We start from the raw sequence: 57,671 nt of genomic DNA, 5'->3' as shown, positions 1-57,671 counted from the left end.
GTCAATGGAAGACCTTGTAAGGCAGGAATGTCTCTTGTAGAAAAATAAAACTTCATAGGTTTATGAAAAGCCCTTAATAAAAAACCGCCGGAACGTTACGTTGCGGCGGTTATTGTAGGGTAATTGGTCAGCACTTAAAACATGCTAACAATAAATTACGCTTTTTGTTCAATGCCTGCTTTTTCCCAGAAGCGAGATTTAAAGCTCATTAAACCAATCACGATAGCAATGGCAATGCTAAATAGGGCAATTTGAAGATACAGGTCTGGCATTTGCTCTACGTTCTCAGGGTCGAAGTTACCTGAAAGTAAGCCAGCGATGATGTTACCAATAGAGTAAGTCAGTACGAATACCCCCATCATTTGCCCTGCGAAACGCTTAGGCGATAGCTTACTTACTGCACTGAGTGCAACAGGGCTCAGGCACAGCTCACCAACAGTGTGTAAGAAGTAAGTGGTAACAAGCCACATAGGCGCAACTTTAAGGCCTTGTGCAGCATATTGAGACGCCATAAACATTACCAAGAAGCCCGACGCCATAATAACGATACCAATGGCACACTTAATTGTGTACGACGGGTCGATCATTCGTTTCGCAAGGTTAATCCAAAGGGCAGCGAAGAAAGGCGACAAAATAATGATAAATAGCGAGTTTGAAAGCTGGAACCATACTGTTGGGATAGCGTCCATCCCAAACCAAGAGGTAAGTAGCGAGCCGCTTTCAAGTACGCGGTCGGTGTAGTTCTGAGCGAATAAGTTGAGTGAAGAGCCAGCTTGTTCGAAACCAGACCAGAAACACGCTGAAGCAACACACACTAAGAACAACGCCCACATACGCTTCTTCTCGTTGTCGCTTAGCTGACCTTTGAAATAAATAAAACCAAAGTAAGCGAAGAAAATAATGGTAAATACAACGGCAACTTGTTGAGCAAGAGCTACAGGCTCAATAACGATAGTGCCCATGTGCGCAAGCACAATTACCACAACAGCAAGTGCAATCACTGCCCATACGCCCATCCATGCGCGCTGTTTAGCCGCACCTTGATATGGATTTGCAGGAGCAACAGAATCAGCCGATAACGAACGGTTGCTGAAGTAATATTGAATTAGGCCGATTGCCATACCGATGGCAGCTGCACCAAATGCATAGTGCCAGCCCCAGTTTTCCTGTAAATAACCGGTGACTAGGTAGGCGATGAGTGAACCGATGTTAATGCCCATGTAATACAGCGCATAACCACTGTCACGACGGCCGTCGTCGTCACCATATTGCTGTCCAACCATTGCTGAAATGTTAGGTTTAAGTAAGCCAGTACCTGAAGCAACAAGGATAAGCCCAACAAAGAAAAGGTTTTGCAAATCTATGGCGAGTACCACGTGGCCTGCGAAGATAATAATACCCCCGTACCATACGGCGTTCTTACCACCAATTAAGCGGTCCGCTAACCAGCCGCCCGGTAAACCTAGGAAATATACCGCACCTGTGTATAGGCCGTAGATAGCGCCAGCGGTTGCAACAGTAAAACCTAAGCCTTGTGTCTGTAAGCTCGCGGTCATGAAAAGAACGAGTAGCGCGCGCATTCCGTAATAACTCATGCGCTCCCACATTTCTGTAAAGAATAGCGTTCTTAGGCCCCCTGGATGGCCGAAAAAGCTAGTATCGTTAGATGGTTTCATAATTATATTTTAATTCCATATTGCTTATGGTTGTTATTGTAGAGCACTTATAGGATAGGCTCTTTGATAGTAGTCCGTAAGGCGGATAGCTTCTTATACTAGAGCTTGCTTAAAGACACAAGATTTGGGCGACAAACTTCATTAAAGCTGTGTCAATCGGCTAAGTCTTGTACGACTTAGCCGATTGAATAATGATTTGCTAAAGAGATGGAAGCACTAAAGCTCGCGGATAGTAGCTACTATAATTCGCACTATTCCATAGATAAGCAGCAATGAAACACCAAACAGTACAAGGTTGTAAATTACGGTGGGGTAAGCATTGTCATCTGGAAGGGTAGGCGATTCTACTGTTACCAAATGTTGTAGTTTTTGATATGCCTCTACTCGCGCATTTTCTAAAGTAATCAGCGATGAAGAGTACGCTTGGATGGCCAATTGAAGCTGAACCTGAAGATTACTGTATTGCGCCATAAGCTCACTTACAGACAGTGCTTCACTTTCTCCTTCAGCAGTACTAATTCGCTCCTTCTGTTTTTCTACTTCTTTTTGTAGAGCAGTTATTTCACGCTTAATGTTAATTACTTCTGGGGCGACGTTAGACATCATGGTCGACATAGTGCTCAGCTCAGCTTTTTTCTGGGCGAGGGTTGCCTCTAATGAAAAAGCGATTTGCTGAAACGCTGCACCTTCAGCAGTAGGGTCGAGCACGTTGTATTTGGATTGAAAGGCTAAAATTTCAGTTTTTGCTTGTTGAAGCTTTTGTTCAACAATCTCATGTTCACCTTTAGCAAAAGTAAGCTTTGACTTCGCTAAGTTGTTATTGATGTTATTAATAAATTCTTCCGCTTTATCAACAATAGCTTGGTTTATTATTTGCGCATATTCAGCGTCGAAAGCGCGAGTTCGCAAACTAATGACAGAAGACGCCGAATCCACGCTAACGTCAATATGGTCTAGATAGAACTGGTAAAAGTCTTCTTGCTTATGTGAAGACGACAAACCGCTAAACATATCAGCTTTGTCCGACATGTAGTGCTCACGAAGCCCTATGGTTTTATCGAGATACTTAATCATGTCGGCAGATTGAATGTAAGCTTCCACAAGCTGACTTTCTGTACCACCTGACGCGCCTGAAACACCGGCTGCCATAAGCAGGGATGAAGGGTCGAAGCTGCTGCCGCCGTCACTTGATTTAACAATAAGTTGGCTTTTACTTTCGTACTGTGGCGCAGCCCATAGAACAAGGTATACGGCGTAAAGTACCCATGGAAGTACAAGCAAGAGCATTTTGTGCTTGCTGAGAAGGGCATTGAGCTGTGTAAGAGATTTTTCCACTGTTATTGAACCTATTTAAGTGATTTCTTATTGTCTGCATCCTGCGTATAAACGTCGATGCCTTCTTCGAGATCGTGATAATAAGTAAGTTTGCCTTCATCTATGATAACGGCAGACGTACAGAACTCGCGGATTTGGTCGAGTTCATGGCTAACCATAATAACGCCCGCTTGTTCACTTTTTTGTTTTAGCGACAAACGTGCTTTTTTTCTAAATAGCGGATCGCCCACCGAGGTTGCTTCATCGATAAGGTAAATATCAAAATTGATATTCATACAGCACGCGAACACGAGTTTGGCGCGCATACCCGAAGAGTAGGTTCGAACAGGAAGGTCGAAACGCGCCCCGAGTTCGGCGAACTCTTGCACTCTCTCTTCGTATTCAGGTAGCGATTTAACGTTATTGATTCGGCCAACGAATCGCGTATTTTCGCGCCCCGTCATTTGTGGGTGAACACCTGTTTGAAGCGCTACAGGCCAAGACATGGACTTGTTTGTTAAAACACGTCCTTTGTCAGGGTATTCACTTTTCGCTAGCATTCGGAAAAGGGTGGATTTACCTGCACCGTTTTTACCTAAAATAGCGACATTATTTTCCGTTGGGAAATCAAAATTCAAATTTTTGAAAATATATTGAGGGCCCATTTTACTGGGATAGCTCTTAGTTAGATTCTCAATTCTTATCATCGTGACAACACCTTCTTCCATGTGATGTGATACATCGAAAGACTTAGAAAGAGAAAAATAATGGTAATCTCAATTACAAAACCCAATGAAACACCATTAGTACCATAGGATTCGAAACAAGCGTAACGAGCTAGTTCATTGAAATGAACAAGAGGGTTCCAAGTTAAGTACGGCCAATATTCTTCGGGTAAGTCTTGAAGGCTGAAAAAAACGCATGAAATAAACATTAGTGGGCGGGTAAGCATTGATTTTATCTTATCTACTTCCGGCACGAATGCAGCAGCAATAGCAAAAATCATCCCAATGGATATTGAAAATACCCATAAAAGAAGAAACAGAGATATCAGCAGCAACGGGTCATTTACCGTAAAGGTCTCGCCCATAAGGTAAAGCGCGAGACATAGCAATGCGACAACCACTACTTTGACTGAAAACTCGAGGAAGCCCGCTGTGAGTATCGCTGAAATAGGTTGAACCTGCCTAAACGCATAGAGCGGCTTATTTCTTCGCACAGAAGTTGAAACTGACTGTAGGCATGTAGTTAAAGACTGCAGGCCGACCATTCCGATCATCATAAAAAGAAAGAGAGGAATAGAATGGATATCATCGCCACTGATCAGTCCACGCAGGTATGACAGGGCGAAGATAAATGCAAAGGGCTCTAAAAATGCCCAGCCTAAGCCAAATTTATCGTTAAATTTACTTTGAAGCTCACGCAGGAAAAGCGCGAATATCACGCCTCTCCATGCGTAGAGCTGGTCTTTAAACGTTACCATGTTTAGTTAGTAGCTACGTTGGCTGCAATAGCAATTTGATAAACAATCTGAGTAATGTCTTTAACCGCTTGCAAGAGCTTAGTATCGATGGCTGGCAATACGATAATCTGATCGCCAGGTTCTAACTTACTATCGTTACTTGCTAAGAATGAGCTATTTACGCTGGTAAAGGTAACATTACCATTTTTACGAACAATTAAAATGCGTTCGTCTTCAGCGCGCTCTGTGAAACCACCAGCCCACGCTACATAGTCCTCAGTAGTGGCTTCAGGGTTAAATACCACTGATTGAGGAAGCAATACTTCACCACCTACGTGAACCAAGTCAGTTACTTCTGGGATGACGATAGTGTCATTTGGTTCTAGCAAAATGTTTGCGATTTCACCGTTTTCTGAAACTACGACTCGACCTTGAGGCTCAATTTGGCGAGCGCGTGCGATAAAGTCAGCGACAAGCTGTGCTTCTTGTGCGCGGATTGCTCCCTCGCCCGTAGAGCTAATAGGGGCGGTATACATGCTGCGCTCAAGACGCTGTAAACCTTCTTCGATGATTTCTTTTTGCTTTATGGCAACGCTTTCTCTTAACAAATAAATGTTCTGTGTATCAGAAAGGGCAGTGTCTGCTTCAATATGATCTAACACATCGATAAGGCGAGTACCTTTATCAACCATAATCTGAGATGCGCCAGCAAATGCCCCAGCCACATTAATGCGATAGATTTGTGGCTCGTGGTCAGCAAGGTATTCAACAGTGTCGCCTGCATTTAGCTCAAGCGAAGCAAATTCATCCAGACTCAAGTAGCGAGCAAACTGTTTGTTATTTCGAATACCAGATACCGAAGCATGCGATGCAAATTCTCCTGGTCGTGCAAAGTAATTCACCACGCCACCGTTTAATTCTTCGTTAAGAAACTCAAAGGTGAAGCTATTACGTGCGCCGGTTTCAACCACTATAGTGTTGCCAATTGGGTGCACTAATATGGTATCGCCGTCTTTGAATGACATTTGAGGTAACTTACCGTTTCGGAAAAAGGCGTATAAGTCTGCGGTGGCGACAACTTCGCCATTACGTACCACGTCTATTTGTCTGAAACTACCACGGCGAAAATCAATGCCACCCGCGCGTTTTAGGTAATACAGCACACTATCTGAGGCAAGGCCTGCGTATTGCCCCGGTCTTAAAACTGGTCCAGATACAAAAATGGACACAGGTGTAGAAGTGAGCAGGTTCACATATACATTAACGTCATTAGTGTAGACCTGTCTGATTTTTGCTGTAACGGTTTGATTAACACTACCTGCCGGCGTGTTTGCTACCCTAATTGGCCCAATATTAGGAATAAAAATATTCCCTTGATTATCAACAGTTACTACATCTGAAAAGTTAACTGCGCCCCATAGCCAAATTGAAATTTTATCGCCCGGTGCGACCAGATAGTTGTCATTAAGGCCTGAGCTACGCTCTGATTCAAAACCACCAATAAATAAATTGGCTGCGAACGGAGGATTCTCCATAGGCGCTTGCGCAGGGAAAACGGTATCTATTGTCGGTTCGCCAGGCAAGTTCACACCATTGCGGGGTTGGGTTGAAAATTGACCCATGGTGTTCGCAGAATTACTAGCGCCAGGAAGCGTGCGCTGGGTTGATATACTCAGTGGTGATACGGATTGACCCGCAAGGCCACTGCTTTGGCTTTGCTGTGCTCTTTCTCTAAGTTGTTGCAATTGTTCTACACTTTGTGCACTGGCAGTGGTAGCGACAATGCTGAAAATTGAAGTTGTACACACCGCAAGCGTAAGCGTTTTTAGCGTTTTTTTAATATCAATTAACTTCATTTACTTATTCACCTTGCACTGCTACAGAAGCCACTAGTGGCGCGATAACTCGCCATTGACCGTTTCGTTGACAGGTTGTCATCTTGCGCTGTGTATCGGAAGAGACAGCTTCACCATCTTGTAAAGAAAAACGGATACACTTATTGCCAGTAGCAGATATGTAATGCTTGGACGCTTCATATTGGTGTCCGTTGAAGCGTATTAAAAATGATTCCTGAGTATCATGATAAACGTTGGCTTTTGGAATATTTATTGCAAGCTCTTTGTCCGGTGCAAGAGAATAAGCAAGAGACGAATGCACCAAAGGAATGTCAGCTTTAGTGGCAGTAGGAGTATTAGAGCACCCAGCTGCGCTTATCGCAGCCACGATAGGCAAAATTAGACGAGATAATTGTTTGAACATTAGCTTTCATATCCATATAGCAATTTCGCGCTAGGATAACATAAGTTTTAAAAAAAGCATGTTCGCTATCGCAGTTAGCGCATTGTCTGAGTTTACTTCAAGACGCTGATATTCAGAACGAGTTCATATTAGAAATGTAACATGATGTTTCTTTCGCAATGCTAAGGTTAATAATTGCAATGAAAGTAACGGGAATAAATAGCGGTTGCACACGTTACACTACTATGGAAAAGGCACTGAACGTCCGAAATTGATGGCGACAGGACGCACGATTAGCACTAGTTTTAGATGTATTTACAGATATTCTTGTAGGAAGCGCATTTTCGACACGTTTTAATACGTTATTTATGCATCAAGGGTGGTTACTTAGACAAATGTTTTATATTATATCGGGGTTTTCTATCCGCATACTCATAACAAAAAGCCCTCATCGCGCTGGAAGAAATGGAAGTTGTAAATAAATGGAAGCAACATTTAGTTTTTTGTCAAAATTTGCATGTGTACTGACAACAATAGTATCTGGTAGCGGAGCTTTTGTCGGTAACGCGAGGTTGTGTGTTTTATGCTAGCTTATTTGCAGTTTGTACCGCTTTTTACTGCATTTTTCGTCGCCCTTATTCTCTTGGTGGTCATGACGCCTTTAGCGCATCAATTTGGTTTGGTTGACCAGCCATCTGCAAGAAAGCGCCATGCCGGGATCGTTCCGCTTACTGGCGGCGTTGCCATTTTTATGGCTGTGCTTGTAGCCAGTGTTGCGACAGATGTGTGGATGAAAAACAATCCTCTGTTTTTCACCGCATCAGCATTTGTTGTCTTGCTTGGCATGTTGGATGACCGTTTTGATCTGAGTGCCAAAGGCCGCCTTATGTGCCAATTTGGCGTTGCAGCGATCATGGCATGGAGCGCGCAAAACTATATCACTTCTCTAGGTAACATTTTCGGCACCGGAGAGGTATTTCTAGATCTCGGTGGCTATTTCTTCACGATTATTTGTGTTGTTGGTGTAATTAACGCATTCAATATGATCGATGGTATTGATGGGCTAGCGGGAGGCATGAGCCTTGTTATTTTACTTACTGTCGCTGGTTTTCTGATCTCTACTGGCAATGGGGCTTCTATTATGGAGCCGCTTATTATTGTTGCGGCGATCGTTCCGTTTCTTGCGTTTAACCTGAGTTGGAAAGGGTTTAAAGGCAATAAGATATTTATGGGTGATGCGGGCAGCATGTTTGTCGGGCTAACTATAGTTTGGTTGCTTGTGGATCACACTCAGGGTGAAGCAGCGGCGTTTAGACCCATCACAGCAGTGTGGTTAGTGGGGCTACCATTAATGGACATGGCTGCGATTATGTATAGACGTGCTCGTAAAGGCCAATCAATGCTTAAACCTGACCGTCAGCATCTTCACAACATATTTATGCGTGCAGGACTAAGCAGCAGAAAGTCCCTTGTTGCAATTCTCGCTCTTGGGGCATGTTATTGTCTAATTGGTATATTGGGAGAGGTTTATCAAGTAGCAGAAGCGGTAATGTTTTGGGGATTTATCGGATTACTTGTCGTGTATAGCCTCGTTATCCAACATATCTGGAGTGTACTCCGTTTCGTAAAGCGATTAACTGCTTAGTTTAGGCAAAACATGGCAGGCTTAGCAAAATCTCTGTAACATGCCTAGAAATAGAAGCGCACAAGTAAGGCGCTTTTATTTTCCCTGTTACTTCTTACGCTGGTAAAATTACTTGATAAATCAATTCTCTATTCTTCACAACAATAATAAAAAGCAGCACGTCGAATCGATTATTGCGATGGCGGTTTATCAAGCTGATAATGCGAAGTGGCTAAGAGAAGCTATCGAAAGTATGACTAGGCAGTCATACACAGATTTTCTTTTTGTTATCGTCGCAGACGGTCCTGTACCTCAAAAAATAACCCGTGTTTTAGAAGACGTCGTCAGCAAAGATGACAGAATAATCATAGCGTCGAACAGCCTGAATGTGGGTCTAGCAAGCAGTATGAACTCAGTGGCTGAGTTCGGCATGCAGTTTAACCCTTCATTCTTTATCAGAATGGACGCGGATGATATTTCAGAAGAAAACCGACTTCTTCGTCAAATTACTTACCTTAAAAAGCATAGCAATATTTCAGTACTGGGATCAGCGTTAACGGAAATCAATGAAAGTGGGGTTAAGGTTGGGGCTAGAGTCATGCCTGCTTCACATCGACAAATCGTTCGTATATTGCCGAGAAGGTGTTCTTTAAACCATCCAACGGTGGTAATCCGCTACAATGTATTCAACGATGGGCATCGATATGACGGTGATTTATTAAACACACAAGATTATTTTTTCTGGATCACATTAGCCTCAAAAGGCTATATATTTAGAAATTTAAAAGACCGACTTTTAAAATTTAGAAGGGTTAACAATTTTTATAAACGTCGTGGCCTGAGTAAGTCGCTGAATGAGTTTAAAGCACGTTTGTATGCCATACGTAAACTAAGGCAACTTTCACCCTATAACTTCTTTTACGCATGTGGTGTTTTGACATTGAGGTTAATGCCAGGAAAAGTGGTTAAGCTTGCCTATAAACTTGATAGGCATTTGTTGGAAAGGTTTGGTAAACATTGAGTGTTGGTGTCGTTGTCATACTATTTAACCCGGATGTTGAGCACGTACGCGGTCTCATCAACGCATTTCGTGCGCCTGAGTGGAAAGTCGTACTAGTTGATAACTCTCCGAACCCTCTTCAAGCGCTAGCATCATCTGATATCTCTTACCTGCATTTTCCGTCAAATGTCGGCATTGCCCATGCTCAGAACGCTGGTTTGAACGCCGTTTTTAGTGAGGGAATCGAATACAGTTTTCTGCTCGATCAAGACAGTTTGTTTACATCCGATATTGCGCTTGAACTCATGGAGCAATTTCAAGAACTTGAACAACATACTTCAATCGCAGCCATTGGCCCCTCTATTTATTGTCAGTTTTCAAAGTGCGTTGATCAAGGCGTCCTGCAAAAGGGCAAGCCCGTATCCGAAAAGTTAAAAGCAGTAAAACAGATCATTGCATCAGGTATGCTACTTTCCAGGCGAGCATTTGAGTTAGTGGGTGAGAAAGAAAGCGAACTCTTTATTGATGGGGTTGATCACGAATGGTGCTGGCGAGCCCGCGCTAAGGGAATGGTTATCTATCAATCTCTCAGTGCATGTATGCCCCACCGACAAGGTGACGATAGAGTGAAAGTCTGTGGTGTGACATTTAAGCAGGGCGCCCCCATAAGGCTTTACTACCAGTTTCGCAATGTACTCATTTTAGCGCGTCGTCGTTACGTTCCTCTTTATTGGAAGCTTCGTCATGTTTGTGCAATACCCCTGAGATATCTTGTAAACAGATATTGCTTTGAGCACGGCAAAACGCGAGGTGCTTTTATGTGGGCAGGGCTTAAAGACGGTTTAAAACGAAAGACTGGCCCAATAGAGCATGCACTAATTTCAAAATGCAGTGTGAAAAAAAGCGACACTTGACGTGTAGTAAGGGAAAGACAGGCGATTAATGCTTTCACTATTTTGGTGCATTAGATATTATTTATCCCAAATTTTGTGCTTTTATCGGTGTTTTTTTACTGTTTTGCCCATTTTCAATACACAAACGCTCTAAAACGGTAATTGGAACATCGATTGCATTAGTCTTGCGAACACCAGTGAATATATCTCAGCTTAAGGAATAATAAACGACGGGAAGTCGACTTAGGCGTGTATTTAGGATTTTAAAAAAGGATATTAACTATGAGTCAGGTTAAAAAAGCGGTAATCCCTGTAGCGGGCCTGGGGACGAGAATGCTCCCGGCGACTAAAGCCATCCCAAAAGAGATGTTGCCAGTAGTCGATAAGCCATTGATTCAATATGTGGTGAGCGAGTGTGTTGCTGCAGGGTTAAAAGAAATAATCCTTGTTACGCACGCGAGTAAAAACAGTATTGAAAACCACTTTGATACTTCTTTTGAACTAGAAGCTACTTTAGAAAAGCGTGTAAAGCGTCAGTTATTAGAAGAAGTTCAGTCAATTTGTCCAAAAGACGTAACTATTATGCACATTCGTCAGGGTGTTGCGAATGGTCTAGGTCATGCCGTACTTTGTGCTCGCCCCCTTATCGGTGACGCTCCTTTCGCTGTAGTGCTACCTGACGTTATCATCGACGATGCAGCAAGTAATCCTAAAAAAGATAACCTTGCAGATATGGTGGCTAAATTTAACACCAGCCGTGTAAGCCAAGTAATGGTTGAGCAGGTACCAGATGAAGATATTTCTAAATTTGGTATTGCAGACTTAGACGGTGCTGCTATTGCGCCAGGAGAGTCAGCAAAGATTCATAAAATGGTTGAAAAGCCACCTCGTGACGAAGCGCCTTCTGACCTTGCAGTTGTGGGTAGATATGTTCTATCAGAGAAAATATGGGATCTGTTAGAATTTACTCCTCCTGGAGCAGGCGGTGAAGTTCAGCTTACTGATGCCATTGACGCACTGATGAAGTTAGAGCAGGTCGATGCGTATTACATGAAAGGCAAAAGCCACGATTGCGGAAGTAAGTTGGGCTACATGAAAGCGAATGTTGAATATGCATTGCGTCACCCAGCGTTAGGCGATGAATTTAAAGAATATCTAGCATCTATTATTAAATAAGCTAGAAAGACATTCTAAATAGCTTAAGACCTTAAGAAAAATGCGCCCTTACGGCGCATTTTTTGTGTGTGAAGCCAGTGTACTACTTACTTGCTTTAGCCAATCTATCTTACCTGTACATAGCTTTCTATTTTGCTAAGCATTTTTTCGCCAATGCCTTTTACTTGAGTAAGCTGTGCGACTTCAAGAAACGGGCCCACCTCTTCTCGGTATTTAACAATGGCTTTCGCCTTAGACTGGCCCACGCCAGGTAACGTCACCAACTGTTCTACGGTTGCCGAGTTTAAATCAATAAGTTGTTGTTGGCCTGTAGTCTCGCTAGTTTGGCTACTTTCGCTGGCGGCTGGATTTGCGTTAACTGCTGGAGCTTGAATGGTTAATGCAGATAGCACGAGTAAACCTGAGATTAATTTTTTCATCATCTTTCCTTGTATATGTTGCTAAGCGCGCTCTAAATGCTAAAGGCGCAATATTCATGTAAATAGTATTTAAGTGGTGTACCAAAGCGCACTGACTTTTGTCGCCTAATTGCAAGCGGTACAGGCCTCTTTTAAAAAGTGACTGTCACCTGTCAGTGAACAAGCTATAAAGCTCAGCACACTTCAACGTGTACGTAGGAAATGATAAATGGGAAAGAAAAAAGCGGTAGTCCAGTTTTAGTACAGTTTAAAGCAGGGACATGATTAATAGAGGTACAAAAAAAACGGGCTAAAAAGCCCGTTTTGGAATAATTAAAAGGTGTAAGCTAAAGTGCTTATAGACGCTCTAGAAGCGCTTGAGTGAATTCAGTTGTACCTGCCTCACCACCAAGGTCGCGCGTAGTGCGGTCACCAGACTCGATAACATCTTTTAATGCTGCGCGAATTTTCTCTGCTTTGTCACCCATGTTTAGGTATTCAAGCATTTGTGCTGCAGCCAAGATTACTGAGGTAGGGTTAGCTAGGTTCTTACCTGCGATGTCTGGTGCTGAGCCGTGAACGGCTTCAAAGATTGCACAGTCTTCACCGATGTTCGCGCCAGGCGCCATACCAAGACCACCTACAAGACCAGCACATAGGTCAGAAAGGATGTCACCGAAAAGGTTAGTCGTTACGATAACGTCAAACTGGTGCGGGTTCATAACAAGCTGCATACAGCAGTTATCAACGATCATCTCTGTTGATTCGATATCTGGATAACGCTCACCAACTTCACGGGCTACTTTAAGGAATAGACCTGATGTTGACTTAAGAATGTTTGCTTTGTGAACCGCTGTTACTTTCTTACGACCTTCGCGACGCGCTAATTCGTAAGCAAACGTTACGATTTTTTCAGCGCCGTCACGGGTGATTTTACTCATTGCTTCGGCTTCGTTACCGTCTTCTGATACAACTTGGCCAAGACCAGAGTACATACCTTGCGTGTTTTCGCGAACGGTAATGATATCGATGTCTTCGTAACGTGCTTTTGTGCCTTTGAAAGACATCACAGGGCGAAGGTTTGCGTACAGTTTGAACTGCTTGCGAAGACTAACGTTGATTGAAGTAAAGCCTTCGCCAACTGGAGTAGTTAAAGGACCCTTAAGCGCAACTTTGTTTTTTGCGATTAGGTCTAATGTTTCTTGAGGTAGAAGCTCGCCATGTTCTTCCAGTGCGACTAAGCCAGCATCGGCATAGTCATAGGCAAAGTCACAGCCAACCTTATCTAGAATTTTTGTGGTTGCATCGATAATGTCCGGGCCAATGCCGTCACCGCGAATGACTGTAATACGTTGCTGAGTCATGTGGAGGGATCCTCTGGTAATTCTGTTGTCAAAATCGTTAGGTTTATTCAATTCTTAGCTTGGCGCTTAACGTGCCAATTTCTGCCTGCTTACTTATTATAATGGAAAATGTAGGGAAAAAGGGTAAAGCACTGCAAAAGTTGCCGTATTTTATACGATAGCCGGCGCAAGTTATAGCCATTCGTAAAGATTAATTGGATAGCTTTACAAGATGTTTCTAAGCAGAAGGAGTTATAAAGCAAGCGGGCAGTATAAAAGAGGACTATTCGCGTCCAGTGCATTTAGCACGTCATCTCGTTTTATATTCAAAATATTTAGCAGAGTTTTAATACCGAGATGCTGAAGCAGTGAAAAAACATCCTGATTAAATAAGCACGCTTTGGCCAGCGCGAAACTTAATATTAATATAGTTTGCTCTTTTTGAAGTGACTTAGGGACGTCCGAACTCTCTTTACCACATTGGTGTATAACGGCACGCCACGTAGAACTTTGATGCCAACTTCCAGCAAGTTCAGAAGCGATAGCTAGCCATGGAGTGTCTGACTTAACCTTGAATGCATTGTTAACGGACACGGTTTTGGTTAGGTCGACGGGTAGCGACTGAGATACCTTAAAACCTGGTAATGTGAAAAGAGGAGTACAAACAAAAGTCATCGTGAGAGCCGCAGACTGAGGCGTAAACTTCGAATCAGAGACTTGTGCAAAGTAGCTTGCAAACGAGCATGCAAGTAAGGTCAGTTGCTTACACATTCCCATAAGAGGAAATTGATTTTGCGTTAACCGCTCTAGCAGGGCGAACTGAATAAGCATATCGCCTACGCGTTCAATACCGTAGGTTAACACGGCTTGCTTTATACTTTTGACAGGCAGCTGAAGCCTATTGTCCTGACTTGCAGTGTGCATTAAAAAGTGATTGAAAGTTGGTACTTTTTCAATTTTTTCGCAAAGCTGCTCAATATCTACATCGCGCTTCTGCAACTCATCAATAATAGTAATAAGTGCTTTGGGCGGATGCTGTATAGCGAATGTAGAAGGCAAAAACGGCGTACCGCCATGATTCACTCTAGCACTGGCGGTATCTGTGTATAGGGCTACAAAGTGCTCAAACGGCATTGTCAGAGAAGCAGGGGAGCGAATAGAAGACAAGGGAAGCCACTTTCCGTCTTCATCTTCCTTACTAAGCATAAATACGTAGCCGTGATTTTGCTGAATATCAACGAGTGCACCAGGCACGCCATTAGCGTAAACCTTGGCACCTGGCAGCACACTCTCAAATAAAGTAATAAGTGGAGCAATCTGATGGCGGTGGTGTGCAGGAAATCGAGACGCGATTTGGGTGAAAACCGTTTGGTAATCTGCCTTTTTTGCTCTTGTAGCAAATACGCCAGCCAGTAAGCATAGCCTTTGAACAACATTAAGGCGGATGTCTGCAAGGTAATTGATTTGCTTGTCTGATTGAAACGCTTTTTGCAGCTTAATAATATCTACCCAAATCGATAGATTGTGTTTACGTAAAAAACGTATGACGCTAGCTGTTTGTTCGCGCGTTGAATCATCATTTGATAACGAAAGGGTAGCGAGCAACGATGCAAGCACGTGCTGTAAATAGTGGTCGTTCAATCGACATAATTTGCCAAAGAGTGCCAGCAGTAAAAGGTGTTGCGTTTCTTTAGGCAGATCGTTGTCAATGTGCAGGGTGGCCGCAGCAAGCGCTGGATTCGCGTTAACTAAGGTTAATATTCGTTTGGCGTTTTTTAACCAATGATTTATACGCTGTTCGACAGAAAGTTCGGCATTGCCTAAATGAACAAGGCGCTTAAGCGTGGAAATGATGTCGCTCACTCCCCATCCTTCTAACTTTTTTGGTAACTGGAGTAAGCCCCTTCACCCCATGCAATAAGTTTGTCGTTTTCAAAAAGTAACGGTGTACATTCATCTTGCGTGGTTAAGCCGTCAGCGCGCACATGTTGTGTCCTGAAAAACATAACCTGTATCGCCGTTGCTCCTTGTCGCTTAGCTTCTGTAATGTCAGGTGAGCCTAACAAAGCCAAAACCTCTTCTCTTGTACTGCCCAACTTCAACTTGGTAATTTGCACACGGTTATATTCTTCACGGTCTTTCCAATCCATATTTTCTGGCTTATCGGGATAGAACGCGATAACCATAAAAACAAACACCGCATAAAGGGCGATGCCAGCTAAAATTAGACGAATAACCTTGGTATTCATGACCGTTACTTCTCGTTTTTCTTTACTTTAATGTTAGTGTTAATCACGAGTGGGACGCATTTCTATCACGTTGAGAGAAAGCTTGATGCTTTAATGCGTAAAACAATACTCTTTAGTAGTGTAACGCAAAATGTCTGCCAAGCATAAGTAGTAAACGTAAGCAAATGCGTCTTATCACGGTTATCGGTTATTCATTACCTTATTTTTCATTCTTCACAACGTAACACGGTTCATATGCCGTCCCCGGGAGCTTCATTCGGTGCTGTTTTACAAAGGATTCTAGCAGCGTATCGACTTTTTCCATCAATGCACTGTCACCAGTAAGTTCAAACGGGCCATGTTTTTTAATCTGGGCAATACCCTCTGCTTTAACGTTTCCTGCGACAATACCCGAAAACGCTTTTCGCAAATTAGCGGCAAGGTCACTTTTGCTTTGATCCAAATGAAGCTGAAGTGCAGCCATGCTTTCATGAGTTGGAATGAAGGGTTGTTGAAAATCTTGCTCTATCTTTAACGACCAGTTAAAGCTAAAAGCGTCGCCCATGGCACCTCTAAACTGCTTCACTTTTTCAAGCTGCTTCTTCATAGTGCGAGCAACTTCTTCCGGGTCGTTCACAATGATTTGATATTTTGATTGCGCTTGTGAACCAAGCGTTGCACCGACAAAGGCGTCAATAGCCTCGAAATACTCTTCGCTACCAGCAGGGCCAGTCAATATAAAAGGGAAGGGCTGCTGTGCATTTCGTTCATTCATTAAGATGCCAAGCAGGTAAAGCAGTTCTTCTGCTGTACCAACACCTCCAGGGAACACGACGATACCATGGCCCAATCTAACGAACGCTTCTAGGCGTTTTTCGATATCCGGCATGATAATGAGCTCGTTTACTATGGCATTCGGTGGCTCAGCAGCAATGATACTCGGCTCTGATATACCAATGTAACGCCCGGTTTTATGGCGCTGCTTAGCATGACCAATGGTAGCGCCTTTCATTGGGCCTTTCATTGCCCCAGGGCCGCATCCGGTACAAATATTCATATCACGTAAGCCAAGTTGATAGCCTACTTCTTTAGTGTATTTATACTCAACCTGATTAATAGAGTGGCCACCCCAGCAAACAATAGTGTTTACGCCGTCGTTACCCTCAAGTGCTTTGGCATGGCGTAGCATGTCAAAAACCATATCGGTAATGTCGTTACCTTCCGCTGGAGCGGTTTGGTGAAGAAATGCATACTTATTACCCATATACAGCAAGTCGCGCAGTACAGCGAAAAGATGTTCATGTACACCACGTACAAGTTGCTCATCTACAAACGCTACCTCGGGCGGATTGACGAGCTCAATTTTTACGCCTCGTTCACGACGTATGAGCTTAATTTCAAAATTCTCATAGGGGGCGAATAGCGCTTCGAAATTGTCTTCATCAACGCCGCTGTTCAATACAGCAAGGCAGCAGTTTCTGAACATAGCGAAAAGCTCGCTATTAGTGGCATCTTGAAGGCGAGAAACTTCTACTTGCGACAGTTGGCTCATCCAGCCAACAGGGTTAAGCTGCACTTTCTTCATACTTTACTTCCTATAAGTCAGTGCTTAAATCAGTGACTACGAGATTGCGGCCGTTTCGTTTCGCTTTATAAAGGTATTCATCGGCGCGCTCGAAAATCGTTTCTGTAGTGTCATTTTCACCGAAACAGGTTGCGCCGAAAGAAGCGGTAATTTTTACTTTTTCTTGCTTAAATTTGAACGGCATAGCAGCGAGCTTTGTTCTAACTTCATTAAGCTTTTTATCAATATCTGCCATCTGCGTGTTAGGCAGCAGCATAACGAACTCTTCTCCCCCCCATCTGGCAACAAAATCATTTTCTGACAGGCTTTGTTTCAGAAACTTGCTCACCACTTGCAGAGTTTTGTCTCCCGCAGCGTGACCAAACCTATCGTTGATCGATTTAAAATGATCAATATCAACAACGGCAACTGCCAGAGTATCCCCACTAGATTTAAAATGAGCATACGCCGCGTCTAATTTTTCGTTATATGCTTGTCTATTAGGAAGGCGTGTTAGCGGATCGGTTCGACTCTGCATGGCTTGCTCGGCGAGCTTCTTTTTATAAACGCTGGTTTGTTGCTGAAGCGTATCTATGCGCGACTGCATTGAAGACAGCAATGCCATTAGCGCTTCTTGGCCTTGTTGATCGTTGCTTTGCTGCTCGCTTAAGGTGCTTACAAGCTTTTCAACCCGAAACTGGGTCTGCTCTTTAAGGGCTTCTAAGGAGCTGCTTTCTGATACAGCTTCTTCTATGTGGCTAATCTCACGCTTAAGCTGTTCATTGCCCGCTTGGCGTTGCTCGAATTGGGCTTGACTCCCCTGAATGGTATTGTTTACATCGTCGCTTACTTCACCTAGCGAACGGTGTAGGCTCTGAATGACTTTCCCTGTCAGGCTAGCCTCTGACATGGCGTCTTGCACAATCATTCGCAAAATCACAACGCAGCTTTTCAGTAACTGGTCTTCATCCATGCCGTCATCGAGACGTTGCTTTATGTCATTGAGCTGAGGATCATTTGGTTTTTTCTGCGCGTACGAAGTAATCAAATGATTAAGTTCAACTAATATAGAGCGGTAGTGAGGATTGTCATCTTTTAGCGAACGAGTGGTCGAATTTTCTTGCTTGTTCGATGGCGCTTCAACCGACCCGGTTGGTTCGAGGCCTACCATTTTTTTGTTAAGTGCAATGCGGTGAAGGGCAATGGCTTTTGCGTATAGTTTATAAATACTAAATATATCGCCCACAGGCTGATTCAATTTAATCAACTCTTGTGTTGTCAGCCCTTTCAGCTCACTGTCTTGAAAAACAATTTTCTGCAGCTGTTTCATCGCATCTTCTAGTGAAGATACAGTATCAACGCTGTATTTTCTCAGAGTTATTTCTTGGTGCTGTAGAGATTTATTAAGCTTTTCAATACTGACCGCCGCTAGGCTGAAATTCGGTGTGCCAGACAGATGGCCACGCAATACCTTGAGTTCAGTATCTATTTTATCGGAAAAGCCCTCGTAAAATGCTGAGAGCTTCACAATAAACTGGCAAAGAAGCGCATTATTTTGTTTTAAAGTTTGTAGTTGTTTTGCTTCCATAATCTCGTCTTAGTTCTAATTCACTGTTACCGCCGCAGCTGTGTTAGCTTTAGGGGTGTACTTCACCGTAATATTACTGACGTGCTTGACGATGATTGGCATAAGGCGCTTCATAATTCGAACGGAAGGGGTTGATGTCTAAACCGCCTCTTCGTGTATAACGAGCACATACCGTTAACTTATCTGGCTGACAATGTTGCATGATGTCGTTGTAGATGCGCTCAACACACTGCTCATGAAACTCATTGTGTTGCCTAAAGCTAATCAGATATTTCAAAAGCCCTTCATGTTCAATGGCTTTTCCTTCATACCTAATTTGAATACTAGCCCAATCTGGCTGACTTGTGATTAAACAATTAGATTTAAGTAAGTGGGAAATAAGCGTCTCTTTTACTTCTGCACCACTCTTAGCCACAGCTAAAAACTGGGTGTTGGGGGAATATTGTTCGATTTCTACATCAAGATTATCTAACAATGTCCCTTCAAATTCTTTAAATTGCAAAGAGGTAAACTGATCGGGAAGAATTAGCTTTACCTCCACAGGCTCGCCTGCACATGCTGATAAATCAGCCTGTAGCACCTGTCGTACCTCCTCTGCCGAGGCAAACTTTGTCTGATTGAAGCTATTTAAATAGAGCTTAAATGATTTTGATTCAATTAAGTTTTCTGAGGTGATAGGGACATGGCATTCTAAAATAGCAACATTGGGCTTACCTTTTAAATTAAGCCAAGAAAGTTCGTATCCAGTCCAGGTATCTATACCGTCGAAGGGTAGACTAGAATTAGCCAATTCCAATGTGTCGCGGCTTAAATTACGCGGGACACCTTGCAACAAGCCGGGGTTATATTCAAATTCGTAGTCAACCTGTTTACCCAAAGAGAGGTCATCAGGTGCAGTGATAGTAATTTTTTGAGGTGAATTGTCAGTCGACATGTGAACCTTTTATCCATCTACGTGGGGTTTGAATAAGAGAACTGCAGTGGCGAACTAATGTCGTGCAGTATAGTCGAAACAACCCCAGTATTGACTTAACTGTTTAGTTGTATAGTGTACCCCAAAAATACGCAGGTAACGTCATAATGGCTCTAACAATTTCCGCACAATTAGATAAATTTGTATCATCTTATGTCGAACACACCAAGGGGGAAGGGTTAAAGATCGCATATGATAGCGAGTGGCCCTCGCCGTGCTATGAAAAGACGGCACAAGATGGGGAGTTTGTTAGATGGACACCAACACTGCAGTCGCCCCCACAGTCTTTCAATAACGTTGAAGAGGCGCTATCGCTAAAGCTAAATCCAGAATACTGTGAATACTTCACTCGTTACTACAGCGATAATTTAAGGGCTGCCGCCCCTCAAGGTCGCTGCGAACTTCTACAAGTTTTCAATAGCGAAGACTTTGAGCGACTACAACAGAACTTGATTGGCCATTTGCTAATGAAGCAGAGGCTGGGGCAAGCGCCAACGTTGTTCTTTGGGTTGACTGATGAAGAAGATTTTATCTTAACGGTTGTCAATGAAAGTGGTGAAGTTGCACTCGAGCAGGTAGGTAAAGAGCCCTCTCAAATTCTTGCTCCGTCTCTTGCGGCATTTTTGGAGCAACTTACGCCCACTATGTAAGCTGTCTATTTAATTACATTGTCTGGCAGGCATAAAGTAGCCTGCCGGCAAAAGTCATTACTACTTTGCGCTAATTACCTCATTTAGCACACGTTTTAGTTCTGCCACTTCTTTTTCTAACGTCTCTACTCGTGCTTGCAGACTACTAACTTGCCCCGCGCTATTAGTTGAATTTTGTTGCGAGTCTTCTTTTTTGCTTGGCACATCTAATTTAGGTTTATGCGCGTTAAATCGTTTAATTGCCTCAATGGCTTCGGTTACCGATACTTTAAAAGGAGCCCTAGCACGTAAAATCCCCACCGACGGTGTTTTACCTTCTTTATGCATTTGAAGGCATAAAATATGGAGCTGCTGTAAATTAGAATTACTCATAATTCGGAAATGATTCAATGTCGTCAAAGTTAGCAGTGTAGCTTGTGTGTATAGTCAATTTCACTAATAAGTTACTTATCTCACTACTTTTTTTAAAAGTTCAATACTGGTGAAACTATAATTTATATAAATATCAGTATCTTATATTTTGGCCTTATTCTTGTTTATTCAGTCCTAAACTACGTTATCACTTGTGCATACAGTGGTTACTATTTTCGCGTATTTATGTCTATTCAGTGTCGGTTCACAAAGTAGACGTAGTATCAAATAAAAACAACACACACAATTTAAGGAATACACATGAAAACGGTTCTTCTTTTTGTAGCTTTAGCATCTTCAGTTTTACTTTCAGGCTGTGTGGTATCTGTAGGTGGAGGGTCAGATAGTCACTATGGTGCCGATTGGGAAGATAGAGAGTTTAATAATCGCAAACACATTGCGAATCTTGAGACAGGGACAAGCTACGAAACTGTGCTGAGAAAAATGGGTGTTGCTGACTTTAATGAATTGTTCGAAAAGCAAGACGGCACTTATCGCGTACTTTACTACCGTACCCAAAAAACAATGGGCGACGGTATAACTACAAAAGATGAGTGCACCCCATTAGTTTTCAGAAACGGCAATTTGGTAGGTTGGGGTGACAGCGCCTATAGCTTGATGCACTAAACACGCTTCAATTTTAGTGATTAAATATAAAAGCTGAATTAATCTTCACTTTTAAATGTTAATAAAAAGTTAACATGTGAGGGGTTTTCGAGTAGGCTAAAGTTTGAACAGCTTGTTAGGTGGTTGGCGCAATGTTAAATGCGGCCGCATTTTCATCCACCTTGCCCATCTTATTTGAATGGGTATTTGCAACTAACAACTTTGCGTACAAGGAGCCCCTGATGAATACCGATGCGATTAATAACGCAATAGCCCCCTTGCAAGACACGGTTAAAGCCATCTACTTATCTGTAGATGACCTGAAAGTTGCTGCCTCTATTCTTTACAATGCATACGTAGACGACCCCCTTTTCATCGACATTTTTCAAGCAGAGAAAGAAGGCTATGAAAGCCGCCTTCGTTCCGCTATTCGCGAAGAACTCAACGCATTCTGGGTTGCAGAACAACCCATGATAGGTCTGTTTGATGACGACAGGCTTATCGCTGTGGCGTGTTTAACCGCACCCGATGCGGCATTTGGTTCAGGGCGTTATTGGCATTGGAGATTGCGAATGCTTTTGACGGCCGGATTATTTGGTACTAAGCAAATGTTAGAAAAAGAAGAAAAAGTACGCGCCTTAGTACCCGCCGACAATTTCCATATGTTGAGCTTTATCGCAGTACATCCTGATTATCAGCACCATGGTCTTGGACATATTTTATTAGGTGCAATTGACAGCGTTGTAGAAGAGGACGCCAAAAGCGAAGGCATCGCGGTTTTTGTCACCGTGCCTTCCCATCGTCACTTCTTTAACGACGACAATTATCAAATCGTTAGTCAACTTCATTTGTCACATATAGACGGCGATATAATGTTTAGGAAAAAACAAAACTAGTATGTTGCCAGGGCACCTATACTGAGGTTCTAAAAAGGAGGTTAATTTAATGCGTTCAGAATTGAACGCATTAAATGAAACACTGTTTACCTTTCGGACAGTACGTAATCGCGGTACTCATGACTTTTCGGAGTCACAATTCTCGCCGGTAAAGGGCCGGTATAACTCGATTTCATAAATCTTTGTATATTATCGATATCCGCTAACGAGCCGTTGATTCGATCGATAACTTTTTGAGTGACTAAAATGACACCTTCTCGGGTAACTGTGAAGCCTTGTTGTTTTGCTATAGCGGTATCAGCAATTACGAAGTTAGGCGGGATGTTTACCCCTTTATCGACAATCACATTAGCTAACCTGGCTTCACTGCCTACATTTACCTCGGGTAGCAACACGCTTTTATCAATTATTGACCCTGTGCCAATACTAACATTTGATGACAAAACTGACTGACTCACAGAGCAACTGTTTAACTTACAGCCTGAACCCACCAATACTTGTTTAAGTTCACAGCAGGCCGAGTGGCTACCATTAGTAATTTCGGTGGGCGCCCGTGAAAAAGAGCTTCCCCAAATAGGCCACGTGGGATCGGATAGGTTTAATAAACTCGAGTTATTCAGCAAGTCCATGTGAGCTTGCCAATAGCTGTCCAAGGTGCCCACATCTCGCCAATAGGGAATTTGCGCACCATTGGGGCTACGAAAGCGATGAGCGAAAACTCGATGCTGAGCAATAATTGAAGGGATCACGTCTTTGCCAAAATCATGCTCAGAGTTAAGCGAGCCAGCATCTTCGGTGAGTAATTTGAACAATACATCAGCGTTAACTACATAATTACCCATGGAAGCCAAACAATAGTCAGGAGCATCGACCAGTGCATGGGGAACGCGGGGCTTCTCATCAAAGGCGGTAATGTGACTATTGCAATCAACCTTTAACACCCCCAACTGATTCGCGGCTAACTCAGTAGGCACCTCGATGCATGACACTGTCATTTCAGCATTACTCTTCACATGGGTAGTTAATAGTTTACGGTAGTCCATGTTATAGACATGATCTCCTGAAAGAATCAAAACGTATTTCGGAGCCACCGACTTAATATAACCCATGTTCTGATAGCACGCGTCTGCCGTTCCCTGATACCAGCTTTCAGACCGTTGTTGTGATGCCGCTAAAATATCCAATCGACCGCCAAAGCTGTTGTTCAACGGGCTCCAATGCTGCATCAAATGGCGAATTAAACACTGTGACTTATACTGAGTCAGCACGGCAATTTGCTTTAGGCCTGAATTAACACAGTTCGACAGTGGAAAATCTATAATACGACAATGGCTCCCAAACTCTAATACAGGCTTAGCGCGCATTTTGGTTAATTCTTTCAACCTTGAGCCCTGGCCACCGGCCAAGACTAAAACTAAGGTATCTTTCATTATCTGGTAAATATCTGTTTCAGCATTCATATCAGGCTCCGAATTCAGCCGTCCCTGGCGCTATTTGTATCTAGTCTGTTATCTCAATCTTACGCTGTAATTCCTGTGCTTTAGCCGATTTAGGAAGAAGTATCTTGAGTACTCCTTTCTTAAAATTTGCGTTAATAGCATCCTGCTCTACGCTCACAGGTAACCTGAAACTACGCTGAAAACTGCCGTAACTACGTTCCATCACGTGTATGTTGTCTTCTTTATCTTCATCACTTTCATACTTCTTCTCCCCGCTTATAGTGAGAATGTCGTCTGACAGCGATAGTTTTATGTCCTTACTCTCTAACCCCGGTAATTCCGCAGTCAATTCATAGCTTTTTTTACGCTCAACAATATCGACCTTGGGCGTAACGAAATCTAGTTTGGTGTCTATAAGACCGGAGGACTCTTTTGAAAAGGGAAAATGACTAGAAAAATCTTGAAAGAAGTTATCAAGGGCCTTTTGTCCAAAGAAGCTAGACAAGAAGCTGTTTGATTTACTGTCACTGGAACGATTAGTTATGGGTAAATTACTCATAATAAGTCTCCTATCGCAATAATAAGTAGATTATGGTGAGCCGAACTACCTAAGCTTTGACTTATCAGCTGCTAATAGTTAACAAGATTTAATCGCTAATGATATTGATCCCAGTCAATATAAGAATAGTTTATTTTTTAATCGATAGTGGAAAAGGTATTGCAAATTTTCACCGCGCTTTAGACAAGCGTAAACGGAGCACGATTAGATATTCGCTCTTATATACTTATAACTAATATGTCGTCAGCACTGCTATGTCATTGAGGAAAAGTACCGTTCATTAAACTTGTAGTCACTAGCTTAGCTTTCAAAGTAACTCAAGATGTAGGTGAACTTTCTTAACGCTTTCTTGGTTGTCCCCTCGCTTCCTAGCATATTTACAAAAATGCATTTTTGCCTCATTCGCTTGTAAGACATTTCCTACAAACGCTGTGAGTGATCTTACCTAAATTCTGAAAGAAAAAATTATACTAAAGTATAAAGTCTTTGATTCTATTGAATATTTTAAAAAGTAGTCGAAAGTCGTACAAAAAACTTTCTTAAATCCTTGTAATTCAATATGGCGGTAATAATTGGAAGGGATACTATAAACATGTCACAAGGAAACACGACGAGTCACGGATTGAGTAAGGAATCATCAACGGAATAAGTTAGGACAACTTAAGGATGAGACTCTCACAAGGCAGTGAGTAAAGGGAAGGGAAAGCAGATAGGATGCTGCATTAAACGGATGTTGAAAACGGATTTGATAGGGAATAAAGGAATTCAAGGACGAGAGACGTGATAGGACATCACGTACAGGACGTTGCAGGGATAAAGGGACTAAAGCTAGCAAGGAGCTAGAGGCAAGGAGCCAACGGCAGGAGAGCCATCAAGGAATTTCTAGTTTGCATGGACGAGCAAACCAAGGATGAAAGAAGGACATGCTAAAGGATTAGCAAAGCTGTAGCAGGATGTGCAGCGAAAAATGGAACGAAGGAAGGGATCGTCAGCGGAGCCTGACAAGGACAGCCTCAGGATGAGGAACACTGCATGTAGGATGTGTAGTAATTTAGGAAAAAAGGAAAGGGACCTACGCATGGAAGTGTAGCTCGCACAGGAAGGCGCGAGAGTAGATGGAAAGGGGCGTATACGGATTTTAATCGGGAAGATTTTAGTCGCAAAGGATCGCGGAGAAGGATACTCAAAATTCCAGGAAAAAGGGGAGCCGACAGGTTCCCCTTTTTTTTGAATTTTTGGAGTGGTTTAAAAGCCTAAGTGCATTTGGATATATTAGCTCATACCCTATGGGGCGGTACTTCTGTTCGCATAACCCTTACACCTATCAATTCAACTTCGCCGGTATATCGGTCTTCGCCATTACTTGAAAACTCAAAATTGAATAAGCTGTGCCAGTCTGGCTTACCATATTTGAATGAAAATCGTGTTTTTGCTCTCGCCACACTAAGCAACTGTAAGTTGTGCTTATCGCAGTATTGCCTTAGGTACGTATTTGTTTGCTCGGAAATGGCTCTAATGCGCCAAAACTGATAGCCAGTAAATCCAATAACCAACCACACCACCAACTCAAGTAACGTCATTTACTTTCTCGCTTGTGCAAACAATTGTTGAAATGCGTTGCCGAGAACCTGTGAGTTCGCGTTTGAATGCAATAGGGTTAGCACTTGTCTGCGTAATTTCGGGATTTGCACTAAATCCGAAAAGAACCCTGCGAATAAAGCACCTTGATGACCCTCTTTTTCGTCCATTTTTGCCGCCTGTTCTAGAAAGGCACTAAGCAGTAGTGGCTCCATTTGCTCGAAATGACGAGCTGCAATAACGCTTAGAATATCAAGTCTCTGCGACTTTTCGCTTTTTAATAGTTCGAGTAGTTTGTTGTTAATGGTCGGGTTAAAGGTACCCTCTGACGTGCCTCTTAACGCCGCTAAATTGATGTCAGTACTTTTATCTATCTCAGCCAAATACGCCGCTAATAAATTTTCAGGCAGAGAAACGCTTTCACTCATTTCCATTAAAGTGTTAAGGAAAACGTCCGAGTAAAGTGAAGTGTTGGTTTTAATCGCCTGCGCTAATACATCTTGTTTGGGGTGATGGCTTAGGCTATGTACAAAGTCTGCCACGCTCTGCATGGATATATGCTGCCAATCAACAAGTTGCGGGGCTTGAATGTAGGCCTCAACTTTTTGCGCCTCTTCACTTAAAGGTTGGTTTAGGGTGCGTTTAACTAGTGCGTTAAATTGAGCAAGTTGCGATTGATTGGGAACAAACGAATAAGGGTTGTCAGGCAGTGTTTGTGCTTTTTCAGTATCTTCAGCGACAGACTGGCCTAGTGCATCAACAATAATCTCTAGAAAATGATTCCTTGCAGCGGCAACCACTAAGCCTTGCTCATCAAGCGGCAGTTTCACAAACCAAATATAGTGTTGAGTAGAAGCATTTTTATTCCAAAAGACGATGCCGAACCACGCGTGCTGCTGACGAGGGTAAGGCGCGTAAGCACTGCCGTTTTCTATTTCTAGAAAAGTCTGACTATCTGTGGGTTCAAGGCGACGACCTAAATCAAAAACCTGGTATTCAGTGCCTGCATGTAACAAAAACTCGCTGATAGAATTAATACTGTTAGCGCTCATAACTCGTTCCAAAATACTGCTTTAATCAAAATTTGTCAGTGGGCAAATCTATCTATGGGGACTTCTATGAGTGACCGCCAACAAATACGAGTAATGGTATCACAGCAGAAGAAATTCAACGATAAGACACGCACACTTATGTTGACCTTTAGCCCCTGCTATACTGCGCGCTTCGAAAGTAAAGCGTTTTTGAATTGCGGAGAGGATGTGATTAAAACGAATAGCACTCATCACATTGCATTAAGTAAAGCATTGATACAATTAGAAACAGACATGTATCAAGATGGTATTTGGCCAAATGAAGAGCCTGCGGAACAAGACCTAAAAAATGCTATGGAAAGTGCGGTTCCTTTTGCGGTCGATTGTTTAGCGTTTGAGAGTTGGTTGGCTTTTATTTTTATTCCCAAAATGCGCGTCTTGTTGACGAATGAACAACCTCTTCCCCCTATGCAAATTACGCCTGCAGCGCAAATATACCTATCATCGGCGAATCAGCGCACCCTGTCTCAGCTTCAAATTATTGATAACATTGCCAATGGAGACATTGGGTGAGCAAATACAACGCACTATGAAGAACGATTTAAAAGGCCAATTAACTGTGCATTCAGATGAGCAAATAATAGGAAAGGCAAGCGCTGGTGAGGACGGTCGTGTTAACGCTCTTCATTTACCTGTGTTGTACCAAGATGAACACATCATTGCGATTGAGAAGCCGCCAGGCCTATTAGTACATAGAAGCCCGATCGATAGACACGAAACTGTGTTTGCGGTGCAGACACTTAGAGATCAAATAGGCCAGCACGTATACCCAGCTCACCGATTAGACCGACCCACGTCAGGTGTGCTGGTGTTTAGCTTTAGCTCAGAAATTGCTGCAAAGCTTGGGCAGCAGATGATGGACAAGCAGGTAATAAAAACGTATCACGCTATAGTTCGCGGTTTTGTGCACCATACCGGATATATCGATTACGCCCTAAAATACCGCTACGACAAAATTGCAGACAAGCATAAGCGCCCGCAGCAGCCGCCACAACCTGCATCAACTATGTATCAGTCAGTAGCAAAATTTGAAGTGCCTGAGCCTGTGGGCAAATACCAAAGTGCACGATATTCGCTAGTGAAGCTTTCACCTAGTACCGGGCGCAAACATCAACTTCGTAGACACATGGTACATATTCGTCATCCCATTATTGGTGACACGACCCACGGCGATGGCAAACAAAACAAATTCGCCAAGCAGCACTTTAATTTTAACAATTTGGCCTTAAGTTGTACTCACATGGGCTTTTCTCATCCTGTCACTGGAAAGTGGCTATCAATTAATTCACAGATGCACAGTGAAATGCGACTATGGCTCGAAAAATTAGCGCCGTTTTGCGTTTAGGTTGATAAAATAGTAAGAATTTCCGCCTGTCGAGAAAGGCGACGATCATTGGTTTAAGAGGTAAAAATGGCAACATTGAAAATTATTGCGGGTACAGTTTACGGCAACGCGCAACACGTAGCTGAGCAGGTGGAAGAGAACTTAGCTGAACAGGGCGTGGACTGCTCACTTGAAAGCGACCCGTCGGTGGCAGATTTCACTGATGCTGATGCACTTTTGATCATCACCTCTACAACAGGACAGGGCGATGTACCACCAAACCTTGAGTTTGTGTTTTCAGATTTGAAAGACGAATCGCCTATGTTAACTGGCAAGCCATTCGCGGTAGCAGCGCTAGGCGATAGCAGCTATGGCGATAGTTTCTGTGGAGCTGGTAAACAGTTTCATGCGTTACTGACCGAACTACAAGGTAACGCAGTTGCCGATATGTTAGAAGTTGACGCAATTGAAACTCTAGAGCCAGAAAAAGACGTTGTAGAGTGGGTTAACACCATTAAAGATAAGCTGTTGGCTTAAGTCTTAGAAATATTCTGATTACGAAAAGAAAGAGGCGCATAAGCGCCTCTTTTAATTTGTGAGCCTTTTAGCATGTGGCTCGGCCAATTGAAATTAACCCGAGCCGTAAGCGATAAGACAGAAATACTGCTTATTCTACGCCGCGAAGTAGTGCGTTGATACCTACTTTCGCGCGGGTTTTCGCATCTACTTTCTTCACGATGATAGCGGCGTAAAGGCTGTATTTGCCATCGGCGCTTGGCAGGTTACCCGCCACTACTACTGAACCTGCTGGTACACGGCCGTAATGAATTTCACCGGTTTCACGGTCATAAATACGAGTGCTCTGACCGATGTAGACGCCCATTGAAATAACAGAGCCTTCTTCAACAATCACACCTTCTACAATTTCAGAACGGGCGCCGATAAAGCAGTTGTCTTCAATAATGGTAGGGTTTGCTTGAAGCGGTTCTAATACGCCACCAATGCCCACGCCACCTGATAAGTGAACATTCTTACCAATTTGCGCACACGAGCCTACCGTTGCCCACGTATCAACCATGGTGCCTTCGTCAACAAATGCACCAATGTTTACATAAGAAGGCATAACAACCGCGTTCTTACCTACGAAAGTACCCGTACGTACCGCGGCAGGTGGAACAATACGTGCGCCATCTGCTGCAAACTGCTCAGCAGTATAGTTAGTGTACTTAAGCGGTACTTTGTCATAAAACTTACTTTCAGCGCCTTCAATCACATCGTTGTTGTGAAGACGGAAGAAAAGTAGAACAGCTTTTTTAAGCCATTGATGTACTACCCATTCGCCAGCTATCTTTTCTGCAACGCGCGCTTTACCTGTGTTTAGAAGGTCAATAGCTTGTGCTACTGCATCTCTTACTTCATCAGGTGCAGATGAAGGGCTAATGCTATCGCGATTTTCGAAGGCGTCTTCAATAATGGCTTTCAATTCATTCATGGTATTGTGATATCTTCAAGTTGATCGAGTTTAAACAGGATCCGCTTTTTAAGGTTCACCTGCTGTTCTTGGGTTAATGCTTTGCCAGCCTCATTGCTGACGATAAAAATATCTTCGGCCCGCTCGCCAATAGTGGCAATTTTCGCAAGCTTAAGCGTCATATTAGTATCAACGAATGCGTGACCAATTTTAGCTAAAATGCCTGGTGCGTCTAGGGCTTCTAACTCAATAAGTGTGGCTTCATCGTTGATATTGAAAAAACGAACCTTGGTAGGCACGTCTAGTTGTTTCATTTGTCGAGGCAACTTGCGCTTATTCTCGTGCGAGCGACCTGGCTTTTCAAGTTGGGCAGTAATGGCATTCTCAATAGACGTAATGCGAGACTCTGAGCTTATACGACTACCGTCATTTTCCAGAATTAGCATACTATCAAAAACATAGCCGTCTCTGGTTACGGTAACGTGTGCGTCGTGAATCGAACAATTGCGACTGTCCAGCACTGAAGCGACCTGCGCAAACAACGCTTTTCTATCTTTACCGTAAACAAATACCTCTGTGCCACCTTTTGCACTGTTATCATTTGCCTTAACTAAAAGGCCATTGTGCTCTGGCGTAAGCCATTCGTTCTGAGCTTTAATAATTTCATCGGTATGCCATGCAATTTGCGTGGGCTTAAACCGAACAAAATAGTCGTCGTCAAGGCGGGCCCACAGCGCGTCTATGGCAACGGGGTCAATGGCACGCTCCTGTAATATCTGTCTTGCCTGATGTTTGTGAGTGGTTACTCGCTCGTTAAGCGTCACTTGGCATTGAAGACCGTTGTCCAACGCCTTTTGCGTCATCAAATATAATTCGCGAAGCAAAGACGCTTTCCAATCGTTCCAAAGGTTGTCATTGGTGGCGCGAATATCAGCAAGGGTCAGCGTATAAAGCAAGTTGAGGTGGTTATGACTTCTAACTGCGCCCGCAAACTCGCTTATAACGTCAGGGTCATAAATGTCGCGGCGTTGGGCCACGACTGACATCAATAAGTGATTTTCCACTAGCCAAGCTATCATTTCAGCATCGTCGCCAGGAACATTGTGCTGCTGACAAAACTTTGCCACATCCTGGGCACCCAACGTGGAATGGTCGCCGTTTCTTCCTTTGGCAATATCGTGGAAAATAGCCGCGATATAAAGCACTTCTGGTTTGTCGAGATTTCTACAAATTCTGCCGCAGCGCGGGAAATCTTTATTCGCTTTCGAGAAAAAGTAGTTTACATGCTTCACTAGCCGGTGAGTGTGCTCGTCTACCGTATAGGCGTGAAACAGGTCGAACTGCATCATGCCTACAATAGCATCCCATTCAGGAAGATAAGCTTGTAAGATGCCGTACTGATGCATGATGTCCCATGCAAAATCAAAGAACTCAGGCTGTTTCATTAAGTGCATGAATTTTTCACGGCACAGCGGGCGCTCTACATAGTATTCTGCTTCAAAAGCGCGGTGAGCGTTGCGCAGCTGACGAATACAAATCGTGCTGAGGCCTTGTACTTCTGGTGTGTTAGCCACCAAATGCAGAAAATCTAAGATAGCTTCGGGTGAGGAAAATACGGTTTCGTGTCGTGGCGAAATCATATTATCGAGCAGTTCGAAATCTTCGTTTATGATCACGCTTTTCTGAACACTTTGATTCAGCATGTCGTACTTGAAGCGTTGAAGCAGCATTTGGTTTAGCTCAGACACCCGCGCCACGGTGCGGAAAAAGTCCCGCATCATTTTCTCGACAGATGATTTGCCTTCTTCACCATATCCCATCATTTTTGCGACGTCAGGTTGGTAATCAAACAGCAGTCGGTTTTCGCTTCTGCCTGCAATCAGATGCAGTGCACAGCGCATTTTCCAAAGGTGCATGCGACAGGCAATTAACTCACTGTGCTCTTGCTCGGTAAAGTAGCCGTGGCCAACTAAGTTCCAGCCGTCGTATTCTTTAAAATGCTTTTTCGCGACCCAGCCAATAGACTGAATATCTCGCAAACACCCCGGGTTTTCTTTGATGTTAGGTTCAAGGTTATAAGCGGTACCGTTGAATTTGGCGTGGCGTTTTTTCTGCTCGTCATACTTGGCTGAGAAAAACGCTTTGCTCGACCATGAATTTCGACCGTTAACTTCGTCCCACAATTTATCAAAGGTGGCTTCGCTTCCACAAAGTAATCGGCTTTCAACTAAATTGGTTGCAATCGTAATATCGTCTTTTGCTAGCTTAACCGTTTCTTTAATAGTGCGAACTGATTGGCCAACATCTAATTTGATATCCCATAAAAGGGTGATGAACATGCCAATTTTTTCTTGCACATCCGGCTTAAGCTTCTTTCTGCTAACAATCAGTAAATCGATGTCTGAGTGAGGTTGTAAGTGACCACGACCATAACCGCCAACGGCGCAAAGCGATAATTCGTCAACAGTATCTAAACCATATAGCTGCCAAAGATGACAAAGTAACGCATCGACGAATTGGGCGCGCCCCGTAACGAGTTGATTAACCGGTGTAGCGTCGAAGGACTCTGTTATCCAGGCATAACTGGCTTCCACGCACGACTTAATGGCGGGAATTTCGTCAACAGAGCTGATTGTGTCGATATTCTTTATCAGTGATTGCAGCGTCAAAATACACCTTTGAAATAGACTTCTTTTTAGACGCTAAGAACAATAGCATGAATTGGTAGCGGTGCGCAGTAGCAAATTAATGCATAAGTTAGGTTGAATTGTGAATATTTATGGTTTTTTGTTATAGGTGTGTAGCGCAATAAACGAAAGGGGAGCAGAGGGCATACTGTCGAGATTTGAGAGTTCGGACTGAAGCTTGCGAACGATGTAAAAAAGCGGCCGTTTACTCAACAGCCGCTTTATGAAAATCCATTGGACTTTATTTTACAAATAGCAATTAATAACGCGCAAAATTAAGACGTTACCAATATTGGCGAAGTCGATTTACCCGTGAGAAATGACGCGTTCCAAGGTTTCTTCCTCGCGAAGCGTAAGAATCTCAACGCCAGTTTCAGTGACCAATAGGGTGTGCTCCCATTGAGCACTTAAACTTCTGTCTTTAGTTACCACAGTCCATTGGTCTGGCAGCACTTTTGAGTAGCGCTTGCCTGCGTTTACCATAGGCTCGATGGTAAAGCACATACCTGGCTCTAACACATCACCCGTACCTGGCTTACCGTAGTGAACAATTTGTGGTTCTTCGTGGAAACTAGCGCCAATACCGTGGCCGCAGTATTCACGAACTATTGAATAGTTATGCGCTTCTGCGTGGGTTTGACAAATATGACCGATATCGCCAAGGCGCATGCCCGGTTTCACTTGCTCAATAGCTTTATATAAGCATTCTTGGGTAACGCGAATTAGGCGCTCTGCAAGGATAGAAGGCTTACCCACCACAAACATCTTTGACGTATCGCCATGATAGCCATCTTTAATAACTGTGACGTCGATATTAATGATGTCGCCGTCTTTCAGTTTCTTATCAGAAGGAATACCGTGGCAAATACAGTGGTTTACTGACGTGCAGATAGATTTAGGAAAAGGCGGATGGCCGTAATTTAAAGGCGCGGGTACCGCTTTTTGCTCATTTACGATGTAGTCGTGGCAAATAGTATTTAGCTCATCAGTGGTAACGCCTTTCTTTACGTAAGGCCCTATCATAGTAAGCACTTCGGCTGCCAGTTTACCGGCTACGCGCATTTTTTCGATTTCTTCTGGGGTTTTGATAATAGCTGTCACAGCGCCTCTCAAATCGTTTGAAACTAGTTTGATGAAGAATTTTGATTACTTACGCATTATAACACTATTCAGGTCATTCTTAGTAAGGTGATGATATTGCTGGTTTTTATTTGCTAAAGTCAGAGGTGTAAAGCGACCTTATCAAAGGTTCTATACTTTCTTTAATTTAAATACTTCAAATTGTCGCTTTTTACCCTCAAAACTTGAGGCTAAGGTGGGATTGTGGTATAAAGCGCGCGCCCTGACGGAAAGCTCATTTTGCCATGTGTATTTGGCACCGTTTTAGAGGGTAAATTTATTTTATTAAAACACACATATACCGACACTTCGTATCGGGGTGTTCAGTTCAACTTAGGTTGGTCTGAATCGATACAAGGGGTATATGGAGGCCTAACCCCAAGAGGAAAATAAAATGGCTAATGTTTCTATGCGTGACATGCTGAAAGCAGGTGTGCATTTCGGTCACCAAACTCGTTACTGGAACCCAAAGATGAAGCCTTTCATCTTCGGCGCTCGTAACAAAGTTCATATCATCAACCTTGAAAAAACGGTTCCACTTTTCAACAACGCACTTAACTACCTTTCAGGTGTTGCGTCTAAGAAAGGTAAAATCCTTTTCGTTGGTACTAAGCGCGCAGCTGGCGAAGCAGTTAAAGATGCTGCTCTTAAGTGCGACCAGTACTACGTAAACAAGCGTTGGTTAGGTGGTATGCTGACTAACTGGAAAACAGTACGTCAGTCAATCAAGCGTCTTAAAGATCTTGAGCAGCAAAGCCAAGACGGTACGTTTGAAAAGCTAACTAAGAAAGAAGCACTTATGCTTCAGCGCGAAATGGACAAGCTTGAAAACAGCCTTGGCGGTATCAAAGATATGGGCGGTCTTCCAGACGCAATCTTTGTTATCGACGCAGATCACGAGCACATTGCTGTAACAGAAGCTCGTAACCTAGGTATTCCTGTTGTTGGTGTTGTTGATACTAACTCTAACCCAGACGGTGTTGATTACATCATCCCTGGTAACGACGATGCTATCCGCGCTATCCAACTTTACTTGGATGCTGCTGCAAACGCTATCAACTCAGGTCGCGAAAGCAACCTTGAAGTACAAGCTGAGCAAGACGACTTCGTAGAAGCAGCAGAGTAATTCTGATTGCTTACTGTCATATCTTAATAATATGGCAGTACTACAATACGAAACGTATTGAGAGGGGCGACATCGCCCCTTTTACCTAACGAATTTATATTTAATGCTGAGGAATTGAAAAATGGCAGTGACTGCAGCACTAGTTAAAGAACTGCGCGAACGTACTGGCGCAGGTATGCTGGATTGTAAAAAAGCCCTGGTTGAAACGGATGGTGACATTGAGTTAGCCATTGAAAACATGCGTAAATCAGGCCAAGCGAAAGCGGCTAAAAAAGCAGGCCGTATCGCAGCTGAAGGTGTAATCCTTACTAAGGTTGAAGCAGGTCGCGCGACTATGCTTGAACTTAACTGTGAAACTGACTTCGTAGCACGTGACGAAGGTTTCCTTAAATTTGGTAACGAGCTTCTAGAAGTAGCAGCTGCTAACAACATCAACGACATCGAAGCGCTTAACGACGCAGACATGAACGGCGTTAAAGTTAGCGAAGCGCGTGATGCACTTGTTGCTAAAATCGGCGAAAACATCTCTCCTCGTCGCGTTATCAACGTTGAAGGCGATACACTAGGCGCGTATGTACACGGCGGCCGTATTGGTGTTATCTCTATCCTTACTGGCGGTGACGAAGAGCTAGCGAAAGACGTTGCAATGCACGTTGCAGCTGCAAGCCCGCAGTTCGTTAAGCCTGAAAACGTTCCAGCAGAAGTTGTTGAGAAAGAGAAAGAAATCCAAATCGAAATCGCTATCCAGTCTGGTAAGCCGGCTGATATCGCTGAGAAAATGGTTGCAGGCCGCATGAAGAAGTTCACTGGCGAAGTGAGCTTGACTGGTCAGCCTTTCGTTAAAGATCCTTCAATCTCTGTTGCTGAGCTTCTTAAGAACAACAGCGCAGACGTAATCAACTTCGTACGTTTCGAAGTTGGTGAAGGTATCGAGAAGAAGACTGAAGACTTCGCTGCTGAAGTAGCTGCTCAAATGGCTGCTGCTAAGAAATAATTGAGTGTTTATCTTTTGCATTAAGCAATAGTTAGATAAACTACAAAGCACCTCTTAGGAGGTGCTTTTTTATAGCTGAACATCTTTAGTGTTGCCAATGTAATGCGTAAGTGTGAAGCTAGGCGAAATACGTACGCGCCTGCCTGACAAACGAAAGCGCTTTGTCCTATGTTTTTTACACCAGTGATTTAACGAAAGACATAGGACAAAACGGGTTTACGAGGACAATTCAAACTATGAGTATCACACCAAAATCAGCATACCGACGCATTTTGTTAAAGCTTAGTGGTGAAGCCCTAATGGGGGCGGAAGGCTTTGGCATAGACCCTAAAGTGCTAGATAGAATGGCACAAGAGATTAAAGAGCTGGTTGAACTTGGTGTTCAAGTTGGTCTTGTTATCGGTGGTGGTAACTTGTTCCGTGGCGAAGGCTTAGCAAAAGCGGGAATGAACCGCGTTGTTGGCGATCACATGGGAATGTTAGCTACCGTAATGAATGGCTTAGCCATGCGCGACGCGCTTCATCGTGCATTTGTAAATGCTCGTATGATGTCAGCTATCCCACTTAATGGCGTGTGCGATGCATACAACTGGGCCGAAGCCATTAGCCTTCTTAAGTCAGGCCGCGTTGTTATCTTCTCTGCGGGTACGGGCAATCCTTTCTTCACTACAGACTCAGCGGCTTGCTTACGCGGCATCGAAATTGAAGCCGATGCGGTATTAAAAGCGACCAAAGTGGATGGTGTATATAGTGATGATCCGGTTAAAAACCCAGAAGCTACGCTGTATGAAGAACTGACTTACCAAGAAGTACTAGAAAAAGAACTTAAAGTGATGGACTTGTCAGCGTTTACTTTGGCGCGCGATCACAGCTTGCCAATTCGCGTATTCAACATGAATAAGCCAGGTTGCCTAAAACGTGTTGTGATGGGCGAAAAAGAAGGTACTGTTATTCGCCACGCTGACAACGATTAATTAAGAACAATAGGATACAAATCGTGATTGATGAAATTGAATTAGATGCGCAAGAGCGCATGGAAAAAAGCCTAGTTTCTCTAAAGGGCCAATTCAGCAAAATCCGCACTGGTCGTGCGCATCCAAGCCTTCTAGATGGCATCATGGTACCTTATTACGGCGTAGACACGCCGCTAAAGCAAGTGGCTAACGTAGTTGCAGAAGACAGCCGTACTCTAGCGTTAACTGTGTTTGATAAAAGCGCCATTCAAGCGGTAGAAAAGGCCATTATGCAGTCTGACCTAGGTTTAAACCCAATGAGTGCAGGTGGTTCAATTCGTATTCCTTTACCTCCTCTAACGGAAGAGCGTCGTAAAGACCTTATTCGCGTTGTTCGCAACGAAGCAGAAGGTGGTCGTGTAGCTATCCGCAACATCCGTCGCGACGCTAACGGTGACATCAAAGATCTTCTTAAAGAAAAAGAGATCAGTGAAGATGAAAGCCGTGCAGCTGAAGAGAACATTCAATCTATTACTAACGATTTCATTAAGAAAGTTGACAGCATGCTTGCTGACAAAGAAAAAGAACTAATGGAAGTATAAGTAAGTATTATGATTGGAAAGCGTTTAAGCGCAGCCAAATCGACGAAAGCTGAGGCGCCGGCAGTGACTGCTGGCCCGAAGCACGTTGCAATCATTATGGATGGCAATGGTCGATGGGCGCAAAAGAAAGGGAAAATTCGTACTTTCGGCCACAAAGCCGGGGTAGAGTCTGTGCGTTCTGTTGTGCGCTTTGCACGTCAAAACGGCATTGAATCACTTACGCTATTCGCGTTTTCAAGTGAAAACTGGAAGCGTCCTGAGGAAGAAGTCAGTGTCTTGATGGAGCTGTTCAATCTTGTCCTCAATAGTGAAGCAAAACGGTTACACAAAAATGGTGTACGTTTGCAGGTTATTGGTGATGTTGAAGCGTTTGACGCTAAGCTAGTCGAAAAAATTCGCAAAGCTGAAGACATGACCAAAGACAACAAAGATTTAGTCTTAAATATCGCCGCAAATTATGGCGGTAGATGGGACATTGTAAACGCGGCTAAGCAACTTGCAACGCAAGTGAAAAGCGGTGAACTTGATGTTGAAAACATCTCTGAAGACGCACTTAACGCGCATATTTCAACGGCTAACCTTCCTGAGTTAGACCTTCTCATTCGCACAGGTGGCGAGCACCGTATTAGCAATTTCTTGCTCTGGCAGTGTGCCTATGCTGAATTGTACTTTACTGACGTACTATGGCCCGACTTTAACGAAGACGTGTTTCAACTAGCCGTAGACGATTTTAATGTTCGCCAACGTCGCTTTGGTCTAACCGGTGAACAAGTAGTCACAGCCGATGGTTAACACCATACAGGCAATTATCAGGCTAGCCCTGGTAACGAACGCCAAGGGCAAATTATGCTAAAACAACGAATAATAACTGCATTAATCCTCGCGCCACTGGCGCTTTACGCTATTCTTTTTCTTCCTATTTTTTGGTTTGAAATAGCCATTGCTGGCGTGGTCGGCATTGGCGCCTATGAATGGGCGAATATGTCGGGTGTGTGTGAACGCCCCAAAAAGCTCATCTATATGGCGAGTGCTTTTGCCATATGTATTGCGCTCTCATTAATTGTCGATGCAAGCACGATCTGGTATCAGGGGCAGTTACATGGTTTGTATCGCGCTATATTAACTATCGCCGTTCTGTGGTGGATTGCCTCCTTGTTTATGGTGCTTGCCTATCCTAAATACTCCAAATTCTGGAAAGACAGTCGCAGCGTTAGAACCCTATTCGGTGCACTTACACTAATACCTACGTGGGTAGCGGTAGTGGCGCTTCGAACGAGCTTGCACGATGTAGACCCGTTTTACGGTGCATCACTTATCTTTTACGTATTGGGTATTGTTTGGGCTGCAGACATAGGGGCTTTCTTTGTTGGCGTGAAATTTGGTCGCCATAAGCTACGTCCAAATGTATCGCCGGGTAAAAGTTTAGAAGGCTTATTAGGCGGTATTGCGGCTTCATTCGCTATTATTGCTTTTGCGGCCCTTCACTATCAGGTAGAGCCTTCACGTATTTGGCTCCACCTCGCTATTGGCGGTATCACGGTAGCTGTTTCAGCGCTTGGTGATTTAAACGAAAGCATGCTTAAGCGCTGTGCGGGTATTAAAGATAGTGGCAAAATTCTACCAGGGCACGGTGGTGTACTAGACAGAATTGATAGCTTAACGGCTGCGTTCCCTGTTTTCGCATTCTGCTATGTAACTTGGATGGCGTAATGCAAACAGTAACAGTGTTAGGGGCCACAGGCTCCATTGGTTGCAATACACTTGATGTAATAAATCGCCACCCAGATAAATACCGCGTATTTGCCATTACTGGTAACTCTCAGCTTGAATTACTTATGGAGCAGGCTCAGAAATGCGCACCGCGCTATGTGGTAATTGCCGATGACGCTAACTACAAAGTAGCTTGTGAGTTAGCATCTCAGTACGGTGTTGATGCAGAAATTCTCTCCGGAGCCAAGGCACTGGAAGAAGTATCAAGTGCGCCTGAAGTTGATGCTGTAATGGCTGCAATTGTTGGTGCAGCCGGCCTTTTGCCTACACTGGCGGCGGTAAAGGCGGGCAAACGGGTTTTGCTTGCGAATAAAGAAGCTTTGGTCATGTCTGGCGCTTTATTTATCGAGGCTGCGAACCAAAGCGGCGCTGAAATCCTTCCTATCGACAGCGAACACAATGCTATATTCCAGTGCCTCCCGCACGATTATGAATACGGTAATTTGGCGGCATCAGGCATTCGTAAAATTTTATTAACGGGCTCAGGTGGTCCGTTTAGGGAAAGGCCGCTAGATAGCTTTTCGGCAATTACAATCGATGAAGCCAGCACACACCCTAACTGGTCGATGGGCAGAAAAATTACAATCGATTCGGCGACCATGATGAACAAGGGGCTGGAATTTATTGAAGCCTGTTGGCTATTTGGCGCTGGGGTTGATGATATTGATGTGGTGATTCACCCGCAAAGTATTATTCATTCTATGGTGCAATATGTTGACGGTTCGGTCATCGCACAAATGGGCAACCCTGATATGCGTACCCCGATTGCCTATGGTTTGGCGCATCCTGAGCGCATCGAAGCGGGCGTGACGCCACTCGACTTTTCAGATATCTCAAATTTCAGTTTTCAAACGCCTTGTTTTGAGCGTTACCCAAATTTGAAGCTTGCTATGGATGCCTGTAAAGAAGGGCAATGTGCGACAACGCGAGTGAACGCATCAAATGAAGTGGCTGTTGAAGCTTTTTTAGAAGGTAAGATTCAGTTTTGTGATATTGCAAAAGTGAACGACGCCACGCTTAACGCCATGCCTTATGTTTCAGTAAGTTCTATTCAGCAAATACTAGAGCAAGACAGCTTAGCAAGAGCAAAAGCTAACGAGATTATTCGAGGTAAATTCCAGTGCTAGCATTTTTATGGAGCCTTGGTGCATTCATTGTAGCCTTAGGTATTTTGGTTGCTGTACATGAATGGGGGCACTTTTACGTTGCTCGTAAATGCGGTGTACAAGTAGAGCGTTTTTCAATTGGTTTTGGAAAGCCAATTTGGCGCAAGACAAGTAAGTCGGGCACTGAATATGTCATCGCTATGATCCCGCTTGGTGGCTACGTTCGCATGCTCGATGGTCGGATTGACGATGTACCGCCTGAATTGGCAAACAAAGCGTTTAATAACAAACCGGTTTTACAACGAATGGCAGTTATTGCTGCTGGCCCTGGCGTTAATTTTATCTTCGCATTTTTCGCACTGTGGTTAATGTATCTGGTGGGGCTGGAAACGGTTAAACCAGTAGTAAAACAGGTTGAGCCAGAAAGCATCGCAGCTATCGCAGGTGTGCAACCTGGTGATGAAATTATTAAAGTTGGCAGTAGAAATACGCCTGATTGGGAAGCCGTTAACTTAGAAATTGTCTCAAACATTGGTGCCGAAAATGCCAGTGTTACGGTTAAAAATTCAGCAAACGTTGAAAAAGAACTGAGTTTTACACTGAGTTCTTGGAACTTTGACCCAGATAGCGAGTCTCCTTTAAGCAGCTTAGGACTAACCCCTTATCGTCCAGATGCAACGTTAACCGTTGGGTTTGTAGGTGAAGGGAGTGCAGCTGAGCAAGCAGGCTTAAAGCCTGGCGATGAGCTCGTTGCATTAAATGGCACTAAGTTGTCGTCGTGGGAACGTTTAGTTGACGTTATTGTTGAAAGTCCTGGTGAGAAAATCTCACTTGAAATACAAAGGGATGGACAACAGCTGACATTAGATGCCACGATAGCGCGCCGCGATACTCCACAAGGGCAAAGTGGGTATCTAGGTGTAAGCCCAACATTCGAGCCTTGGCCAGAAGGGTATGTGTTTACGCATCAGTATGGCATTATAGAGGCTATTGGGAAGGCGCTAGATAAAACTTGGCGTCTTATGACACTCAGTGTCGAAATGATAGGTAAGCTCATCACGGGCGACGTGTCGGTGAAGAATTTGAGTGGTCCTATCTCAATTGCTCAAGGTGCGGGAACAAGTGCTGGGTATGGACTTGCGTACTTTTTGAGTTTTCTTGCCTTAATAAGCGTAAATTTAGGCATAATAAATTTATTACCCTTGCCCATGCTTGACGGTGGTCACCTCATGTTTTTTATCGTGGAGTGGATCACAGGCAAGCCTGTGCCTGAAGCGGTGCAGGAATGGGGTTACAGAATAGGTGGCGTGCTTCTGTTTATGATCATGGGTATCGCAATTTTTAACGATATCGCTCGCATAACCTGATACAAATCAGGAAGTACAAAACAGCTAATACAAAACGCGGCCAGGAAAAGAAAAATAGATGAAGTTAAAACAGTTAGTAGCAGCCGGAGCCATTCTTTCCAGTGCTAGCTTTGCCAACGCTGCGGCGCAAGACAGTGAATTTGTCGTTGAAGACATTCGCGTGGAAGGTTTGCAACGCGTTGCACTTGGTGCAGCCTTAACCTACTTGCCCGTCCAAGTTGGCGACGAGCTTAATACATTTAGGGTAACGCAGCTTATTCGCTCGTTGTACTCTTCAACTCACTTTGAGAATGTTGAAATTCTTCGCGATGGAAACACGCTTGTTGTACGTGTTTCTGAACGTCCTACCATCAGCAATATCATTTTTGACGGCAACGATGATATTAAAGATGAGCAGCTACAGGAAAGCTTGGACGGAAACGGTGTTCGCATTGGTGAACCGCTTGATAAGACAGTACTAACTTCTATTGAGAATGGCCTAAAAGACTTCTTTTATAGCATTGGTAAATACAATGCTGATGTAACAGCCATCATCACACCGTTACCGCGTAACCGCGTAGACTTGAAGTTGCTTTTCGAAGAAGGCGATGCCGCTGAGATTGAGCAAATCAATATTGTTGGTAACGAAATCTTCTCAGACGAAGAGCTGATGGAGGCTTTCGAGCTGCAGTATGACACACCTTGGTGGGATTTCTTATCAGAAACCCGCTACCAGCAACAAACCTTGCAAGGTGATATGGAAACGCTGCGTAACCATTACTTGAACCGCGGTTACTTGCGTTTTAACGTCGACTCTACCCAAGTTTCAATGACACCTGAAAAGTCAGGCATCTACATTGCTATGAACGTGACAGAGGGTGAACAGTACACTATCTCTGAAGTTGAATTAGTGGGCGATGTACTTGGCCATGAAGAATATATCGAGCGCGTGCTTCCGCTTACAACGGGTGAGTTGTATAACCAAGCAGAAGTGACGTATACAGAAGAATTTATCAGTAAGTATCTTGGTCGCTTTGGGTACGCTTACCCAACAGTAACTACGGTTCCTGAAATTAATGACGAAGACAAAACGGTTAAGCTGACACTGTCTGTTGACCCAGGTAAGCGTATATACGTCAACCGTATTAAATTTAACGGTAACGTGGTAACAGCGGATAGCGTACTACGTCAGAACGTAAGCCAGATGGAAGGCACGTGGCTGTCGAATAACTTACTGGAGTCTTCTAAGAACCAGCTTTCTCGACTTACCTATATGGAAGAAGTTGAGTTTGAAACCATACGTATTCCGGGGTCGGAAGATAAAGTAGACGTTAACTTTAACGTCAAAGAACAGCCTTCGGGCTCGTTTAACGCCGGTATCGGTTACGGTGATAGAACGAAGCTAAGTTTACAAGCGGGTATCCAGCAAGATAACTTCTTAGGTACAGGTAAGCGTGTTGGCCTGAACCTTAGTACGGTTTCTTATCAGCGTAGTGCGCAAATCACCTATAACGACCCTTACTTTACCATTGATGGTATCAGCTTAGGTGGAAGCATAGGCTACAGTGAATTCGACGGTTCTGACTTTAACGTTATCCAGTATAACTCTAAACGTTGGTCAATTGGTGCGAACATTGGTTACCCAATTAACGAATTCAACCGTATCAACTTTGGCTTGACCTACAGTAACGTCGAGCTCTTTAACCGTACTTATTACGAGCAAACCGAACAGTTCTACAATCAGTTCACTAATGGTGAAGATCCAGATGCAGCCATTAAGTACGATAGCTACTTAGCAAGTGTCAGCTGGAGCAGAAGTACACTTAACCGTGGTCTATTCCCAACGGCGGGTTCTTCTCAGCGTGCTTCACTTAGTATTACTACACCGAACTCAGATGTTAACTACTTCAAGTCAGTATTTGATGGTAAATGGTACTTTCCATTATCTCGCAATCAGCGCTGGTCTTTCCTAGCGCGCGTGCGCCTTGGTTACGGTAATGGATATGGTGACATAAACGGCAACGAGCAAATTCTACCGTTCACAGAGAACTTCACTGCGGGTGGTTCTGACTCACTACGTGGTTTCGAGAACAATACAGTCGGTCCTCGCGGTATATTCTTAGGTAACTCTGGAAGCATCACTGGCCCAGATGGCGAAGTGTTCCCGGGCGATCCATCTGATGCACTGCTGTCTTGGTCGAGACGAAGCCTAGGTGGTAACGCGATGGCTCTGGGTGGTATCGAGCTTATTGTACCTACGCCATTTGTTGAAGAAGAAATGGATAACTCAGTTCGTACAAGTTTGTTTGTGGATGTGGGTAACGTATGGGATACTGAGTTCGACTATGACTATTACCGTCAGTTTGACATAGATCCATCTCAAAACGGCGAGCTATTGGACTATTCTGACTGGAGCCTGTATCGTAGCTCGGCAGGTATATCGGTCCAGTGGGTTTCACCAATGGGGCCAATGGTATTCAGCTTCTCGAAAGCGATACAAGAACGTGATGGTGACGATTCAAGATTCTTCACTTTCAATATTGGTCAAACTTTCTAAGACATTAAAGCGAGCGCATCTAAGGTGCGCTCTATAATAAGATTCACAAAAGGAGTTCCCTTTGAAACAGTTGGTTAAACATATCGTTGCAGGAGCAATGTTGGGTAGCGCTTTAGTTAGTACATCTGTAATGGCAGAGCAGAAAGTTGCGGTTGTCGATGTGCAAGGTATTTTCCAAGCGATGCCTCAAGCGGCTGAAATTCAAAACGCTATTCAGGCTGAGTTTAAAGATCAGCTTGAAGAAGTGAATCAACTGCAGCGCGATGGTCAGTTCTATGCAGAACGTCTTCAACGCGACGCGGCAACAATGAGCGATGCAGAGAAGAAAGAACTAGAACAAAAAATCTTGTCAGTACGTGAAGAGCTAGCTAAAAAGGGTCAACCTTTACAGCAAAATATCCAACGTCGTAGCAACGAAGAGCGCAACAAACTTCTTGGTCTTATCAAGCAAGCTATCGACTCTGTTGCAGCGAAGCAAGGTTACGACCTAGTGCTTAATGCTGGTGCAGTTGCGTTTGCAAAAGAAGAGCACGACTTATCTGAGCAAGTTCTTCAGCAAGTAAGCAAAACTAACTAATCAACTACACGAGTAGTTGTAAAATTTATCAGGCCAACTCCCCAAAGGTGTTGGTCTGATTTGTTTTTTGCGCTTAACAGCGTATGGTTGCCGCCGTTTTTAGTTTTTACGGCGAGTTTGACCAAAATACCAATCACAAACATTGGTATAAAACAGTTGTAGGTCATGCTTGTATACAGGAGAAAGTTTTTGGCCAATTCACTTAATACCATCGAAATTCAGGAAATATTGGAATTACTACCACATCGGTATCCGTTCCTACTTGTTGATCGTGTAACAGACTATGTTCTGGGTGAGTCTGTAAAGGCTTATAAAAATATCACTATCAATGAGCCGTGTTTCATGGGGCACTTCCCTGAACAGCCAATTTTCCCAGGTGTATTAATTCTTGAAGCAATGGCACAGGCTGCCGGTGTCCTAGGATTTAAGACAATGGGTAACAATGATAAGTTATACTTGTATGCAGGAATTGATAACGCACGCTTTAAGCGTCCTGTCGTTCCAGGTGACAGGCTTGAGTTTGATGTTGCTCTAGTAAAAGAGCGCAGAGGGATTTGGAAATTTAAAGGTACTGCAAGCGTCGATGGCGACATCGCTTGTGTTGCAGAGTTTATGTGTGCGATGAGAGAGATAGCGTAACGTGATCCATCCTACTGCGGTAATTTCAGAAAGTGCAACGATTGGTGAAAATGTCACCATTGGCCCATTTTGCGTGGTTGACGACAACGTCACCATAGGCGATGGCTGTATTCTGAAATCACATGTGGTGGTACGCGGCCCAACGCGTATCGGTAAAAACAATAAGTTTTATCAGTTTTCTTCAATAGGTGAAGACTGCCAAGATAAAAAATATGCGGGTGAACCTACTGAGCTTGTTATTGGTGATAATAATGAGTTTAGGGAAGGGGTAACCGTTCACCGAGGCACTATTCAAGACAACAGCATTACTATAATCGGTTCTCGCTGTTTATTTATGGCCAACTCTCATGTGGCCCATGATTGTGTTCTTGGCAACGACATCATTATTGCAAACAGTGTTGCGATTGCTGGTCATGTCCACATGGACGACCACGTGATCGTTGGTGGTGCTGCAGGTATTCACCAATTCTGTAAGATTGGTGCGCATTCGTTCTTGGGTGCTGGCGGTATTATCCTGCGCGATGTGCCTCCTTTTGTTATGGTCAGCGGCCAAAAGAATATTCCACAGGGAATTAACTCTGAAGGACTTAAGCGCCGTGGTTTTAGCAAAGAAGAAGTAATGGCTATTAAGCGCGCTTATAAAGCGATATACCGCGAAGGTAACACAGTAGACGAAGCCATTGAAAAGCTTGCCGAGCCTGCACAGGAATTCCCCGGTGTAGCACTTATGGTGAAGTTCTTACAGGACTCCAAGCGAGGCATTATTCGCTAATTATGTCTAAACCAATTCGTATCGGCATGGTTGCCGGAGAGCCCTCTGGTGACGTCCTTGCCGCCGGAATGGTTGCAGAGTTAAAACGCCAATATCCCGATGCGGTTATCGAAGGTATTGGCGGTCCAAATATGATAAACGCGGGTTTTCATAGTCTGTTCGATATGGAAACCTTGTCAGTTATGGGACTTGTTGAAGTCCTTTCCCATCTACCTGCCATCTTAAAAGTTAAAAAGCAGCTGCTCGCACACTTCGAGCAAAACCCACCCGATATTTTTGTGGGTATAGATGCGCCTGATTTTAACTTAAGAGTAGAAAAAGCACTTAAAGCCCGCGGCATCAAAACCATGCACTATGTAAGTCCTACTGTATGGGCGTGGCGTGAAAAGCGCATACATAAAATAGCGAAAGCAGCTAATCGCGTATTAGGTTTATTTCCTTTTGAGCAGCAGGTTTACGACAAATACAATGTTCCCTACACCTTCGTAGGGCATACAATGGCTGATGCTATAGCCATTGTGCCGGATCAACGCGCATCACGAGACGCATTAGGTATAGATGGTAATGCTCCCGTACTGGCAGTACTTCCCGGCTCGCGACGCGGCGAAGTGGATACACTACTTCCAGTTTTTCTTGAGACCATAGAAGCTATTCATGCTAAACGCAGCGACATTCAATTTCTAATTCCTGCCGCTAACGAGCATCGGCTTGCGCAAATAAAAGCGATTTTGCTTGAAGCTGATAATGCAGAGGAACGTTTACCCATTCAGGTAACCCAAGGCACATCGCGGGATGCGATGATAGCTAGCGATGTTATCTTGCTCGCATCAGGCACGGCTACCTTAGAAGCGATGCTGTGCAAGCGCCCTATGGTAGCTGCCTACAAACTGTCACCGCTCACGTATAAAATTATGCAGCGCTTGTACAAAGCGCCGTTTTTCACTTTGCCAAACTTATTGGCTGATGAGGCAATTATTCCTGAATTACTTCAAGAAGAGGTAAACGCAGAGAATATGAGCAATCAGTTACTTAACTTTTTCGAAAGTGATAATTCTGCCCTGATTTCCCGTTTCACCGACCTCCACCATACGCTAAAATGCAATGCTGATAAAACAGCAGCAAAAGCTGTCGTGGAGGAATTGTTTGCATAAGTTAATTGCCGGCGTTGATGAAGTGGGTCGCGGCCCGTTAGTAGGTGATGTGGTCACTGCCGCGGTCATTCTCGACCCTGAAAACCCCATTGAAGGGCTAACCGACTCTAAGAAACTGAGTGAAAAAAAGCGCGTAGCGCTTGCCCAAGAAATTCGTGAAAAAGCACTCTACTGGAATATCGGCAGAGCGAGCCCAGAAGAAATAGACAAGCTCAATATACTGCACGCTACCATGCTCGCAATGATCCGCGCAGTGGAAGGTTTGCCAGTAAAACCTGACTTTGTACGCGTAGACGGCAACCGCGTTCCTGCTTGGAATTTTGAGTCTGAAGCGGTAGTGAAAGGCGATAGCCTGCACGCAGAAATTTCCGCTGCGTCCATCATTGCCAAAGTAGAGCGAGACAACGATATGATTTCGCTTCACGAGGCCTACCCGCAATATAACTTTGCCGGGCACAAAGGTTACCCCACAAAAGCACACTTTGAAGCCATCGCTGAATATGGCATCTTAGATTGCTATCGAAAAAGTTTTAAACCTGTAAAAGCGCTACTCGAAGAGAAATAACATCATGTCATCGCCATTTATTCATTTACGTGTTCACAGCGACTTTTCGATGATGGACGGCCTGAATAAGGTTAAGCCTATTCTGGGTAAAGTGGCCGCGCTTGGCATGCCTGCCGTGGCGATCACCGACCAAATGAATATGTGTGGCTTGGTAAAATTTTATTCAGAAGCACATAACTTAGGTATAAAACCCATCATTGGTACCGATTTTTGGGTTACCAATGAAGTCTTTGGCGATGAGCCTTTCAGACTAACCCTTATTGCAATGAACAATGAGGGATATAAGAATATTACTATTCTTATCTCCAAGGCCTACCTTCGTGGACACTTGGCACACCGTGCGGTTATCGATCAAGAATGGTTAGCAGAGCATAGTGAAGGTGTGATTGTGTTGTCAGGCGCACAGCACGGTGACGTTGGTGTGGGTTTAATGAAAAACAACGCCAAAATTCTCGATAGTGCCCTTGAGTTTTATCAAACACATTTTCCTGACCGTTTCTATTTAGAGCTTATTCGAACCGGCAGACAGGGTGAAGAGGATTACTTACACCTTGCCGTGGAGCTTGCTGAGCAGCGTGATTTACCCGTGGTAGCCACCAATGAAGTGTGCTTCATAGACCGGGAAGGTTTTGATGCTCACGAAATTCGAGTATGTATTCACGATGGCTACACGCTTGATGATAACCGCCGACCTAAACGATACAGCGACCAGCAATATCTGCGCACTGCAGAGGAAATGGTGGAGTTATTTAGCGATATTCCTGAAGCCATAGAAAATACGGTTGAAATTGCCAAGCGCTGTAACGTTACCGTACGGTTAAACGAGTACTTCTTACCGCAATTTCCAACCGGCGGCATGACCACCGAAGACTTCTTGGTTAAGGTGTCTGAAGAGGGGTTGGAAGAACGTCTAGAATTTCTATTTCCCGATGAAGAAGTGCGCAAAGCGAAACGGTTAGAGTACGATGACCGACTTCGCATTGAGCTTGAAGTTATCAACCAAATGGGTTTCCCAGGCTACTTCCTTATTGTAATGGAGTTCATTCAGTGGAGTAAGGATAACGGAATTCCGGTAGGGCCAGGGCGGGGTTCTGGTGCGGGTTCACTGGTGGCTTATGCCCTAAAAATTACCGACCTAGACCCGCTTGAATTCGACTTGCTATTCGAACGTTTCTTGAACCCAGAGCGTGTATCCATGCCCGACTTCGACGTCGACTTCTGTATGGATAGACGAGACGAGGTAATCGACCACGTTGCTGAGCTTTACGGACGTCAGGCGGTATCGCAAATCATTACGTTTGGAACAATGGCGGCAAAAGCGGTAGTGCGTGATGTTGGCCGCGTGCTTGGTCACCCTTACGGCTTTGTAGACAGAATCTCGAAGCTGATTCCACCTGACCCTGGCATGACGCTAGAGAAGGCGTTTAAAGCTGAGCCACAGCTACCAGAAGTGTATGAAAGCGATGAGGAGGTGAAAGACCTTATCGATATGGCGCGAATACTTGAAGGGGTTACCCGAAATGCCGGTAAGCACGCCGGTGGTGTTGTTATTGCGCCAACCACAATTACTGATTTCTCGCCTTTGTATTGTGATGACGAAGGTAAAAACCCCGTAACCCAGTTCGACAAAAACGACGTTGAAACGGCGGGCTTGGTAAAATTCGACTTCTTAGGTCTTCGTACGCTGACTATTATTCAGTGGGCAATAGATATGATCAAAGAAGGGAAAAACGTTGATGTAGATATCAGCGCCATTCCGCTTGAAGATCCTAAGAGTTTCAGAACCCTTCAAAACGCCGAGACAACTGCGGTATTCCAGCTGGAATCTCGCGGTATGAAAGAACTAATTAAGCGCCTTAAACCTGACTGCTTCGAAGATATTATCGCACTGGTGGCCCTGTTCCGTCCGGGCCCGCTGCAATCAGGCATGGTAGATAACTTTATTGATCGTAAGCACGGACGTGAAGAAATTTCCTACCCCGATGCTGAATATCAGCACGAGTGCTTGAAAGAAATTCTAGAGCCTACCTATGGCATTATCTTGTATCAGGAACAGGTAATGCAGATAGCCCAGGAAATGGCGGGCTACTCGCTGGGCGGCGCTGACTTGCTTCGTCGTGCTATGGGTAAGAAAAAGCCAGAAGAAATGGCCAAGCAGCGCGGCACGTTCGCTGAGGGTGCGAAGGGCAATAATATTGACCCAGATCTAGCGATGAAAATCTTCGACTTGGTAGAAAAGTTCGCGGGTTACGGGTTTAACAAATCTCACTCTGCTGCTTACGCGTTGGTGTCTTACCAAACCCTGTGGCTGAAAGTGCATTATCCTGCGGAATTCATGGCTGCGGTAATGTCGGCAGATATGGATAACACCGATAAAATCGTGACGCTTGTCGATGAATGTGAGCGCATGGGCATCGAAATACTGCCGCCAGATTTAAATGCGGGTAAATACAAATTTACCGTCGATAGCGAAGGTCGCATTGTTTACGGTATCGGTGCGATTAAAGGGGTAGGTGAAGGCCCGATTGAGGCGATTATTGAAGCGCGGGAGACCCAAGGGGCATTTAAAGATCTTTTTGATTTCTGCGCCAAGATAGACATTAAACGCGTAAACAAACGGGTACTTGAAAAGCTAGTATTAGCGGGGGCAATGGATAACTTAGGTCCGCATCGCGCTAGTCTTATGGCGAGTTTACCCGAAGCCCTTGCCGCCGCTGGACAGCACGCAAAAGCCGAGTCTTTTGGTCAGTCAGACATGTTCGGGTTACTGACTACCGAGCCAGAAGACGTGAAGCAAGCGTTTGCTGACGTCCCTGAATGGCCTGAGAAAGTATGGCTAGAAGGTGAAAAAGATACCTTGGGCTTGTACTTAACCGGTCACCCCATCAATCAGTACGCGGAAGAACTGCGTTACTACACCGACGGGCGTTTAGTTGATTTAAAACCAACGAACAAGGACCAAATGGCCAGCGCAGTAGGATTGGTGCTTGGTGTGCGTGTTATGACGAACAAGCGGGGTCGTCGCTGGGCCATAGTGACACTGGATGATAAGAGTGCCAGAATAGACGTACGTTTCTTCCCCGATATGTACGAACAGTTCGAAAGTGTGTTAGAAACTGACAGAATATTGCTTATAAAGGGACAGGTCAGCTTTGATGATTTCTCTGGGGGCAATACAATCACCGCCCGTGATGTAATGGACATTGTTCAGGCACGAGAGAAAAACGCGAGAGCGCTGGCACTTAATATTGATACCCAGCTGCTTGAACCGAAGAAAATGAGTCAGATGCAATCTATCCTGCAGGCATTTAACGGTGGAAGTTGTCCTGTTCAGTTAGCGGTAACCCATCCAGACGCTGAAGTAACCCTAGCGTGTGGTGCAAGATGGTACGTTACCCCTGAAGACCAACTTTTGCACGATCTCAAACAATGTTTGGGAGACAAAGCCGTTTCAATTCTCTACCATTAAGGGTAAGAGTTCGATAGATTGGACATCTCGCGTTTGCATAGACGAGCGTAGTACGAATAGGACATGAAATGAGTATACAGTTTTTGGACTTTGAACAGCCAATAGCCGAACTAGAAGCAAAAATTGAAGAGCTTAGGTTGGTGAATCAAGGTGGCGAGTTTGACGTTGGTATTGAAGAAGAAATCAATAAGCTTCGCGGTAAAAGCGCAGAGCTGACTAAAAAGATCTTTTCTGATCTTGGCGCATGGCAAGTTTCTCAACTTGCTCGTCACCCAATGCGTCCATACACGTTAGATTACATTCCTCGTATTTTTACCGAATTCGACGAGCTTGCTGGCGACCGCGCGTTTGCTGACGATAAAGCGATTGTTGGTGGCCCAGCAATGCTGGATGATCAGCCGGTGATGATTATTGGTCATCAGAAAGGGCGTGACACCAACGAAAAAATTAAGCGTAACTTCGGTATGCCTAAACCAGAAGGTTATCGTAAAGCCCTGCGTCTTATGAAGATGGCCGAGCGCTTTAACATGCCTATCATCACCTTTATCGATACGCCGGGAGCGTATCCTGGTGTTGGCGCTGAAGAGCGTGGCCAGAGTGAGGCAATCGCGAAGAACCTATTCGAGATGGCTGAGCTTACCGTCCCAATCGTGTGTACCGTTATCGGTGAAGGTGGTTCAGGTGGTGCACTAGCGATTGGTGTTGGCGATCGTGTTAATATGCTTCAATATTCTACGTACTCGGTGATTTCACCAGAAGGTTGTGCGTCTATTCTGTGGAAAAGCGCAGAAAAAGCCCCACTCGCTGCTGAAGCGATGGGCGTAAGTGCGCCACAAATTAAAGAGCTAGGCCTGATTAACAGTATTGTTGAAGAGCCATTAGGTGGTGCGCACCGCGATCACAATGGCATGGCGGCTAATTTGAAGGCCGTCATTAAGCAGCAGCTTAATCAACTTAAAGAGCTAGATAAAACCAAATTGCTGGAAGAGCGTTACCAGCGCTTAATGTCGTTCGGTTATTGCTAAATTCGTCGGCCTTAGCGGCCAGTGAGATTTCGCTGCTTTACGGTCTGGTGATAATTAGCTCATAGTATTTAAGGGGTTGTTTACCATAGGTAACCAACCCCTTAATGTTTTTAAACGCGCTCTAGGACCTGTTGAACTTTGCGGTACAATTTTGCTGCGGCCTGTGTGCCCTCTAGACCAAAACTGGTACATCAAAGAACAACAGTTCTTGGGTTAAAATTAGAAGGTATCCAAGGTCAGTGACCCCGCTACAATCTCCCACCATCGAACACATCGTAAATCGTATTGCTACGTCACTTACCGATATTCAACTATCGCTTCAGACGCCTTTGGTGGTTGCCTACAGCGGTGGTGTTGATTCGACAATATTACTACAAGCGGCTATCGCCTTTCGCGAGCAATTCGGCGGTCCTATTCACGCTGTACACGTAAACCACGGATTAAGCAATAATGCCGAACAGTGGGCAAAGCACTGCGAATTACAGTGTCGTCTTGAAGACGTAGCATTTCATTTGTATCGAGTTGATGTTGATACTGGGTCGAGAAAAAGCCTGGAAGCAGAAGCGCGTAAGGTTAGATACAACGCACTGTTAGAAGTGTGTAACCAAATAGGCGGTGTATTGCTTTTAGGACAACATGCCGAAGATCAGCTTGAAACCGTATTGCTTCAGCTTAAACGCGGTGCTGGTCCACAAGGCTTAGCGGGTATGGGAGAAGTCCAGTACCGAGGTGACACCTTGATAATGCGCCCTATGCTAGCACTAGAGAAAGCCGAAATTGTGGCTTATGCCGAAGAGGAAATGTTGCAGTGGGTCGAGGATGAATCTAATCAGCAAAACAGCTTTGATAGGAACTTTTTAAGGAACGAAATTATACCTCACCTGCTGGAGCGGTGGCCTAAGTTAACCAAAACCGTGGGGCGCAGCGCAGAGCTTTGTGCCGAGCAAAGTGCATTAGTTAGCGATTCAGCCCAGCAATATTTTAAAGATTGTAAACGCACAGAACTAAGACTAGACGGGCTAAAACTCGCTACATTGTCTTTACCTTGGCAGGCTATGGTCATTCGCGCGTGGTTTCGAGCTCAAGGCCAGCTGTCGCCGTCAAAAGCACAGACAGACCAAGTTCTCGCAATGCTAAAGGCAAAGCACGACGCAACTCCTGAAGTGAACTTTAAATGGGGCAGGGTAATACGGTTTGACCAAGACCTTTATTGGGTGGTGAACGCTACTCATGAAGTACCGCAAAACCTAGAATTAGCGCCCAACCAAGATATCGCGCTTCCTTGGCTTAGAGGCCATATTCGAATTGCAGTGCCAAAAGCGCGAGAAGAAGATACCGTTTCTCTGCAAACCAATGCTCGCAACCTTAAAGTAAAGCCAGAAAATGCGAATGTATCTAAGTTACTGAAAGAATGGTTTAAGGTATGGCGCGTGCCACGATGGGAGCGAAATGGTGTGCCCGTAATCTTGATTAACGATGAGCCTGTCGCACTGATTGTTGAAGGCCGTTGTGTTTATCTGCAACCCAAAGCGCCAGATATGGAAATAACCTTTAGTCTCGACTGAAGCTATGGAGCACTGAAAGTACTTTTTTTGAAAAGCCTGGATACTATTATTTATGGTATCCATGGCAATAATATGCAAAAGCGGCATTGCTTTGCCGCCATCCTGATAAATTTAAGTCTCGACGCTACGCTGCGTGATAGCTGTTCTTACCAGAGTTTTTCACCCGATATAGTGCGTTATCAGCACGGTCAAATAGGCTGCTTATTGTGTCGCCATCGCGATAAATAGCGCCACCAAGACTGGTTGATACACCTAAGCGAGATAAGTAGCTCGAGCTATTGATACTCATCTGAATACGCTGGGCTGCACATGCTAACTGTTGCTGGGTCTGACAGTCTAACAAGCAGCAAAACTCATCGCCGCCATAGCGAAATGCTTCGTCTTCGTCTCGCAGGACGTTAGATAAATGCGATGCCACATGGACAAGTACTTTGTCACCTTCACCATGCCCAAAATTGTCATTCACATATTTAAAGTTGTCTAAGTCGATCACCAAAAGTGCGAAAGGGTCGTCGTGCCTTTGCGCCCAACCTAGCTGTCTGGTCATAGACTGCTCAAAGCCCGCGCGGTTACCTAAGCTGGTTAATACGTCTTTAGTTGCCATTTGCTGAACACGCATTAAAGACAAGGCATGTCTTACTTGTTTTCCAAATAAATCATGTAGTTGGAATAGACTCTCTCGTTGCGATAACGACAAGGGTGAACTAATGTAATAGTAGACATGGGCTTGATCACCGTTTACCGAAGTGGCACCTTGCAGTGGTAAATCAATCAGGGTTGACGATATTTTTGCATTGCCGTACACCCAACGCGAATCGAAATCGGATAAGCTGAATCCGACAATTGGCAATAACGTGTTTAGCTGCTGAAAGTAAACGCCACCTAATTCTTGTAACTCAAGCGTAGAAAGCAGCTGTGTCACGAAGCCTGATAGCTCACTAAATGATAGCGAGTTACCCGTGCTTTCAGCAGGATAAAAATTGTTATGTTGTGTGCTATCGTAGACTGAAGTTGAAAAATCCACAGTAGTGCCCCTATACAAAATGCGTTGATATGCAAAGAAACAAGTGTCAAAGCCCTGACGTTTCTGTGGCCATAACCTCATTTTCGAGGGTTTTATGGCGATCACAGCGGCAAAACTTGCCGGATCTGCATTTGTAATGTCTTCTGTAGAGTAATTTTGCAAACTGAATGCCAATAAATAATTTGTAGCATTAGTCTTTAGTTTAAAGCGTTAATAGGTGTGAACCGTTGTAGCTGTTTTTCGAACGTAAGTTTACTTAGCTTTTGGAGGTAGTGTGGGGACGAGTTTTTTAAATATCGTGATACTAATGTTTATATCTGTCTGTGCAGTTGCATTATTTAAACGTATCCATCTCCCTCCTATTCTGGCTTATCTTTTCGCTGGGGTACTCGCCGGCCCACAGCTGCTATCTGTGTTCGCGCATCCAGAAGAAATGCACCTACTGGCCGAAGTGGGCATTGTATTTCTACTCTTTTCGTTAGGGCTGGAGTTTTCGCTTCCGAAGTTATTAGCTATGCGCTCACTGGTGTTCGGCGTAGGGCTAGGACAAATGGTATTTACCACTGCGGTCTTTACTTGTGTTCCATTGTTTTTCGGGATCCCAATTAGCGCGTCCATAATTATTGGTGGCACGCTGGCATTAAGCTCAACCGCTATTGTAATTAAGCAAGCAACCGAAATGGGCATTCTTAATAACAGGCGTACACAATTAGCGGTGAGTATCTTACTGTTTCAAGACTTAGCGGTGGTTCCTTTTCTTATCGCCATACCCTTGCTAGCGCAAACCGGAGAAGTAAGTATTGCACTTGCTTTGGGTGAGGCATTGTTAAAAGGCGTTTTTGTTATTGCGTTTCTCATGTCAGTGGGTAAATGGTTACTACCTTGGGTGTTTAGAGAGGTCGCAAGAACAAGAACAGACGAGCTGTTTGTTCTGACCACTATTTTAATAGCCCTATTGGCTGGAGGGCTTACCTATTATTTCGGGCTGTCTATGGCACTAGGGGCTTTCTTGGCGGGTATGATGTTGGGAGAAAGTCAGTATAAATATCAACTTGAAGCCGATATTCGTCCGTTTCGCGATATTTTGATGGGCTTATTCTTCGTAACGGTTGGCATGCAGCTAGAGCTAACCGTGCTATGGAACAGCTTGTTTGAAATTGTTTTTGGCGTCTTTGCATTGATGATAGTTAAAGTCATCTTAGTAAGGGCAGCGTCTTTATTAGTTAAAACTGATGCAATAGATGGCTGGTCTGCTGGGGTAAAACTTTGCCAGATTGGAGAGTTTAGTTTTGTTATTGCGGCACTTGCGACCACACACGGCGTGTTAACGTCAGAGCAATCATCGCTGATTGTGTGCATGGGTGTAATCAGTATGGCATTAACACCATGGCTTATGAACAACAGCGTCACTATAGCAAGGCGTATTGTTAACAAGGATATCTCGTTCGACGACAATGCTAGTTTAGGTCAGGGGGAACCCTTGACTAACCATGTAATTATTTGTGGTTTTGGCCGAGTGGGGCAGTCAGTAGCACGCATGCTTAAAATGGAAGGTATTCATTTTGTTGCCATTGATATGGACCCGGTCAGAGTGCACGAAAGCCGAAATGCGGGAGAGCCAGTTATCTTCGGAGATGCGAGCCAAAAAGATATATTAATCAACGCCAATGTAGAGGGCGCAAAGCTTGTACTTGTAACGTTCGACCAGGTTGATAAAGCGAAGCAAGTGATCACCCAAACCCGAAGTATTACGAATACAACTGACGTGATGGTACGCACCAAACGTGATTATCAACTTGAGAGCTTGTACAACGCGGGCGCCAATCAAGTCGTGCCGGAATTACAAGAGGGCAGCTTAATGTTGGTATCGCAAGTGCTGCACTACGCAGGGGTACCAATGTCACGTATTTTAAAACGAGTTCGTGCGGAGCGAAAAGGTCGCTACGATCACCTACATGGCTTTTACCCGGGAGAGACAACTGAAATCACCTACGGCACAGAAGACAAGTTAGAGTTTATTCATGCTGTGGTGTTATCCGAACACGCATCGTGTATTGGCAAAGCTATCAAAGATATTGATTTCTCACGTATGCGAGTAGCGATAAAAGGCTTGAGGCGCGACGGTAATGAAGTAAAAGACCCGGACCAAGATGCTATTTTGCAAGCTCACGACGTGCTGGTAATTGCAGGTAAGCCCCGTCGCGTAGAGCGGGCGGAACGCAAACTATTAGAAGGGAGCTAGCGCGCAGTTAAACGTAGCGTTATCTAATCTAGCGCGCCGACGGGGAAACGAGCGCTAAGCGACGCGGTCGTTTTCCAAATCCGCAAATTGCTTTTTTAAGTCGTAACGCTCGTCTGTCACGATTTTCTCTAAAACGGAAACTCGCTCCTTAAGTTCTGCAATTTCCGCTTTGTAAGCATCTGTTTCTTTGCTGTTCAATTTCTTTTTGCTTTTGTCTTTTGCACTATCGACAATGGAAACTAATGCCCAAGCACAAATGGCTACTATTGCAATCGCGGTCATATTCACGGTGGTATCCCTCACAAATGGCTTTAAAAGAGTGTAGGTGAAAATGTGGCCTATTACCTAATTCACCCAGTATTTAGTCAAATACTTATTGGTAAAATTACTGCCTAGTTTACGGTACTATAGCGGTTATCTAACTTGGTTTTCAGTAAAAAATGTAACCAGGTAAGTCCATCACTTCAGCAGTGTTATAATGAGAGTTTGCAATTAAGTTGCCAAGTGACAAAAGTCATTACTTTCTAAAGAGTTAGGATGTTTACTTAGGTCAACACAAAATAATTGTTAACTAATTTCACCAAGTAAAGTAGCAAAATTGACGAATGAGTGACCAAAATAGCAACCTTTCAACATCGAGCTTTGACCTTGCAAATAAGCAAACCCCAGAAAAAGCGGCCGAGCAAGAGCCGCTAAGTGAATTTTCAATGGAGCAGAGCACCACTGAAGAAGACGTCATGTGGATGAGGCATGCGTTAACGCTTGCCGATAAGGCTGAGTCGATTGGTGAGGTACCGGTCGGTGCTTGTGTGGTGTTAAACGGTGAGCTTATTGGCGAAGGCTTCAATACCCCGATAACAGATAACGACCCCTCTGCCCA

General features: G+C 44.2%; 53 protein-coding genes (2 of these 53 running past the window's edge). 29 read left to right on the top strand and 24 right to left on the bottom strand.

Translation table 11 applies throughout. The features are described 5' to 3' along the window. The 7 genes from BGK61_RS14540 to BGK61_RS14510 all read right to left on the bottom strand — a co-directional run. A protein-coding gene (locus BGK61_RS14540) for a DUF6170 family protein (protein WP_076011128.1) crosses the window boundary here: on the bottom strand, positions 1–56 show its 5' end (the start). Its footprint begins 247 nt before the window's first position; 56 of the gene's 303 nt are visible here — the first part of the coding sequence; it begins with the start codon at positions 54–56; the stop codon falls past the left edge of the window. 99 nt (positions 57–155) lie between these two features. Continuing rightward, complete coding sequence (locus BGK61_RS14535) at positions 156–1,676, bottom strand: peptide MFS transporter (RefSeq protein ID WP_076011129.1); 1,521 nt, start codon at positions 1,674–1,676, stop codon at positions 156–158. Between the two features lie 216 nt (positions 1,677–1,892). Beyond that, on the bottom strand, positions 1,893–3,011 hold the full coding sequence (locus BGK61_RS14530; protein WP_076011130.1) for a KpsE/RkpR family capsule polysaccharide export protein: 1,119 nt from the start codon (positions 3,009–3,011) through the stop codon (positions 1,893–1,895). Positions 3,012–3,022: 11 nt separating this feature from the next. After that, complete coding sequence (locus tag BGK61_RS14525; RefSeq protein ID WP_076011131.1) at positions 3,023–3,697, bottom strand: ABC transporter ATP-binding protein; 675 nt, start codon at positions 3,695–3,697, stop codon at positions 3,023–3,025. Next, complete coding sequence (locus tag BGK61_RS14520) at positions 3,694–4,473, bottom strand: ABC transporter permease (protein ID WP_014997541.1); 780 nt, start codon at positions 4,471–4,473, stop codon at positions 3,694–3,696. Before BGK61_RS14520 ends, BGK61_RS14525 begins: the two co-directional genes overlap by 4 nt. Positions 4,474–4,475: 2 nt before the next feature. Beyond that, positions 4,476–6,308 carry a polysaccharide biosynthesis/export family protein gene (locus tag BGK61_RS14515; RefSeq protein ID WP_014997542.1) on the bottom strand — a complete coding sequence of 611 codons (1,833 nt, stop codon included), beginning with the start codon at positions 6,306–6,308 and terminating at the stop codon, positions 4,476–4,478. A gap of 4 nt (positions 6,309–6,312) precedes the next feature. Continuing rightward, positions 6,313–6,711 carry a hypothetical protein gene (locus BGK61_RS14510; protein ID WP_076011132.1) on the bottom strand — a complete coding sequence of 133 codons (399 nt, stop codon included), beginning with the start codon at positions 6,709–6,711 and terminating at the stop codon, positions 6,313–6,315. A 562-nt stretch (positions 6,712–7,273) separates the two neighbouring features. Between BGK61_RS14510 and wecA the strand changes: the two genes are divergently transcribed. The 4 genes from wecA (at position 7,274) to galU (ending at position 11,383) form a co-directional block, all read left to right on the top strand. Beyond that, positions 7,274–8,335, top strand: a complete 1,062-nt coding sequence (gene wecA, locus BGK61_RS14505) for a UDP-N-acetylglucosamine--undecaprenyl-phosphate N-acetylglucosaminephosphotransferase (RefSeq protein ID WP_014997544.1) — start codon at positions 7,274–7,276, stop codon at positions 8,333–8,335. Positions 8,336–8,447: 112 nt separating this feature from the next. Continuing rightward, complete coding sequence (locus tag BGK61_RS14500) at positions 8,448–9,335, top strand: glycosyltransferase (protein ID WP_076011133.1); 888 nt, start codon at positions 8,448–8,450, stop codon at positions 9,333–9,335. Continuing rightward, positions 9,332–10,228, top strand: a complete 897-nt coding sequence (locus tag BGK61_RS14495; RefSeq protein ID WP_076011134.1) for a glycosyltransferase family 2 protein — start codon at positions 9,332–9,334, stop codon at positions 10,226–10,228. Before BGK61_RS14500 ends, BGK61_RS14495 begins: the two co-directional genes overlap by 4 nt. A 261-nt stretch (positions 10,229–10,489) precedes the next feature. Continuing rightward, positions 10,490–11,383, top strand: coding sequence for a UTP--glucose-1-phosphate uridylyltransferase GalU (gene galU, locus BGK61_RS14490; protein WP_076011135.1), 894 nt, complete (start codon positions 10,490–10,492; stop codon positions 11,381–11,383). A gap of 104 nt (positions 11,384–11,487) precedes the next feature. Here galU and BGK61_RS14485 read toward each other — a convergent pair whose 3' ends face one another. The 7 genes from BGK61_RS14485 to queF form a co-directional block, all read right to left on the bottom strand. Next, entirely contained in the window at positions 11,488–11,802 is a 315-nt protein-coding gene (locus BGK61_RS14485; RefSeq protein ID WP_076011136.1) for a ComEA family DNA-binding protein, read from the bottom strand. 335 nt (positions 11,803–12,137) lie between these two features. Continuing rightward, entirely contained in the window at positions 12,138–13,145 is a 1,008-nt protein-coding gene (locus BGK61_RS14480) for an isocitrate dehydrogenase (protein WP_014997549.1), read from the bottom strand. Between the two features lie 231 nt (positions 13,146–13,376). Continuing rightward, positions 13,377–14,987, bottom strand: a complete 1,611-nt coding sequence (locus tag BGK61_RS14475) for a histidine kinase (protein ID WP_076011137.1) — start codon at positions 14,985–14,987, stop codon at positions 13,377–13,379. A gap of 11 nt (positions 14,988–14,998) precedes the next feature. Next, positions 14,999–15,373: a DUF3192 domain-containing protein gene (locus BGK61_RS14470; protein ID WP_014948536.1), complete on the bottom strand. Its 375-nt coding sequence runs from the start codon at positions 15,371–15,373 to the stop codon at positions 14,999–15,001. A gap of 199 nt (positions 15,374–15,572) precedes the next feature. Further along, a complete protein-coding gene (ppnN, locus tag BGK61_RS14465) occupies positions 15,573–16,937 on the bottom strand; it encodes a nucleotide 5'-monophosphate nucleosidase PpnN (protein WP_049585972.1) in 1,365 nt (454 codons plus the stop codon). Positions 16,938–16,947: 10 nt separating this feature from the next. After that, positions 16,948–18,504, bottom strand: a complete 1,557-nt coding sequence (locus BGK61_RS14460; RefSeq protein WP_014997552.1) for a GGDEF domain-containing protein — start codon at positions 18,502–18,504, stop codon at positions 16,948–16,950. Between the two features lie 73 nt (positions 18,505–18,577). Continuing rightward, positions 18,578–19,438, bottom strand: coding sequence for an NADPH-dependent 7-cyano-7-deazaguanine reductase QueF (queF, locus tag BGK61_RS14455; protein ID WP_076011138.1), 861 nt, complete (start codon positions 19,436–19,438; stop codon positions 18,578–18,580). Positions 19,439–19,584: 146 nt separating this feature from the next. Between queF and syd the strand changes: the two genes are divergently transcribed. Further along, complete coding sequence (syd, locus tag BGK61_RS14450; protein ID WP_014997554.1) at positions 19,585–20,127, top strand: SecY-interacting protein; 543 nt, start codon at positions 19,585–19,587, stop codon at positions 20,125–20,127. A gap of 60 nt (positions 20,128–20,187) precedes the next feature. On the opposite strand, the gene BGK61_RS14445 is transcribed toward syd, so the two are convergent. Continuing rightward, the gene (locus BGK61_RS14445) at positions 20,188–20,499 is read right to left on the bottom strand and encodes a hypothetical protein (RefSeq protein ID WP_076011139.1); all 312 of its coding nucleotides are present in this window, start codon (positions 20,497–20,499) and stop codon (positions 20,188–20,190) included. A 300-nt stretch (positions 20,500–20,799) separates the two neighbouring features. On the opposite strand from BGK61_RS14445, the gene BGK61_RS14440 reads away from it, so the two are divergent. Continuing rightward, positions 20,800–21,165, top strand: a complete 366-nt coding sequence (locus tag BGK61_RS14440; protein ID WP_076011140.1) for a DUF3192 domain-containing protein — start codon at positions 20,800–20,802, stop codon at positions 21,163–21,165. Between the two features lie 221 nt (positions 21,166–21,386). Continuing rightward, positions 21,387–22,040, top strand: a complete 654-nt coding sequence (locus BGK61_RS14435) for a GNAT family N-acetyltransferase (RefSeq protein WP_044556927.1) — start codon at positions 21,387–21,389, stop codon at positions 22,038–22,040. 86 nt (positions 22,041–22,126) lie between these two features. Here BGK61_RS14435 and glgC read toward each other — a convergent pair whose 3' ends face one another. From glgC to BGK61_RS14415, 4 genes are all read right to left on the bottom strand, one after another. Continuing rightward, positions 22,127–23,500 (bottom strand): glucose-1-phosphate adenylyltransferase, encoded by a 1,374-nt coding sequence (gene glgC, locus BGK61_RS14430; protein WP_014997558.1) that lies wholly within the window; start codon positions 23,498–23,500, stop codon positions 22,127–22,129. Positions 23,501–23,540: 40 nt separating this feature from the next. Next, positions 23,541–24,038: an Hsp20/alpha crystallin family protein gene (locus tag BGK61_RS14425; protein ID WP_199820706.1), complete on the bottom strand. Its 498-nt coding sequence runs from the start codon at positions 24,036–24,038 to the stop codon at positions 23,541–23,543. Positions 24,039–25,315: 1,277 nt separating this feature from the next. Then, positions 25,316–25,618: a DUF3301 domain-containing protein gene (locus BGK61_RS14420; protein WP_014997560.1), complete on the bottom strand. Its 303-nt coding sequence runs from the start codon at positions 25,616–25,618 to the stop codon at positions 25,316–25,318. Continuing rightward, on the bottom strand, positions 25,619–26,668 hold the full coding sequence (locus BGK61_RS14415; RefSeq protein WP_076011142.1) for a DUF3549 family protein: 1,050 nt from the start codon (positions 26,666–26,668) through the stop codon (positions 25,619–25,621). It abuts the gene before it with no gap. 66 nt (positions 26,669–26,734) lie between these two features. On the opposite strand from BGK61_RS14415, the gene BGK61_RS19750 reads away from it, so the two are divergent. The 3 genes from BGK61_RS19750 (at position 26,735) to BGK61_RS14400 (ending at position 28,568) form a co-directional block, all read left to right on the top strand. Next, on the top strand, positions 26,735–27,220 hold the full coding sequence (locus BGK61_RS19750) for a YqcC family protein (RefSeq protein ID WP_234349446.1): 486 nt from the start codon (positions 26,735–26,737) through the stop codon (positions 27,218–27,220). After that, the gene (truC, locus tag BGK61_RS14405) at positions 27,213–28,052 is read left to right on the top strand and encodes a tRNA pseudouridine(65) synthase TruC (protein WP_076011143.1); all 840 of its coding nucleotides are present in this window, start codon (positions 27,213–27,215) and stop codon (positions 28,050–28,052) included. The genes BGK61_RS19750 and truC overlap by 8 nt, the downstream gene beginning before the upstream one ends. 66 nt (positions 28,053–28,118) lie before the next feature. Beyond that, positions 28,119–28,568: a flavodoxin domain-containing protein gene (locus BGK61_RS14400; RefSeq protein WP_069943864.1), complete on the top strand. Its 450-nt coding sequence runs from the start codon at positions 28,119–28,121 to the stop codon at positions 28,566–28,568. A gap of 130 nt (positions 28,569–28,698) precedes the next feature. On the opposite strand, the gene dapD is transcribed toward BGK61_RS14400, so the two are convergent. From dapD to map, 3 genes are all read right to left on the bottom strand, one after another. Further along, positions 28,699–29,523, bottom strand: coding sequence for a 2,3,4,5-tetrahydropyridine-2,6-dicarboxylate N-succinyltransferase (gene dapD, locus BGK61_RS14395; RefSeq protein ID WP_014997565.1), 825 nt, complete (start codon positions 29,521–29,523; stop codon positions 28,699–28,701). Beyond that, positions 29,520–32,171, bottom strand: a complete 2,652-nt coding sequence (glnD, locus tag BGK61_RS14390; RefSeq protein WP_076011144.1) for a [protein-PII] uridylyltransferase — start codon at positions 32,169–32,171, stop codon at positions 29,520–29,522. The genes dapD and glnD overlap by 4 nt, the downstream gene beginning before the upstream one ends. Before the next feature lie 324 nt (positions 32,172–32,495). Further along, complete coding sequence (gene map, locus BGK61_RS14385) at positions 32,496–33,290, bottom strand: type I methionyl aminopeptidase (protein ID WP_014997567.1); 795 nt, start codon at positions 33,288–33,290, stop codon at positions 32,496–32,498. A gap of 412 nt (positions 33,291–33,702) precedes the next feature. Here map and rpsB point away from each other — a divergent pair, with 412 nt between their 5' ends. The 17 genes from rpsB to tilS all read left to right on the top strand — a co-directional run bounded on the left by rpsB (position 33,703) and on the right by tilS (position 53,525). Further along, positions 33,703–34,434 (top strand): 30S ribosomal protein S2, encoded by a 732-nt coding sequence (rpsB, locus tag BGK61_RS14380; RefSeq protein WP_014948552.1) that lies wholly within the window; start codon positions 33,703–33,705, stop codon positions 34,432–34,434. 121 nt (positions 34,435–34,555) lie between these two features. Then, positions 34,556–35,428 (top strand): translation elongation factor Ts, encoded by an 873-nt coding sequence (tsf, locus tag BGK61_RS14375; protein ID WP_014975850.1) that lies wholly within the window; start codon positions 34,556–34,558, stop codon positions 35,426–35,428. A gap of 236 nt (positions 35,429–35,664) precedes the next feature. Continuing rightward, positions 35,665–36,402 carry a UMP kinase gene (gene pyrH / locus BGK61_RS14370; RefSeq protein ID WP_014948554.1) on the top strand — a complete coding sequence of 246 codons (738 nt, stop codon included), beginning with the start codon at positions 35,665–35,667 and terminating at the stop codon, positions 36,400–36,402. Between the two features lie 23 nt (positions 36,403–36,425). Beyond that, complete coding sequence (gene frr, locus BGK61_RS14365) at positions 36,426–36,983, top strand: ribosome recycling factor (RefSeq protein WP_014948555.1); 558 nt, start codon at positions 36,426–36,428, stop codon at positions 36,981–36,983. Between the two features lie 9 nt (positions 36,984–36,992). Continuing rightward, positions 36,993–37,775, top strand: a complete 783-nt coding sequence (gene uppS / locus BGK61_RS14360) for a polyprenyl diphosphate synthase (RefSeq protein WP_076011145.1) — start codon at positions 36,993–36,995, stop codon at positions 37,773–37,775. Between the two features lie 54 nt (positions 37,776–37,829). Next, complete coding sequence (locus BGK61_RS14355) at positions 37,830–38,693, top strand: phosphatidate cytidylyltransferase (protein ID WP_014997569.1); 864 nt, start codon at positions 37,830–37,832, stop codon at positions 38,691–38,693. Next, entirely contained in the window at positions 38,693–39,880 is a 1,188-nt protein-coding gene (gene ispC, locus BGK61_RS14350) for a 1-deoxy-D-xylulose-5-phosphate reductoisomerase (RefSeq protein ID WP_076011146.1), read from the top strand. Before BGK61_RS14355 ends, ispC begins: the two co-directional genes overlap by 1 nt. Then, positions 39,874–41,226, top strand: coding sequence for a sigma E protease regulator RseP (rseP, locus tag BGK61_RS14345; RefSeq protein WP_076011147.1), 1,353 nt, complete (start codon positions 39,874–39,876; stop codon positions 41,224–41,226). Before ispC ends, rseP begins: the two co-directional genes overlap by 7 nt. A gap of 58 nt (positions 41,227–41,284) precedes the next feature. Beyond that, positions 41,285–43,762: an outer membrane protein assembly factor BamA gene (bamA, locus tag BGK61_RS14340; RefSeq protein ID WP_076011148.1), complete on the top strand. Its 2,478-nt coding sequence runs from the start codon at positions 41,285–41,287 to the stop codon at positions 43,760–43,762. A 61-nt stretch (positions 43,763–43,823) separates the two neighbouring features. Beyond that, positions 43,824–44,339, top strand: a complete 516-nt coding sequence (locus tag BGK61_RS14335) for an OmpH family outer membrane protein (RefSeq protein WP_014948561.1) — start codon at positions 43,824–43,826, stop codon at positions 44,337–44,339. Between the two features lie 189 nt (positions 44,340–44,528). Next, positions 44,529–44,978 (top strand): 3-hydroxyacyl-ACP dehydratase FabZ, encoded by a 450-nt coding sequence (gene fabZ / locus BGK61_RS14330; RefSeq protein ID WP_014948562.1) that lies wholly within the window; start codon positions 44,529–44,531, stop codon positions 44,976–44,978. A gap of 1 nt (position 44,979) precedes the next feature. After that, complete coding sequence (lpxA, locus tag BGK61_RS14325; protein WP_014997573.1) at positions 44,980–45,750, top strand: acyl-ACP--UDP-N-acetylglucosamine O-acyltransferase; 771 nt, start codon at positions 44,980–44,982, stop codon at positions 45,748–45,750. A 2-nt stretch (positions 45,751–45,752) separates the two neighbouring features. Beyond that, positions 45,753–46,901 (top strand): lipid-A-disaccharide synthase, encoded by a 1,149-nt coding sequence (gene lpxB / locus BGK61_RS14320; protein ID WP_076011149.1) that lies wholly within the window; start codon positions 45,753–45,755, stop codon positions 46,899–46,901. Next, a complete protein-coding gene (gene rnhB / locus BGK61_RS14315) occupies positions 46,894–47,466 on the top strand; it encodes a ribonuclease HII (protein WP_014997575.1) in 573 nt (190 codons plus the stop codon). Before lpxB ends, rnhB begins: the two co-directional genes overlap by 8 nt. Positions 47,467–47,470: 4 nt before the next feature. Further along, on the top strand, positions 47,471–50,935 hold the full coding sequence (gene dnaE, locus BGK61_RS14310; RefSeq protein WP_076011150.1) for a DNA polymerase III subunit alpha: 3,465 nt from the start codon (positions 47,471–47,473) through the stop codon (positions 50,933–50,935). Between the two features lie 68 nt (positions 50,936–51,003). Then, entirely contained in the window at positions 51,004–51,960 is a 957-nt protein-coding gene (gene accA / locus BGK61_RS14305; RefSeq protein WP_076011151.1) for an acetyl-CoA carboxylase carboxyl transferase subunit alpha, read from the top strand. Positions 51,961–52,199: 239 nt separating this feature from the next. Further along, positions 52,200–53,525 (top strand): tRNA lysidine(34) synthetase TilS, encoded by a 1,326-nt coding sequence (gene tilS, locus BGK61_RS14300; RefSeq protein WP_076011152.1) that lies wholly within the window; start codon positions 52,200–52,202, stop codon positions 53,523–53,525. A gap of 124 nt (positions 53,526–53,649) precedes the next feature. On the opposite strand, the gene BGK61_RS14295 is transcribed toward tilS, so the two are convergent. Further along, positions 53,650–54,549, bottom strand: coding sequence for a GGDEF domain-containing protein (locus tag BGK61_RS14295; RefSeq protein WP_076011153.1), 900 nt, complete (start codon positions 54,547–54,549; stop codon positions 53,650–53,652). A gap of 274 nt (positions 54,550–54,823) precedes the next feature. Between BGK61_RS14295 and BGK61_RS14290 the strand changes: the two genes are divergently transcribed. Next, positions 54,824–56,791: a monovalent cation:proton antiporter family protein gene (locus BGK61_RS14290; protein WP_083648658.1), complete on the top strand. Its 1,968-nt coding sequence runs from the start codon at positions 54,824–54,826 to the stop codon at positions 56,789–56,791. A 54-nt stretch (positions 56,792–56,845) separates the two neighbouring features. Here BGK61_RS14290 and BGK61_RS14285 read toward each other — a convergent pair whose 3' ends face one another. Beyond that, on the bottom strand, positions 56,846–57,073 hold the full coding sequence (locus BGK61_RS14285) for a hypothetical protein (protein WP_014997581.1): 228 nt from the start codon (positions 57,071–57,073) through the stop codon (positions 56,846–56,848). Positions 57,074–57,396: 323 nt separating this feature from the next. Between BGK61_RS14285 and tadA the strand changes: the two genes are divergently transcribed. Further along, a protein-coding gene (gene tadA / locus BGK61_RS14280) for a tRNA adenosine(34) deaminase TadA (RefSeq protein ID WP_076011155.1) crosses the window boundary here: on the top strand, positions 57,397–57,671 show its beginning. Its footprint extends 349 nt past the window's final position; the window shows 275 of its 624 coding nt (coding positions 1–275); its start codon is at positions 57,397–57,399; its stop codon lies beyond the right edge, outside the window.

This window comes from Alteromonas abrolhosensis, from assembly GCF_001953635.1.
In the GTDB taxonomy this organism is placed as follows: domain Bacteria; phylum Pseudomonadota; class Gammaproteobacteria; order Enterobacterales; family Alteromonadaceae; genus Alteromonas; species Alteromonas abrolhosensis.
The sequence above is the reverse complement of the archived record's forward strand: the minus strand, read 5'-3'. Positions and strand labels throughout refer to the sequence as shown.

Excerpts from the sequence above, each read along its gene's own strand:
- BGK61_RS14535 (WP_076011129.1), bottom strand. The coding sequence starts at position 1,676 with ATGAAACCATCTAACGATACTAGCTTTTTCGGCCATCCAGGGGGCCTA.
- BGK61_RS14525 (WP_076011131.1), bottom strand. The coding sequence starts at position 3,697 with ATGATAAGAATTGAGAATCTAACTAAGAGCTATCCCAGTAAAATGGGC.
- BGK61_RS14520 (WP_014997541.1), bottom strand. The coding sequence starts at position 4,473 with ATGGTAACGTTTAAAGACCAGCTCTACGCATGGAGAGGCGTGATATTC.
- BGK61_RS14515 (WP_014997542.1), bottom strand. The coding sequence starts at position 6,308 with ATGAAGTTAATTGATATTAAAAAAACGCTAAAAACGCTTACGCTTGCG.
- BGK61_RS14510 (WP_076011132.1), bottom strand. The coding sequence starts at position 6,711 with ATGTTCAAACAATTATCTCGTCTAATTTTGCCTATCGTGGCTGCGATA.
- wecA (WP_014997544.1), top strand. The coding sequence starts at position 7,274 with ATGCTAGCTTATTTGCAGTTTGTACCGCTTTTTACTGCATTTTTCGTC.
- galU (WP_076011135.1), top strand. The coding sequence starts at position 10,490 with ATGAGTCAGGTTAAAAAAGCGGTAATCCCTGTAGCGGGCCTGGGGACG.
- BGK61_RS14485 (WP_076011136.1), bottom strand. The coding sequence starts at position 11,802 with ATGAAAAAATTAATCTCAGGTTTACTCGTGCTATCTGCATTAACCATT.
- BGK61_RS14480 (WP_014997549.1), bottom strand. The coding sequence starts at position 13,145 with ATGACTCAGCAACGTATTACAGTCATTCGCGGTGACGGCATTGGCCCG.
- BGK61_RS14470 (WP_014948536.1), bottom strand. The coding sequence starts at position 15,373 with ATGAATACCAAGGTTATTCGTCTAATTTTAGCTGGCATCGCCCTTTAT.
- ppnN (WP_049585972.1), bottom strand. The coding sequence starts at position 16,937 with ATGAAGAAAGTGCAGCTTAACCCTGTTGGCTGGATGAGCCAACTGTCG.
- BGK61_RS14460 (WP_014997552.1), bottom strand. The coding sequence starts at position 18,504 with ATGGAAGCAAAACAACTACAAACTTTAAAACAAAATAATGCGCTTCTT.
- queF (WP_076011138.1), bottom strand. The coding sequence starts at position 19,438 with ATGTCGACTGACAATTCACCTCAAAAAATTACTATCACTGCACCTGAT.
- syd (WP_014997554.1), top strand. The coding sequence starts at position 19,585 with ATGGCTCTAACAATTTCCGCACAATTAGATAAATTTGTATCATCTTAT.
- BGK61_RS14445 (WP_076011139.1), bottom strand. The coding sequence starts at position 20,499 with ATGAGTAATTCTAATTTACAGCAGCTCCATATTTTATGCCTTCAAATG.
- BGK61_RS14440 (WP_076011140.1), top strand. The coding sequence starts at position 20,800 with ATGAAAACGGTTCTTCTTTTTGTAGCTTTAGCATCTTCAGTTTTACTT.
- BGK61_RS14435 (WP_044556927.1), top strand. The coding sequence starts at position 21,387 with ATGAATACCGATGCGATTAATAACGCAATAGCCCCCTTGCAAGACACG.
- glgC (WP_014997558.1), bottom strand. The coding sequence starts at position 23,500 with ATGAATGCTGAAACAGATATTTACCAGATAATGAAAGATACCTTAGTT.
- BGK61_RS14425 (WP_199820706.1), bottom strand. The coding sequence starts at position 24,038 with ATGAGTAATTTACCCATAACTAATCGTTCCAGTGACAGTAAATCAAAC.
- BGK61_RS14420 (WP_014997560.1), bottom strand. The coding sequence starts at position 25,618 with ATGACGTTACTTGAGTTGGTGGTGTGGTTGGTTATTGGATTTACTGGC.
- BGK61_RS14415 (WP_076011142.1), bottom strand. The coding sequence starts at position 26,668 with ATGAGCGCTAACAGTATTAATTCTATCAGCGAGTTTTTGTTACATGCA.
- BGK61_RS19750 (WP_234349446.1), top strand. The coding sequence starts at position 26,735 with ATGAGTGACCGCCAACAAATACGAGTAATGGTATCACAGCAGAAGAAA.
- BGK61_RS14400 (WP_069943864.1), top strand. The coding sequence starts at position 28,119 with ATGGCAACATTGAAAATTATTGCGGGTACAGTTTACGGCAACGCGCAA.
- dapD (WP_014997565.1), bottom strand. The coding sequence starts at position 29,523 with ATGAATGAATTGAAAGCCATTATTGAAGACGCCTTCGAAAATCGCGAT.
- rpsB (WP_014948552.1), top strand. The coding sequence starts at position 33,703 with ATGGCTAATGTTTCTATGCGTGACATGCTGAAAGCAGGTGTGCATTTC.
- tsf (WP_014975850.1), top strand. The coding sequence starts at position 34,556 with ATGGCAGTGACTGCAGCACTAGTTAAAGAACTGCGCGAACGTACTGGC.
- pyrH (WP_014948554.1), top strand. The coding sequence starts at position 35,665 with ATGAGTATCACACCAAAATCAGCATACCGACGCATTTTGTTAAAGCTT.
- uppS (WP_076011145.1), top strand. The coding sequence starts at position 36,993 with ATGATTGGAAAGCGTTTAAGCGCAGCCAAATCGACGAAAGCTGAGGCG.
- BGK61_RS14355 (WP_014997569.1), top strand. The coding sequence starts at position 37,830 with ATGCTAAAACAACGAATAATAACTGCATTAATCCTCGCGCCACTGGCG.
- ispC (WP_076011146.1), top strand. The coding sequence starts at position 38,693 with ATGCAAACAGTAACAGTGTTAGGGGCCACAGGCTCCATTGGTTGCAAT.
- bamA (WP_076011148.1), top strand. The coding sequence starts at position 41,285 with ATGAAGTTAAAACAGTTAGTAGCAGCCGGAGCCATTCTTTCCAGTGCT.
- lpxB (WP_076011149.1), top strand. The coding sequence starts at position 45,753 with ATGTCTAAACCAATTCGTATCGGCATGGTTGCCGGAGAGCCCTCTGGT.
- dnaE (WP_076011150.1), top strand. The coding sequence starts at position 47,471 with ATGTCATCGCCATTTATTCATTTACGTGTTCACAGCGACTTTTCGATG.
- accA (WP_076011151.1), top strand. The coding sequence starts at position 51,004 with ATGAGTATACAGTTTTTGGACTTTGAACAGCCAATAGCCGAACTAGAA.
- BGK61_RS14285 (WP_014997581.1), bottom strand. The coding sequence starts at position 57,073 with ATGACCGCGATTGCAATAGTAGCCATTTGTGCTTGGGCATTAGTTTCC.